Consider the following 56,286-nt stretch of genomic DNA (forward strand, 5'->3'; position numbering starts at 1 on the left):
ACCGTGCGCCAGCTGGCCGAGGCCGGCGTGCACACGCTGCTGGCCGGCCGCGATTCCACCCGCGCCAGCGCCGCCGCCCTGGAACTGCAGGGCGAAGGCTTGCCGGTGGAAGCGCTGACCCTGGACGTCACCGACGATGCCAGCATCGCCGCCGCGGTGGCGGCGGTGCAGGCGCGCCACGGCCGGCTCGACATCCTGGTCAACAACGCCGGCATCATCGTCGACGACATGAAGCTGGCGGTCTCGCAGCAGAGCCTGCAGACCTGGCGCAAGACCTTCGACACCAACGTGTTCGGCCTGATCGCGGTGACCCAGGCGTTCCTGCCGCTGCTGCGCGCCGCGCCGGCCGCGCGCATCGTCAACGTGTCCAGCCTGCTCGGCTCGGTGACGCTGCACAGCCAGCCCGGCTCGCCGATCTACGACTTCAAGGTGCCGGCCTACAACGTGTCCAAGAGCGCGGTGAACGCGTGGACCGTGCAGCTGGCCTACGAACTGCGCGACACCCCGATCAAGGTCAATACCATCCACCCCGGCTACGTGAAGACCGACATGAACGCGGGCGAGGGCGAACTGCAAGTGGCCGACGGCGCGCGCAGCAGCGTGATGATGGCGCTGCTCGACGCCGACGGCCCGACCGGCAGCTACACCCACGTCGGCCAGGTGCTGCCATGGTGATCCGTCCCGCGATCGGCGCGCTGGCGCTGGCGCTGCTCAGCGCCTGCGCCAGCGTCGGCCCCAACTACCGCGCGCCCGAACAGGCGCCGGTGACGCTGCAGGGCGCGGCGGCGCCGGTGTTCGCGACCACCTCGCCGGTGGCGTCGTGGTGGGCGCAGTTCGACGACCCGGTGCTGGAACAGCTGGTGCACGAGAGCCTGGTCGCCAACCTCGACCTGCGCATCGCCCTGTCGCGCGTGCACCAGGCGCGCGCCGCCTTCGCCGAACGGCGCCTGGACCAGGCGCCGCACGTCACCGCCGGCGGCGACTACACGCGCAGCAAGGCGCCGGACCCGAACGCCGGCGGCGCGCGCGTGCTGACCGAAAGCTACAGCCTGGGCTTCGATGCCGGTTGGGAGCTGGACCTGTTCGGTCGCCAGCGCCGCGCCAGCGAGGCCGCGCGGGCCGACCTGGAAGCCGAGCAGGCGGGCATGGCCGATGCCCAGGTGACCGTGGCCGCGGAAGTGGCGCGCAACTACTTCGAGCTGCGCGGCGCGCAGAAGCGCATCGCGGTGGCGCGCACCACGCTGGACAATCTGCGCGACACCCAGCGCCTGACCGAGACCCGCCTGCAACTGGGCGCCGGCAGCGAGCTGGACGTGCAGAGCAGCCAGGCGCGGCTGAAGGCGATCGAGGCCGACATCCCGTTGCTGGAAGTCAGCGAAGCGCAGGCCCGGCATCGCCTGGCGGTGCTGCTGGGGCGCACTCCCGGCGCGCTCGACGAGCTGCTGGCGCCGCGCCCGACGCCGGCCTACGCCCGCGCGTTGCCGCTGGGCGATACCACCCAGCTGCTGCGCCGGCGTCCCGACGTGCGCATCGCCGAGCGCCGGCTGGCGGCGGCGACGGCGCGGGTCGGCGTGGCCACCGCCGACCTGTTCCCGCGGATCAGCCTCAGCGGCTTCGTCGGCTTCCTGTCCGGCGATGCCGGCTCGCTGCTGCAGGGCAGCAGCAAGGCCTGGTCGCTGACGCCCTCGATCAGCTGGGCGGCGTTCGACTTCGGCACCGTGCGGGCGCGGCTGCGCGCCAGCGAAGCGCAGGCCGACGGCGCTGCCGCCGACTACGAGAAGGCGGTGCTCGGCGCGCTGGAAGACACCGAGAACGCCTTGACCGCCTACGCCAAGCAGCAGGCGCGGCTGGCGATCGTCGTCGAGCAGGCGCAGGCGGCGCGGCGCGCCGCCGCGCTGGCGGAGATCAGCTATCGCGAGGGCTCGGTGGATTTCCTGACCCTGCTCGACACCCAGCGCACCCAGCTGGCCGCCGACGATGCCCTGGCCGATGCCGAGGCGTCGGTGAACGTCGGCGTGGTGCGGGTGTACAAGGCGCTGGGCGGCTGGGGCCAGGACGCGGTGCTGCCGCAGGACGTGGCGTTGGCGACGCCGCCGGCGCCGGTGTCGCGCTAACCGGCGGAGCCGTGGGCGCTCGCCAGGCTGGTGGCAGCCTGCGCGAGCGGCCATGGTCGCGGCGGGAGTGGCGGGAAGACCTGACGCGCCTGGATGGCTGGCCAGGAGGCGTGGGCGCTGCGGTTGGTTACCGCAGAGTCTGCGCGCCGCGTTCCCGATCCTGGTGAATCCTGGCGCTGATGCTGGAGCGTCAGGCGACGATGCAGAACGAGTAGCGGCGGCCGTGCGCGAGGAAGGCGCACGCCACATCACCCATGCAAGCGGGCGCCAACGCGTCTCACGCGCGTAGCAGCGCGCAATGGCGCCGCTGGCGCGTACGTCTGCCTTGCGCGGCCGCTCACTCCTGGGCCAGATCGTCGGCGATCACGTAGGTGTCGCGGCCGCCGTTCTTGGCCTGGTACAGCGCCGCGTCGGCGCGCGAGAACCAGTCCTGCCAATGGACCTCGTCGCACAGCATGGCTGCGCCGAGGGAAACGGTGATGTCGCCGCCGGGGCCGCGCAGCGCCTCGCGCGTGACCTGGTGCAGGCGCTTGCTGAAGGCCGCAAGCTCGCTGCGCGACTGCAGCCGCGCCACCACCACGAATTCCTCGCCGCCGAAGCGGAACACCTCGTCCGGCGGACGCACCTCGAAGCGCAGCAGCGCGGCCAGTTCGGCCAGCGTGCGGTCGCCGGCCGCGTGCCCGTAGAGATCGTTGACCACCTTGAAATGGTCGATGTCGAGCACGACCAGCCCGTGCCGGCGCGCCCTGCGGCGCGGATCGGCCACGCGCTGCGTCAGGCTGCGTTCCAGCATGCGCCGGTTCGGCAGCCCGGTCAGCGCGTCGTGCGAGGCCATCTGCTCCAGTTGCTGGCGGTCGCCCTCCAGGTGCAGCGACAGCAGGTAGCCCAGGCCGGTGATCAACAGCGACACCGCCAGCAGCGAGAACGCGTGCTCGGCGCTGGGCAGCGTGCCCGGAGTGACCAGCATGATCACGATCAAGGTGGCGTTGCAGGCCAGCCCGATGCTGCGCGCGACCACGGCGAAGTTGCTCATCATCGCCAGGTACAGCCATGGCACCGCGGCGTTGTGCAGGACATGGCAGGCCAGCGCGCTGCCCAGCAGCCAGCTCAGGCTGAGCAGGGCGTCCATGCGGTCGTCGCCACGGCGCAGCGCCAGCCAGGTGGCCACCGCCGCCAGGCTGGCCAGCACGGCGCCGGCCGCCGCTGTCCATGGCTGGCCCTGCAGCCATTGATAGGCCCCGAACAGCAGCAGCAGCGCGGCGGTGGCCGGCCCGAGGATCTTGATGATGCCGAGCCGGAAGTGACGACGCATCGAGGTGCTCATGGCCCGGCGGCGCGTGCGGCAGCGCCCGGAAGCGGGCAGCGGCAGGCGGCTGCCACGGTCCGGCGGTCGTGGTTGAGCGTGGCCATTGGACGGCGGACGCGACGGACGCGGGCGCTATGGCGCTCCGGTGCCGACCAGTTGCAGGCCCTTGGGTTTGAGGGCGATGTCGCCGTCCTCGCCCTGCGCGGCATAGCCTTCCCGCACCGCCCAGTTCGCCTCTTCCTCGCTGACGGGCTTGGTGTCATGGATGTCCTGCAGGATGCGCAGTTGTTCGCTGGTCAGTTGCATGGCACACCATGGTCGGCAATCGAGGGCAATACCGTACAGGCAGTGCGTGATGGGCATGTCGGCGCTGCGGCCGGCGGACGTGCGCCGGTCCTGCGGCGCCCGTCGCCGTCCGCCGCGTGACGCCGTTCGGACACGCCGCGAGGACATGGTCGTAACGCCTCCCGACCCATCGTGCGTCACCAGCTGTGCGGCCGAGGATCACTCTCAGGGCTGCTTCAAGGGTGCAGGCATCCGCGGCTGGACCATCCCACTTCCTACGCATCCGCAGCCGCCCTTCGGGCTGGCGCAGACCGGTTGCCCGATCCGCTTGCATTTGCCTGTGCCGCTGCGCAGCCACGCGCGCACCGTCCCAACAGTGCGCCCGTATCGCGGGGCCGAACTTGCTTTCCGCATGGCGGGGCACAGACAACGCACAAACAAAAAGGGCCGGATTTTCCTGGATGTCCAGAACAATCCGACCCTTGGTGTACGTCCGCGAACCGCTGCGGACGTTCAGATGGTGGAGGTGGGCGGAATCGAACCGCCGTCCGAAGGCACTCCATCCCCGGCACTACATGCTTAGCTCATCGTTGGATCTCGCCCTGGGACAGCACGATGTGCGAAGCGCATCCCGGGACCAGCCTGCTTCATTTAGCCAATGGCTGACAGGCAGCCACCACCGGCGATTCCGTGATAATGACCCTACGTCGCGAGCACGGACACAAGCGATTTCGGGGCTAGGCCTTAAGCGGCCAGTGCGTAGTTGTCGTCGTTGGCAACTATAAGTTTGCGGCTGGATTTACGAGGAAAGCTGCCCCCTCGGCATGCGCCAAGCGATTTTGCAACCCCCGTCGAAACCAGTGCACCCCCGGGGAAAACGTAAAACGCTGACCAGCACAGTGTAGGGATCGGGGAGGGCAGTCACAAGCCTTGCGACAAAGGCGGCTTAAGCTGGCTTCACTCGGCGCAACGGCTACCGGCGCGCCGGCGGATCTCCCTCAGGCATGGAGCATCGCAATGGCGACCAGGCAACAGCGTGCGCGCGACGGCGGGCGCGACCGGAAGCGGACGGCGGCCGCACCGACCCCGGCCGCGAATCCCGCGAACGCGGTTCCGCCAGCCGACGGCGCGCCGCCGCCGCGCGGCGCTGCGGCAAAGAAGGCTGTGCCGCAAACCACGGCACCGAAGAAGGCCGTGGCGCCACGAGCTCGGGCCAAGGCCGCGGGGCAGGCCGCCGATGGACCTGGCGGACGGGTGCGGCCCGGGGCGGCGAACGCATCGGCCGCGCCAAAGTCCGCGGCAGGCAAGTCCAGGGTGGTCAAGACGGCCACGGCGGTCAAGGCGACCAAGGCGAAGGCGAGCAAGACGGCCAAGGCGGCAGCCGACGCCACCTCGAGCGCGCAGTCCGTTCCCCGAGGCGGAGCCGCCACGCCTGCTGCGGCACCCGCGCATACGCCCCGGCCCAAGGCCACCGGCGAAGGTTCGCTGGCGCAGGGGCGGGCGCGGACGGTCGTCTACATCCACGGCATCGGCAACAAGCCGCCGGCCGAGGTGCTGCGCTGCCAGTGGGATCGCGCCCTGTTCGGTCGCGAAATGGGCGAACGCACGCGCATGGCGTACTGGGTCAGCCGCGAGCGCTATCCGTCGCCGGAGCCGGGCAGCTGCCAGGACCAGGACCGCGGCCCGGCGCTGAACCAGGCCGAGCAGCGCGTGCTCGGTGCGCTGGGCGTGGTCCCGCAGCTGGCCGACCTGCGCCTGCTGGCCGAGACGCTGGCCGGCAGCGACGCCGAGCGCACCTTCCTGCAGCAGGTGCTGGACCAGGTGCAGGCGGGCGCGCCGGATGCCGCCGGCATGCACGCGCAAGGGCCGATCGACGTACTGAACCGGATGCTGCTGAAGCTGATCTCCGCGGCGCTGCTGCAGGACGTGCACGATTTCTTCTTCGTGCCGGCGCGGCGCGAGCAGATGCGCGAGAGCCTGCGCCAGCGCATGCGCGCCGGCGGCGGTCCGTTCGTGGTGGTCGCGCACAGCCAGGGCTCGCTGATCGCCTACGACGTGCTGCGCGAATTCCAGGCCGAGGGGTGCGAGGTGTCGTTGCTGCTGACGCTGGGCTCGCCGCTGGGCCTGCCGGTGGTGCGCAGCATGTTCAAGCAGTGGACCGGCACCGGGAAGCTGCCGTTCCCGGCCTGCGTGAAGCGCTGGGTCAACGTCGCCGAGCGCCGCGATCCGGTGGCGCTGGACGAGGACCTCAGCGACGACATCGCCGACGCGCAGGGGCGTTTCCACAACATCGCCGGCGCGCGGATCAATCCGGATTGGCAGCGCAACCCGCATTCCGGCTCCGGCTACCTGTCCATCGCCGAGGTCCGCGCCGAGGTGCGGCGCGCGGTCGGCGTGGGCTTCGACCAGCCGATCGCGCACCCGGTGCTGATCAAGGACCTGTCCGACCAGCTGGAGGCGCATGCGCCGGACTATCGCCACGAGGTGCTGATCGAACTGGACCGCCTGCCGGGCGCGCGCGAACCGGAGCAGCTGCGGCACGATCTGGTCGCCGCGTTGCGCGAGCTGACCCAGGCTTCCACCGGACTGGAGGGCGATGCGCTGGACGCGGCGATCGAACTGGAGGACACGCTGCAGCGCTACGTGTCGGCGCGGCTGACCCGCTACGAGATCGAGAGCCTGCGCGACCGCTACCGCAGCCTGAGCCTGAAACGGCTGTGGCGCGACGCCGGCAAGCGCGCGCTGATCTACCAGTCGCGCAGCACCGTGCAGGCCGATGCGGCGCAGGTGGCCTACCACGCGCTCGGCGCCGGCATCGGCTGGGCGGTGCTGGACAGCGGCATCGCCGCGGCGCACCCGCACTTCCGGCAGCCTGGCCTGGCCGAGACGGTGCTGGCGCAATGGGACTGCACCCAGCGCGGCCGCGCGCGCGCACTGCGCCCCGGCGACGGCGACGGCTTCACCGCCCTGGACCGCAACGGCCACGGCACCCACGTGGCCGGCATCATCGCCGGCCAATGCGAGGCGCCGCTGCCCGGCATGGCGCCGGCCACGCCGCTGCGCTTCGCCGGCATGGCGCCGCAGGCGCGGCTGTACGGACTGAAGGTGCTGGACGACGACGGCAACGGCCGCGACTCGTGGATCATCAAGGGCGTGCAGCAGGTCGCCGAGATCAACGAACGCGCCGGCGAGCTGGTCATCCACGGGGTCAACCTGAGCCTGGGCGGCTACTTCGATGCGGAAAGCTACGGCTGCGGCTTCACCCCGCTGTGCAACGAACTGCGCCGGCTGTGGCGGCAGGGCGTGGTGGTGGTGATCGCGGCCGGCAACGAGGGCCTGGCCTGGCTGATGCAGAACGACGGGGAGGCCTATCCGCTGAACCTGGACCTGAGCATCGGCGATCCGGCCAACCTGGAGGAGGCGCTGGCGGTAGGCTCGGTGCACAAGAGCAGCCCGCACAGCTACGGCGTGTCGTACTTCTCCTCGCGCGGCCCGACCGCCGATGGCCGGCACAAGCCGGACCTGGTGGCGCCGGGCGAGAAGATCGTCTCGGCCCACCATCGCTACGACGCCGACGATCCCAGCACCTGGATGGTGGAGATGAGCGGCACCAGCATGGCCGCCGCGCACGTGTCCGGGCTGATCGCCGCGTTCCTGTCGGTGCGCCGCGAGTTCATCGGCTTCCCGGATCGGGTCAAGCACCTGCTGCTGGCGCAGTGTCTGGACCTGCAGCGCGATCCCTACATGCAGGGCCGCGGTCTGCCGAGCCTGATGCGGATGCTGGGGGCGACGTGATGGAGCAGGGATTGGTGATTGGGGATCAGGGATTCGTAACGGCGGCGTCTGGCATGCCGCCTTTGCCAATCCCCAATCCCGCCATCCCCAATCACGCGTTCTTGTTGTGCCGCCGCATGATCCGCTGCTTGTCGCGGGCCCAGTCGCGGTCCTTGGCGGCGTCGCGCTTGTCGTGGTCCTGCTTGCCCTTGGCCAGCGCGATCTCGAGCTTGATCTTGTTCTTGCTCCAGTACATTGCGGTGGGCACCAGGGTGTAGCCGTCGCGCTCGACGCGGCCGATCAGCTTGTCGATCTCGCTCCGGTGCAGCAGCAGCTTGCGGGTGCGGCGGTCGTCGGCGACCACGTGGGTGGAGGCCTGGATCAGCGGGGTGAACTGCGCGCCGAACAGGAACAGCTCGCCCTGGCGCACGAACGCGTAGCTCTCGCCGATGTTGGCGCGGCCGGCGCGGATCGACTTGACCTCCCAGCCCTGCAGGGCCAGGCCGGCTTCGTAGCGGTCCTCCAGGTGGTATTCGTGGCGCGCACGCTTGTTCAACGCGATGGTCTTGTTGGCCGTCGCGCCGTTTGCTTTATCCTTGGCGGGTTTCTTGCTCATCTTGCTATTGTCTCCGATTCGGGGTCCTCCCGAACGTCTTGGTCTACTTCCCCGCACCGAATGCCTATCATCCGCCGCAGCGCCCTGGTCGAACACCCCGCAACGCGCATGTTCGACCTGGTCAATGATGTCGCCGCCTATCCGCGCCGCTTCGCCTGGTGCAATGCAGCGCATGTGCTCGAGCACAGCGACCAGGTCCTGGTGGCGCGGCTGGACCTGGGCCTGGGCTCGTTCCGCACCTGGTTCACCACCGAGAACCGGCTGCAGCGCCCCGACCGCATCGATATGCTGCTGCGCGACGGCCCGTTCAAGCGGCTGCAGGGCCAGTGGGAGTTCCAGGGCTTCAACGACCATGCCAGCAAGGTCAGCCTGATGCTGGACTTCGAACCGGCCTCGCGGCTGCTGGGGCCGGCGCTGGCGCTGGGCTTCCAGAGCCTGGCCGACCGCATGGTCAACGACTTCGTCCGCGTCGCCGACCGCGAAGACGCGTGAGCGGGGTGCGGGTCGAGGTGGTGCTGGCCTGGCCGGAGCGCTACCTCGCGCGCACCGTGCAGTTGCCCGAGGGTGCCACCGTCGCCGATGCCGTGGCCGCCGCCGGCCTGGCCGGGGCCACGCCGGACATGCCCTGCGCGGCGCACGGCAGCGTGGCCGCGCCGAGCCAGCCATTGCACGACGGCGACCGCGTGGAACTGCTCAGGCCGTTGCTGGCCGATCCGAAGGACGCCCGGCGGCGGCGCGCGAAACCGCGCTAGCGCCGTTGGGCGTATGCGCGCGCTTACTCGCCGCGGCGCTGCTTCTTCTTGTCCTTGGCCAGGTTGCGGCCGAACTGGCGCACGCTGTTCTTGGCCAGCTCCGAATCGCGGTCCGGGAAATAGTCGCCTTCCCAGCGGGTCACCGCGTCGTTCTCGAAGTAGACGACGAAATTCTTGATCTCGGTCTTGCCAAGGCGATCGACGCGCTCGGTGGATGTGTAGTCCCAGCGCTGGGCGTGGAACGGGTCCGGGATCGACGGCGTGCCGAGCAGTGCGCCGACCTGCTGCTTGCTTTGCCCGACCTTCAGCTGGTCGACGGCCCCCTGCTTGATCAGGTTGCCTTGATAAATGGGCTGCTTGTAGATGATGCCGCAGCCAGCGGTGGACAGGGCAACAACGGCGACCAGCAAGAGATTGCGCATCGGGGACAGTACTGAGGGAAATCGGGTCGATGATACACTTCCGACGACCGCCGCGACCCACCCCGAGGCAGCTGGCGCTAAACCAGCTATGAACGGAGACGCCATGGAATCCCACGATCTGCGCAAAGTCGGCCTGAAGGTCACGCATCCCCGGATGCGCATCCTGGAGCTGCTCGAGCAGAAGTCGGCGCGCCACCACATGACCGCCGAGGAGATCTACCGCCAGCTGCTCGACCATGGCGACGAGATCGGCCTGGCCACGGTGTACCGGGTCCTGACCCAGTTCGAGGCGGCCGGGCTGGTGCTCAAGCACAATTTCGAGGGCGGCCAGGCGGTGTACGAACTGGACCGCGGCGGCCACCACGACCACATGGTGGACGTGGACACCGGCAACGTCATCGAGTTCGAAAGCGCCGAGATCGAGGAACTGCAACGCAAGATCGCCGCCGATCACGGCTACGAGCTGGAGGAGCACTCGCTGGTGCTGTACGTGCGCAGCAAGCGCCCGGCGGGCAAGAAGGGCTGAGCGGTCGGCGCCCTTCGGGCGCGCATTGGCCTACTGGCACGGGGGCCGGGAGCGTCGCCGATCATGGCTCCGCGCGTCGCGACTGAAGTCGCTCCCACAGGGGGCGCTTGCGACGGGCAGGGCCGCTTCTCTGGGAGGGACTTCAGTCCCCACTGCTTCTGAAGCCAACTGGTTGGTGGCTCCGGGCGTGGCAGTTGAAACCGCTCCTACGGGCGCGCGCGGCGGGCCGACCGCGTGCATGTGGGAGGGGCTTCAGCCTCGATCCGACGCGATCCGAAGCCGGCTGGCTTCTCACATGTTGGCCCGAGGCCAACCAGAGTCGTTCCCCAAGGGCGCATGGCGGGCCGGCTGGAAGCGGGAACTGGGCCTGGGCCTGGGCCGGCGCCCGGCCGAATGGTCGGCCGAGGAGGTACCTGGCCCTGTGTTGTGGGAGGGACTTCAGTCCCGACTGTTTCCGAAGCCGGTCAGTTGCGTGGCTCCGTCGCGGTTGAAACCGCTCCTACGCGGGGCTTGCGGCCGGTTTGCTGGGTGCACTGTAGGAGGGGCTTCCGCCCCGACCCGCCCAGTTCAGAGCTGCCAGCCCCCACTGCTTCGCGCGGTCATCGCCCGGCCGACGAGGGCCTCACGGCGGCGTACCCAACTGCTGCCCGGCCCACGGGCAGGCGCCGCGGCACCTGGGAGCCCGGCGGCGGCGCACGGCCGAACCGAGCCCAGCCGCCGCCCCTCAGCTCACGCTCAGCAGCAGCCGCTTGGCCGCCGCGCGGGCTTCCTTGCTGACTTCGACTCCGCCCAGCATCCGCGCCAGTTCTTCCTCGCGCTGGCGCGGCGCCAGCAGTTCGACCGAACTCTGGGTCATGCCTTCGACCGGCGCCTTGCTGACCCGGTAGTGGGCATGGCCCTGCGCGGCGACCTGGGGCAGGTGGGTCACGCACAGCACCTGGCGCTGCTCGCCCAGGGCGCGCAGTTTCTTGCCGACGATGTCGGCGACCGCGCCGCCGATGCCCGAGTCCACCTCGTCGAACACCATGGTCGGCACCGCATCCAGGCCCAGCGCGGCGACCTCGATGGCCAGCGAGATGCGCGACAGCTCGCCGCCGGAGGCGACCTTGCGCAGCGCGCGCGGCGGCTGCCCGGCGTTGGCCGCGACCAGGAATTCGACGCGCTCGGCGCCAGCCGGGTCGGGGCGCTCGGCCTCGTGCGGCTCGAGCTGGATCAGGAAGCGCCCGCCGCCCATGCCCAGTTCGCCGATCAGCGCGGTGGTGTCGCGCGACAGCGCCTGCGCGCCACGCTGGCGGGTGCCGGTGAGCGCGGCCGCGGCGTCGCGCCAGGCCTGCGCGGCGCGGGCGATCTCCGCGTCCAGCACGTCCAGCCGTTCGCCGGCGCCGCGCAGGCCCTCGACCTCGGCCAGCAGCGCGTCGCGGTGTTCGCCCAGGGTGTCCGGGGTGACCCGGTGCTTGCGCGCCAGGTCGTGCAGCCGGCCCAGCTTGCGCTCCATGTCCTCGAACTGCGCCGGATCGGCGTCGAGGTCGTCGCGGACCCGGTCGACCAGCGCCAGCGCCTCTTCCAGCTGGATCGTGGCGCTGTCGATCAGCGCCTGGACCTCGCCCAGGCGCGGGTCGTATTCGCCGACCTTGCCCAGTTCGTGGCGGGTCTGCTGCAGCAGTTCCAGCACCGCCGGCGCGTCGTCGCCGTTGAGCCGCTGCGCCGCGCTTTCGCAGGCGCCGATCAGGGCCGCGGCATGCGCCTGGCGGCGATGGTTGGCGTCCAGCGCGGCGATCGCCGCCGGCTCCAGGTCCTCGCGCTGCAGTTCGGCCAGCTGGTGTTCGAGGAAGCCGATGCGGTCGGACACGTCGCCCTGCGCCATCAGCGCGTCGCGCTCGGCCAGCAGCGCCTGCCAGCGCGTGGCGGCGGCGCGCACCGCGGCGCGTTCGGCCTCGTTGCGGGCGTAGGCGTCGAGCAGGCCGAGCTGGCTGCCGCGCGACAGCAGCGCCTGGTGTTCGTGCTGGCCGTGGATCTCGACCAGGTGCCCGGCCAGCTCGGCCAGCTGCGACAGGGTCACCGGGCGCCCGTTGATCCAGGCGCGCGAGCCGCCATCGGCGCGGATCACCCGGCGCAGCTGGCATTGTTCGTCGTCGTCGAGCTCGTTCTCGCGCAGCCAGGCGCGCGCCGGGGCGGCCTCGGGCACGGCGAATTCGGCCGACAGCTCGGCGCGGTCGGCGCCGTGGCGGACCACGCCGCTGTCGGCGCGCAGCCCGGACAGGAAGCCGAGCGCATCCACCATCAGCGACTTGCCGGCGCCGGTTTCGCCGGAGACGACGGTCATGCCGGGGCCGAATTCCAGTTCGGTGCCGCGCACGACGGCGAAATCCTTGATCGAGAGATGTCTGAGCATGGGGGTCGCAAATCCAGGGCCGCGCAACGCTAGCATGCGCGGATAGGTGGGCCAATGACTTGCCAAGCCGGCATGCAGCCATTATCTAGTGTCCAGTCTCACGGATTGATTCCATGCGCGCCTCCCCGGTCCACTCCTCGCTCGACCCGCGTGCCCGGCAGCTGCTGCGCACGTTGATCTCGCGCTATATCCGCGACGGCGAACCGGTCGGCTCGCAGACCCTGGCCCGCCACGCCGGGCTGGACGTGAGCCCGGCGACGATCCGCAACATCCTCGCCGACCTGGAGGACGCCGGCCTGCTCAGCTCGCCGCATACCTCGGCCGGGCGCATTCCCACCGCCACCGGCTATCGGGTGTTCGTCGACAGCCTGGTGCAGATGCGTCCGCCGGGCGAGGGCGAGGTGGCGCGGCTGCGTGCGGAGATGAGCAGCGCCGCCGGCACCCAGGCGCTGCTCGGCAGCGCTTCGGAACTGCTGTCGGCGATGACCCATTTCGTCGGCGTGGTCAGCGCGCCCAAGCGCGAGCAGTTCGCGTTCCGGCACATCGACTTCGTGCCGCTGGACGCGCGCCGGGTGCTGGCGATCCTGGTGTTCGCCGACAACGAGGTGCAGAACCGGGTCATCGAGCCGCGCAAGGCCTACGAGCCGGCCGAGCTGGAGCGGGTGGCCAACTATCTGAACGCGCATTTCGCCGGGCGCGCGCTGGCCGACATCCGCGCCAGCCTGCTGCGCGAGCTGCGCCATGCCCGCGACGAGATGGAACTGCTGCTGGCGCACAGCGTGGAGCTGGCCGAGCAGGCGCTGGCCCCGGCCGGCGACGACATGGTGCTGGCCGGGCAGACCAAGCTGATGGGCGTGCAGGACCTGTCGGACCTGGAGCGGCTGCGCGAACTGTTCGAGATCTTCGCCAGCAAGCGCGAGATCCTGCAGCTGCTGGAGCGCACCATCCAGGCGCCGGGAGTCCGCATCTTCATCGGCGAGGAGACCGGGGTGGTGCCGCTGGAGAGCGTGTCGCTGGTCACCGCGCCGTACATGGCCGGCGGCCAGGTGCTGGGCGTGTTGGGGGTGATCGGCCCCAAGCGCATGGACTACGACCGGGTGATCCCGCTGGTGCAGACCGCCGCCGACGTGCTCGGTGCCGCGCTGGACCCCAATCCCCCGACAGAGCGCTAGCAGGCAAGGGCAGGGCGGCAAGCGGCCCCGCTCCGCGGGTTGACCGTTGCGTCGTCGCATCCGGCGCACATCTTTGATTGGACCAAACCCGGCTGCGGCCCCACCGCCTGCGCGCGCCCAGCCAAGCCCCAATCCCGATTCCCCGAGCCCGAACCCGCAACACAGCATCTTGAATCCGTCCCCGACGCCCACATAGGTGGTTCGGTAGGGCGGGTGCACCTCCCGCCAGGGAACCGGAAATGAACCAAGACCACCCCGAATTCGATTCTGAACGCCTGAGCGACGCGCAGCAGCCGGCGACCGATCCGCTGCAGGCGGAGCTGGAGACGCTGCGCAGCGAGCTGGCGCTGGTCAAGGCCGACGCGCTGCGCGAGCGCGCCGACCTGGAGAACCAGCGCAAGCGCATCGCCCGCGACGTCGAGCAGGCGCGCAAGTTCGCCAACGAGCGCCTGCTCGGCGACCTGCTGCCGGTGTTCGACAGCCTGGACGCCGGCCTGAGCGCCGCCGGCAGCGAGCCCAGCCCGCTGCGCGACGGTCTGGAACTGACCTACAAGCAACTGCTCAAGGTCGCCGCCGACAACGGCCTGACCCTGCTCGACCCGACCGGGCAGCCGTTCAACCCGGACCACCACCAGGCGATCAGCCAGGCCGAGGCCGACGGCGTCGCCCCGGGCCACGTGATCCAGGTGTTCCAGAAGGGCTACCTGCTCAACGACCGCCTGCTGCGCCCCGCGCTGGTGGTGGTCGCCAGGCACGAGTGAGGCGCGCCGCCGCGGCGCGCGCCTGAATCGGGCGCGATCCCGGCAGAACGCTAATTTGCGGTGATGGCTTGAATGACCTGCGGCCATCCCTATATCCGAACCAGACCCCGGCAGCGGCCGGACACCAGAATTTTTCAGGAGTCATTCCAATGGGCAAGATCATCGGCATCGACCTGGGCACGACCAACTCGTGCGTGGCGATCATGGACGGCGGCAAGGCCCGCGTCATCGAGAATTCCGAGGGCGACCGCACCACGCCTTCGATCGTCGCCTACACCAAGGACGGCGAAGTGCTGGTGGGCGCCTCGGCCAAGCGCCAGGCGGTCACCAACCCGAAGAACACCTTCTACGCGGTGAAGCGCCTGATCGGCCGCAAGTTCACCGACGCCGAAGTGCAGAAGGACATCGGCCTGGTGCCGTACGGCATCGTCCAGCACGACAACGGCGACGCCTGGGTGGCCACCGCCGACGGCCGCAAGCTGGCCTCGCAGGAGATCTCCGCGCAGGTGCTGGAGAAGATGAAGAAGACCGCCGAGGCGTTCCTGGGCGAGACCGTCACCGAGGCGGTCATCACCGTGCCGGCGTACTTCAACGACAGCCAGCGCCAGGCGACCAAGGACGCCGGCCGCATCGCCGGGCTGGACGTCAAGCGCATCATCAACGAGCCGACCGCCGCGGCGCTGGCCTACGGCCTGGACAAGGGCCAGGGCGGGGACCGCAAGATCGCGGTGTACGACCTGGGCGGCGGCACCTTCGACGTGTCGATCATCGAGATCGCCAACGTCGACGGCGAGAAGCAGTTCGAAGTGCTGGCCACCAACGGCGACACCTTCCTGGGCGGCGAAGACTTCGACAAGCGCGTCATCGACTACCTCGTGGACGAGTTCAACAAGGACCAGGGCATCGACCTGCGCAAGGATCCGCTGGCGCTGCAGCGCCTGAAGGACGCGGCCGAGCGCGCCAAGATCGAGCTGTCGTCCTCGCAGCAGACCGAGGTCAACCTGCCGTACGTCACCGCCGACGCGTCGGGCCCGAAGCACCTCAACATCAAGCTGACCCGGGCCAAGCTCGAGGCGCTGGTCGAGGACCTGGTCAAGCGCACCATCGAGCCGTGCCGCACCGCGCTCAACGACGCCGGCCTGCGCGCCAGCGACGTGACCGAGGTGATCCTGGTCGGCGGCCAGACCCGCATGCCGAAGGTGCAGCAGGCGGTGGCCGAGTTCTTCGGCAAGGAACCGCGCAAGGACGTCAACCCCGACGAGGCCGTGGCGCTGGGCGCCGCGATCCAGGGCGGCGTGCTGGCCGGCGACGTCAAGGACGTGCTGCTGCTCGACGTGACCCCGCTGAGCCTGGGCATCGAGACCCTGGGTGGCGTGTTCACCAAGATCATCGAGAAGAACACCACGATCCCGACCAAGGCCTCGCAGACTTTCTCCACCGCCGAGGACAACCAGTCCGCGGTGACCGTGCACGTGCTGCAGGGCGAGCGCGAGCAGGCCCGCTACAACAAGTCGCTGGCCAAGTTCGACCTGTCCGGCATCGAGCCGGCGCCGCGCGGCCTGCCGCAGGTGGAGGTGTCCTTCGACATCGACGCCAACGGCATCCTGCACGTGTCGGCCAAGGACAAGAAGACCAACAAGGAACAGAAGGTCGAGATCAAGGCCGGTTCCGGCCTGTCGGACGACGAGATCCAGCGGATGGTCGCCGACGCCGAAGCCAACCGCGAGGAGGACAAGAAGTTCCACGAGCTGGTGCAGGCGCGCAACCAGGCCGACGGCCTGATCCACGCCACCCGCAGCGCGATCACCGAGCACGGCAGCAAGGTCGGCGGCGACGTGATCGGCAAGGTCGAGTCGGCGCTGGCCGACCTGGAAACGGCGATGAAGGGCGACGACAAGGGCCAGATCGAGGCCAAGACCAAGGCGCTGGAAGAGGCCGGCCAGTCGCTGTACGCGGCGGCGGCCGCCGGCGAGCAGCAGCCGGGCGCCGCCCCGGGCGGCGCGCAGGCCGCCGGCGACGACGTGGTCGACGCCGAGTTCACCGAGGTCAAGGACGACAAGAAGTAACGCCGGGATTTGGGATTCGGGAATGGGGAGTCGGACGGCCTTGCCGGCCGGTTTTCCGCTCCCGATCCCTGTCCGTAGCGCTCGCAAAAGCGGACGAGTTAACGCTCTCCGCTTTTGCTTTGAACGAATCCCGCATCCCGAATCCCCAATCTCCGCCCTATGAGCAAACGCGACTACTACGAAGTGCTGGGCGTGGCCCGTACCGCCAGCGACGACGAGCTGAAGAAGGCCTATCGCCGCTGCGCGATGAAGTTCCACCCCGACCGCAATCCGGGCGACCACGCGGCCGAGGCGGCCTTCAAGGAGTGCAAGGAGGCCTACGAGGTCCTGTCCGACGGCAACAAGCGGCGCATGTACGACGCGCACGGGCACGCCGCGTTCGAGCACGGCATGGGCGGAATGGGCGGCGGCGGCCCCGGCGGCCCGGACATGGGCGACATCTTCGGCGACATCTTCGGCAACATCTTCGGCGGTGCCGGCGGCGGTGGCCGCGCGTCGCGTCGCGGTGCCGACATCGGCTACGTGCTGGAGCTGGACCTGGAAGAGGCGGTGGCCGGGATCGAACGGCGCATCGAGATCCCGACCCTGGGCGAATGCGAGCACTGCCACGGCAGCGGCTCGGAAGACGGCAAGGTCGAGACCTGCACGACGTGCCAGGGCCGCGGCCAGGTGCGCATCCAGCGCGGCATCTTCGCGATGCAGCAGAGCTGCCCGCACTGCGCCGGGCGCGGCCAGATCGTGCAGAACCCGTGCGGCACCTGCCACGGCGCCGGCCGCGTCGAGGAGACCAAGGTGCTGTCGGTGAAGATTCCGGCCGGCGTGGACAACGGCGACCGCATCCGCCTGTCCGGCGAGGGCGAGGCCGGTCCGGCCGGTACCCCGCCCGGCGACCTGTACGTGGAAGTGCGGGTGCGCGAGCATCCGATCTTCCAGCGCGACGGCGACGACCTGCACTGCGAGGTGCCGATCCGCATCTCCCAGGCCGCGCTCGGCGACACCGTGCGCGTGGCCACGCTCGGCGGCGAGGCGGAGATCCGCATCCCCGCCGAGACCCAGACCGGCAAGTTGTTCCGCCTGCGCGGCAAGGGCGTGCGTTCGGTGCGCAGCCGCAGCGAAGGCGACCTGTACTGCCGCGTGGTGGTGGAGACCCCGGTCAACCTCACCGCCGACCAGCGCAAGCTGCTGGAGCAGTTCGAGTCCACCTTCACCGGCGAGGACGCGCGCAAGCATTCGCCCAAGTCGGCGACCTTCATCGATGGGGTCAAGGGGTTCTGGGACCGGATGACGTCGTGAGGCCGGGATGCGGGATTGGGGATTGGGGATTCGTAACGGCGGATCCCTGGTGCCTGGTGGGGTCCGTGCTGGGCAAGGAGAGGCACGTGTGGGGCGCGATTCTGGCGCCGGGGCACGTGCCTTTTTAGTTGCTGGGATTTGGGATTGGGGATTGGGGATTCGTAATGGCGGATCCCTGGTGCCTGGTGGGTCTTTGTTGGCAGGGAGAGGCGCGTGTGGGGCGCGATTTGGCGCCGGGGCACGTGCCTTTTAGTTGCTGGGATTGGGGATTGGATTCGTAGCGGCGGATCCCTGGTGCCTGGTGGGTTCCGTGTTGGGAGGAGGAGGCACGTGCGGGACGCGATTCTGGCGTTGAGCACGTGCCTTTTTCAGTTGCGGGAATGTGGGATTGGGAGTTCGTTGGCGATCTTGCGTCCGCGAGTGCTCGTGTTGGCCAGGAAGGCAGGTGCGGGCGCGTCGGCATCTGCGGCTTCCCAGTGGCAGCTTGGACGTTCGCACCCTCGGTGGTTCGTTGCGCGGCGAAGCCCGACGGCATGTGCCGGTTGCCTGGGCCGTGGCGTGCCTGCGAGCCCGCGGTTCCGACGCCCAATCCCGAATCCCCAATCCCAGCCCTTAAACTACGGCGATGAATGCATCCGCCGAAAGCCACCTGATCCATGGCCGTCGCCAGCGCCCCGATGGGCCGGTGCCGGTCGATGTCATTTCCGTGCAGTCGCAACTGGTCTACGGCCATGCCGGCAACAGTGCGGCGATGCCGCCGATGCGCGCGTTGGGCCTGCGCGTGGCGGAGATCCCGACCACGCTGCTGAGCAATGCGCCGTTCTACGACACCTTGCGCGGCAAGGTGCTGCCGTCGGACTGGTTCGCCGACCTGCTGCTCGGCGCCAGCGAGCGCGGCCTGCCGCAGCGTGCGCGCATGCTGGTGTCCGGCTACTTCGGCAGCGTCGGCAACGGCGCCGCGTTCGCCGACTGGCTCGACGCCACGTTGCCGCAGTGCCCGACGCTGCGCTACTGCCTGGATCCGGTGATCGGCGATACGCACACCGGGCCGTACGTCGAACCTGGACTGGAAACGGTGTTCGCCGAACGCCTGCTGCCGCATGCGTGGCTGGTCACGCCGAACGCGTTCGAACTCGGGCGCCTGACCGGCATGCCGGCGCTGGCCCAGGACGACGCCATCGCCGCGGCGCAGGCCTTGCTGGCGCGCGGGCCGCAGTGGGTGCTGGCGCACAGCGTGAGCGGCGAGGCGGGGCAACTGGTGACGCTGGCGGTGAGCCGCGAGGCGACCTACCGCTGGCGCTCGCCGCTGTTGCCGGTGGACGTGGCCGGCACCGGCGACGTGCTGATGTCGCTGCTGGTCGCGTTCCTGCTGCGCGGCGATGCATTCGAACTGGCGATCGGCCGCGCCATCGCCGGCGTGCACGCGGCGCTGGAAGCGACCCTGGCCGCGGACTACGAGGAACTGGACGTGCTCGCCGCCGCACCCGCGGCGCTGGCCACGCCGCTGCGCTTCGCCGCCGAGCGCCTGGCGTGAGCCTGCATCCGGTCGTCGGCATCGTCGGCAGCGCCGGCGCCTACGGCCGCTGGCTGGGCCGGTTCTTCCGCGAGCGCATGCAGCTGGACGTGGTCGGCCACGACCCGGCCGATCCGCAGTCGCTGGATCCCGACGCGCTGCTGCAGCGCGCGCAGGTGCTGATCTTCTCCGCGCCGATCCGGCATACGCCGGCGCTGATCGGCGACTACGTGCGCCGCGCCGCCGGCCGCGAACGCGGGCAATTGTGGCTGGACGTGACCTCGGTCAAGCGCGAGCCGGTGGCGGCGATGCTGGCCTCGCAGGCGGAGGTGGCCGGGTTGCACCCGATGACCGCGCCGCCGAAATCGCCGACGTTGAAGGGCCGCGTGCTGGTGGTGTGCGAAGCGCGGCTGTCGCGCTGGCAGGCGTGGCTGCAGCAGCTGTGCGCGGCGCTGGAGGCCGAATGCGTGCGCACCACGCCCGACCACCACGACCGGGTGATGGCGCTGGTGCAGGCGATGGTGCATGCCAGCCACCTGGCCCAGGCCGGCGTGCTGCGCGAGCACGCGCCGACGCTGGGCCCGCTGGACGCGCTGCTGCCGTACCGCTCGGCCTCGTTCGAGCTGGATACCGCGATCATCGCGCGCATCCTGGCGCTGAATCCGGCCATCTACGAGGACATCCAGTTCGGCAATCCGCATGTCGGCGGCGTGCTCGACGGCCTGATCGCGCAGCTGTCGCGGCTGCGCGACCAGGTCGGCCGCGGCGACGACGCGGCGCGCGCGCAGTTCCGCGCCGATTTCCTCGACGCCAACCGCCACGCGCTGGGCGAGGCGACGATCGCGCACGGCAACTACAGCTACGAACGGGTCGGCTACCTGCTCGCCGACCTCACCGAGCAACTGACCCTCAGCGTCTACCTGCCGGAGGATCGCGCCGGCTCGCTGCGCGCCTTGCTGTACGTGTTCGAACGCCACGGCATCAGCCTGACCTCGATCCATTCCTCGCGCACGCCGGCGGGCGAACTGCATTTCCGCATCGGCTTCGATCCGACGACCGTGGCGCCCGCGCTGGACGCGGCGGCGGCGGAGATCGACGCCAGCGGCATCGGCCGGGTGTTGCCGCGCTAGTCAGCGGCTTGCGCGTGGACACGGCTTCAGCGAAGCCGGGCGTGGCGGCTGCTTCGACGATGTCGCTTCTGTAGGAGCGGCTTCAGCCGCGACCGGGCGTCACCGGTGACGCCCGGTCGCGGCTGAAGCCGCTCCTACAGGGAAGCGATCTGCCGCGATCAAACCACCACGGCACTTCATCCACAGGCGGTGTGGATGAAAGGCGCGCAAACATGTGGATAAGTGCCTGCGCGCCTTGCGAGGCGGGCGTGTCAAGAGGCGTGGTCAATAATTGACCATGTGCGCGGCGGGTGTGCTGAGCGGCAGAGCGACGCAAGGCGTCGCTGTCCTTCTGCGCGGCATCGCGCGTGCGATCTCAGACCGCGGTCAGCGTCAGCTCGCCGCCGGTGGTGGTGAACTGCTGTCCGCGGCGGATCAGCTTGCGTCCGTCGGCCAGTTCGTAGCGCAGCGCCGGCGTGGCGTGCGCGTCCTGCTGGGCCTGCTGCTGGTGCTGCGCTTCGTCCTGGAACTCGGTGATCAGATAGGCCTCGCCGTCGGGGCCGAGGGCGGGCAGTTGGCGAAAGGACATGGCGTGTCTCCTGTCGAATGCGTTTCATCGCGCTGGCGCCGCTGCGCGCGAGCGCGGCAGGGGCGTCAGCGCGGACCGTAGTCCCGCCCGCGTTAGCGCGGCGTGGTCAGTCGATGAATTGCAGCCGCGCCAGTTCCGCATACAGGCCGCCCTGGGCCAGCAGTTCGGCATGGGTGCCCTGGGCGACGATGCGGCCGTGGTCCATCACCACGATGCGGTCGGCCTTGAGCACGGTCGCCAGGCGGTGCGCGATCACCAGCGTGGTGCGCCCGGCCATCAGCCGTTCCAGCGCCTGCTGCACGGCGTGCTCGCTCTGCGCGTCGAGCGCGCTGGTGGCCTCGTCCAGCAGCAGGATGGGCGCGTCCTTGAGCAGGGCGCGGGCGATGGCGATGCGCTGCTGCTGGCCGCCGGACAGGCGCGCGCCGCGCTCGCCCAGTTCGCTGGCGTAGCCGCCCGGCAACTGGCGGATGAACGTATCGGCCTCGGCCGCGCGCGCCGCGGCCTCGACCTCGGCCTCGCTGGCATCGAGCCGGCCGTAGCGGATGTTGTCGGCCGCGCTGGCCGCGAACAGGGTCGGATGTTGCGGCACCAGGCCGATGCCCTCGCGCAGCTGGGCCGGGTCCAGGTCGCGCAGGTCGGCGCCGTCCACCCGCACCGCGCCGGATTGCGGATCGTGGAAGCGCAGCAGCAGCGACAGCACGGTGCTCTTGCCGGCGCCGGAGGGGCCGACCAGGGCCACGCTCTCGCCCGGCCGCACGTGCAGGTCGAAGCCGTCCAGCGCCGGATGGTCGGGGCGCTGCGGATAGCGGAACACCACGTTGTCGAAACGCACCTCGCCGCGCAGCGGCCGCGGCAGCGCGCGCGGCTGCGCCGGGGCCACCACCTCGGGGCGTTCGGCGAACAGCTCGGCGATGCGGCCCATGCCGCCGGCCGCGCGCTGCAGGTCGTTCCAGACTTCGGCCAGCGAGGCCACCGAGCCGCCGCCGAACATCGCATACAGCACAAACTGGCCGAGCGCGCCGGCGCTCAGTTCGCCGGCCGCCACCTCGTGCGCGCCGGACCACAGCACTAGCACGATCGCGCCGAACACCAGCACGATCGCGGTGGCGGTGATCAGCGCCTGCGCGCGCACCCGGCGCCGCGCCACCTCCACCGACAGCGCCAGCGCCTGGCCGAAGCGGCCGCGCTCGTAGGGTTCGCGCGCATGCGCCTGCACCGTGCGCACCGCGCCCAGGGTCTCGGCGGCCAGGGTGTTGGCGTCGGCGACGCGGTCCTGGCTGGCGCGCGAGATCTTCTGCAGGCGGCGCGCGCCGAGCACGATCGGCAACACCGCCAGCGGGATGCCGAGCAGCGCGTAGGCGGCCAGGTGCGGGCTGGTCACGAACAGCATCACGATGCTGCCGACCACCGTCACCGTGCTGCGCAGCGCCACCGACATGGTGCTGCCGATCACCCCGCGCAGCAGCTCGCTGTCGGCCGACAGCCGCGACACCAGTTCGCCGCTGCGGTTGCGGTCGTGGAAGCCGGCGTGCAGGCCGATCAGGTGCGCGTACAGGCGCCCGCGCAGGTCGGCGACGACCTTCTCGCCCAGCAGCGACACGAAGTAGAAGCGCATCGCGGTGGCGATCGCCAGCACCACCGCCACCGCGAACAGCAGCGCGAAGGACTGGTTGATCCGGCCGCCGTCGCTGAAGCCGTGGTCGATCATCTGCCGCACCGCCACCGGCAGGCTCAGCGTCGCGCTGGAGGACACCGCCAGCGCCAGCAGCCAGGCGCAGAACAGGCCGCGCTGGCGCTGCACGAACGGCCACAAAGTGCGCAGGCTGCCGAGCTTGCGCAGCGACTTGGCCTGGTCGGCCGACGGATCGTTCATGCGGGGGAGGATTCCGAGCAGCGGACCCTGTTCCGAGTGGCGTCGCGCAGCCGGGTTTTCAAGGCGTCGAGGCGATCGCTGGGCAGGCGCAGGCGCAGTTCGGCGCCATCGGCGTCGAAGCGTTCATCGAGTTTCTCGGCGGCGCAGGCGCCCAGCGCCGCGTGCACGATGCCCAGATCGTCGAACTCGCAGTGCAGGGTCAGCAGGCTCAGCGCCAGCAGCGGCTGCCGCGGCGCCAGCCGCAGGCACTCGGCGGCGCTGCCACCGTAGGCGCGGACCAGGCCGCCGGCGCCGAGCTTGATGCCGCCGTACCAGCGCGTGACCACCACCGCCACGCGGTCGAAGCCCTGGCCATCGATCGCCGCCAGGATCGGCCTGCCGGCGGTGCCGGCCGGTTCGCCGTCGTCGCTGGAGCGGTACTCGTCGCCGAACCGGTAGGCCCAGCAGTTGTGGGTGGCGTCGGCCACCGCGACCTGCTGCACGAACGCCATTGCCGCATTGGCGTCGGCGATCGGCGCCGCCTGGGCCAGGAAGCGGCTGTGCTTGATGTCCACGCTGTGGCTGACGGGATGGGGGAGCGTATCGGGCATCGGCGCCATTCTAGACGAGGCGCCGCGGCGGGCCACCGATGCCGCCGGTCGGTCGATGCCGTCGCGGTTCGGGTGTGGGATCGATGCCGGCAATGCGCGCTACTCCGGCGCGCGGCTATTCCGGCATCGCGCTCAACGGCGCTCGTCCACCGCTGCGGGCGCAGCGGATCCGGGCGCGGGCGCGGGAAACGCGGGCGCGGCGAACGCCACCGGGTCCAGCGCCGCTTCCGCCGGCAGGGTGCGGGTGTCGCCGTCGCGCAGGAACGCGTAGACCTTGGCGGCGAGCTCGGGCCGGCTGCGCAGCAGGGCGAAGGTGCCGTTGTGTTGCGCGCGATGCAGCACCACGGTGCGGCTGTTGGGGAAGTAGGGCAGCAGCGCCAGGGTGTTCTCCAGCGGCGTGGAGGTGTCCCAGTCGCCCTGCACGAACAGCACCGGGGTCGGGTCCAGCACCGGTGCGCGCAGCGCGTCGCCGGCGTCGGCGGTGGCCCATTCGCCCTTGGTCGCCAGATACGCGGCGAAGTTCCAGCGCCCGAGCAGCGGCAGCGCCGGGTCGCTCCACAGCAGGCGCTTGCGCGGCGCGCTCATGTCCAGGCCGATGTTGATCAGCGGATTGATCAGCGCGCGCGTCTCCGGCGCGCGCCAGGCGATGGCGTCGCGCGCCCAGTCGTCGTAGTGGCCGTGGTAGGCCGAGAGCACGAAGCGCGGGAAGGTCGCGGCGTTCGCGGAGTAGGTGATCAGCGCGAGCTGGTAGTCCTCCAGCCCCAGCGCCACCTGCTGCCGGGTGCCGTCGTGCTCGACCTCCACGCGGACCGACGCGGCGGCCAGGCGCTCCCGCGTCGCCTGCATCGCCGCGATCATGCCGCCGGGGGGCAGGTAAGGCGCCAGCGCGGGCGCCTGGTCGGCTTCGGCGGCGATGCGCTGGAACGCGGCGAACACCTGCGAGGGTTGGTCGTAGCCGGCGTCCAGCGGTTCGGTGGCGGAGATCACCGCGCGCGCCACGCGCCCGGGATGGCGCTTGAGCACCGCGAACGCCCACTGCGAACCGAAGCTGGCGGCGACCAGGCTGATCCTGTCGTAGCCCAGCGCCCTGCGCAGGTCGTCGACGTCGTCGGCGATCTGCGCGATCGAATAGCCGGACAGATCGGCCTGCGGATAGGCGGCCTGCGCGCGCCGCGCCAGGTCGCGGGTGATCGCGATGTCCTGCGCGGTGGTCATCGGCTGGTCCAGCGGCAAGGCCGGCGTGTCCAGTTCCATCCGTTCGCCGCGCAGGGTGTAGCCGCGCTGCTCGACCACCACCAGGTCGGCCACCTCCGCATAGGCCTGCCACGCCTTGACGCGGCGCCTGGCGGTGTCGTCGCGATCGAGCACGATGTCGAGCATCGTCGTGCCCGGCCCGCCCGCCAGCAGGAAGATCGGCGGCGCGCCGCTCGGGCGGCTGGCCTTGACCCGGGCGAAGCCGACCTGGATCGGGCGGCTATCCGGTTTGTCGCGGTTCTCCGGCACCGACAGCGTGCCGATCTCGTAGGGCATCGGCGTGCCGTCGATCGCAGTGGCGAGCGCGTGTTCCATGCTGATGCGCGCAGGCGGCGCGATCGTCTGCGCGTGGCAGGCCAGCGCCCAGCCGAGCAGGACCGCAGGCAGTGCGAGACGGGCAATCGGGCTGCGCATGGCGGGCGTCGCTCGGGACAGAGCGGCAACATCCATCCGCGCCCGGCGACTGTCAAGCGGATCGCCGGGACTGCTGCCGTCGCGGGATGCGGTGGCCGTTTGCCGGGGGCAGGTTGTTCGGCACCTGCGGGCGGATGGGGCCGCGGCTCATCCGGGGGTCTTGCGGTTGCGGGGGCTTACGGGTCCCGGCGGGTTGGCGGTCAGGCCGGGCCCGCTCGGCCTCACACGCGCAGCCGGCGGCGTCCAGCGCGCGGCTCAGTCGAGCAGGGCGCGAAGGTCGTCGGGGATATGCGCGCGCGGATGCGCGTGCTGGAACCGCTGCAGGCTGGCGCGCGCAGCCGCGTGTTCGCCTGCGTCGCGGCGTTCGCGGATGCGTTGCAGCCATTGCCGCCGCGACAGCCGCGCGTCCGCATCCGCGACGGTCTCGAATGCCGCGTCGGCGGGGGACGCGGTCGCGGCGAACGGAATCCTGTCTTCGGCGATCGGCGGCGCGGCGGGCGCCGCAGGCGCTGGCGCTGGCGCGGCCATGAGACCGCCTTCCACGCGTGCGTCGGATGCAGCGGTCTTTGCCTGCGTGCGGGCCGGCGCTTCCCGGCGCGCGCCCAGGGTCTGGTCGCGCTCCTGGACGGTGGAGCGCTGTTCCCACTGTGCGGCCGACTCCTGCTGGGTGCGCGCCGTCGCAGCGTTCGCACGTGCATCCTGCGCGTCCTCCGCGAGCGCGGGCGCGGGCATCGGTGCGGGCGGCGCAGGCGGTGCCGGAGGCGCGATCATCCGCGGTGCCGGCTTCGCTGCGACGACCGGCGCCGGTTCGGCGACGACCTGTGCCGGTGCGGACGCCGCTGTCGGCAGGATTTCCTGCATGGCCTGGGCGCTCGCCGATGGCGGCGGTGGTGCGGGCCGTGCCTGCGCCGCGTCCTTCTGCGCAGCGGCGTCGGTCGGCGGGGCGGGGGTGGCAGGCGCCGGCGCTGGCGCTGCGGATTCTGCCGTCTCCGGGGCCGCAGGCGCCGGCGCTGCGGCCGGCATCGGTACGGGCGCGGGCGGGGTCCGCAGTTGCCAGGCGATGCCGACCGCCAGGGTCAGCGACGCCGCCAGTCCGGTCCAGGCCGGCCAACGCGTGCGACGCCTGGCAACGGTCGACGGTGTCGCGCGCGCCGGCTGCGGCGCCGCGGCGATCGGCGCCGGCCGCACGGCATCGGCACCGGCACCGGCATCGGGTTCGGAGCGCGCATCCCCTTGCGGCACGGCCGCCGGGGCAGGCGCCACCGCAGCACGCGCCGCGGCCAGGATCGCCGCGTCCAGCGCCGCCGACGGCAGCGCCGGCCGGCCCAGGCGCAGGCGTTCGGCGAGGGCGCGTTCTTCCGGGGTCAGCGGCTCGTCGGCGTTCATTCGCCCAGCCTCGCGCGCAGTTTGTCCATCGCATAGCGCAGCCGCGACTTGACCGTCTCGCGGCCGACTCCGGTGATCTGTCCGATCTCCTCCAGGCTCAGTTCCTGTTCCAGGCGCAGCAGCAGCACTTCGCGTTGGTCCTCCGGCAGGTCGTCGAGCGCCAGTTGCAGCTGGCGCCGCTGTTCGAACGCGGACAGCTGCCGCTCCGGGGTATCCGGATCCGGCACGCTGGCGGTGCGCAGGTCGGCGTCGGCCGGCGCGGCCGGGCGGTGCTTGGCCGCGCGCCAGTGGTCGCCGAGCCGATTGTGGGCGATGCGCAGCAGCCAGGTACTGAATGCGGCCTGCGGCTGCCAGCCCTGGCGTGCGGCGATGACCCGCTGCCACACGTCCTGGAACATCTCCTCGGCCAGCGCCACGTCGCGCAGCTGGCGCAGCAGGTAGTGGTAGAGGCGGCCGCGGTGACGCGCGTACAGGGCCTCGAACGCGCCGGCGTCGCCGGCCGCATAGGCCAGCATCAGGGCTTCATCGCTCGTTTCGACCAGGGCGTCCACGGCGGCAAGCCTAAGCGTTCGCCGGCCCGCCGCATAGCGCGGCGTGGGCGAGGTGGCGACGGCCGGGGACGGGAGGGCAGGAGGCATCGTAGACAGTGAACGTACCGGCGGCACGGACGGGGTCATTCGCGCGTGCGCCCGTTCACGCAGAAGGTATGCTGGCGGCAGGGGGAGACGTGGGGCAGGTCCGACGTCATGTAGGAGTTGTTGTCGATGTTCAAGCCGTCCGCGATCGCCCGCCAGGATCAACCCGACGGCCACGCTTCCATACAGACCGCAGCCGCGCTGTGCGGCTTGCTGCCGCCGGGCAGCGATGTGGCCATCGCCTGCGGCGACGGCGCGGTCGGGCGCCTGTTCGGCGCCACGCCGCATGCGCCGGCATGGCTGCCGGCGCTGGTGCTGCGCAGCCTCACCGAAAGCGTGACCGCGCCCGCGCAGGCGCTGCTGCACGTGCTGCGCACGCCGGACGGCGCCTGCGTGGCCGTGGCCGCACGGCTGGAACAGCCGCTGGCCGCGCCGCAGCGCGCGGCCTGGTGCGAGATGGCGGCCGCGTTCGGCCTGGCGCTGCTGGAAACGGAGCGGATGCGCGCGCGCATCGAGGGCCTGGAGAAATCCAAGCAGCTGCAGCAGGCGCTGTACGAGATCGCCGACCTGGCCGGCGCGGACCTGGAAATGGGGCAGATGCTGCAGCACGTGCATTCGGTGCTGGCCTCGCTGATGTACGCGGAGAACTGCTACATCGTCGAGTACGACGAAGAGCAGCAAAGCATGCGTTTCCTGTATTTCTGCGACAAGCACGACGACTTCGTCGCCGACCCGGAGCAGCTGTACTTCCAGCGCGACATGCCCAGCAGCCTCACCTTCGCCCTGCTGCGCCACGGCCAGGCGGTGCGCGGGCCGTCCGAGCAGGTGCGCGAACGCCTGCGGGTGCGCTACGACCGCCGCCATGGGCCGGACAGCAAGGATTGGCTGGGCGTGCCGATGCTGCGCGAGGGCCGCGTCTGCGGCGCGATCGTGGTGCAGAACTACGACCGTGCGATGCACTACACCGACGCCGACCGCGCGCTGCTGGCCTACGTCGCCCAGCACGTGCTGACCGCGATGGACCGGCGCCACGCGCAGGTGCAGCTGGAGCGGCGCGTGCAGCTGCGCACCCAGGAGCTGCAGCGCGCCAACCACGACCTGCAGGACGAGATCCTGGAGCGCAAGCGCGCCGAAACCCTGCAGCTGGCGCTGTTCCGCATCGCCGAGCTGGCGATCCGCTCGGAGAGCCTGCAGCAGTTCTACGCCGAGGTGCATGCCATCGTCGGCGGGCTGATCGATGCGCGCAACCTGTACATCGCCCTGCTGTCCGACGACGGCAAGATGCTGGAATTCGTCTACTCGGTGGACGAGTACAGCCCGCGGCGGCCGCTGCGCCGGCGCGGCAAGGGCCTGACCGAATACGTGATGCGCAAGCGCCAGCCGTCGTTGCTGGGACTGGCGGACATCGAGGCGCTGGTGGCGCAGGGCGAGGTGCAGGAGTACGGCACGCGCTCGCACAGCTGGCTCGGCGTGCCGCTGTTCGACGAGGGCGAGGTGGTCGGCGCGATCGTGGTGCAGAGCTACACCACACAGGTGCGCTTCACCGAATACGACCAGCGCCTGCTGACCTTCGTCGCCCACAACGTCGGCGGCGGCCTGGCGCGGCAACGCGCGCAGGAGCGGCTGCAGCTGGCGCATGCCGAACTGGAGCAGCGCGTGGCCGAGCGCACCCGCGAGCTGGCCGAGGTCAACCAGCAACTGTTGGCGCAGATCGCCGAGCGCTGGCGCGCCGAGCAGCGCCTGACCCACCAGGCGCTGCACGACGCGCTGACCGGGCTGCCGAACCGCTCGCACCTGCTGGACCGGCTCGGCGAAGCGATCAGCCGCGCGCGCAACGGCGACGGCATGTCCTTCGCGGTGCTGTTCCTGGACCTGGACCGCTTCAAGCTGGTCAACGACAGCATCGGCCATGCCGCCGGCGACGAGATGCTGGTGGAGGTGGCCAAGCGCATCGTGTCCACCATCCGCAGCGACGACGTAGTCGCGCGCCTGGGCGGCGACGAGTTCGCGATCCTGGTGCAGTGCGCGGACGGCCTGGAGGGCGCGCGCGAACTGGCGCAGCGCCTGCTCGGCGTGCTCGGCCAGCCGATGTGGGTGGCCGGCCGCGAGCTGTTCCCGTCCGGCAGCCTGGGCATCGCGGCCTGGCATCCGCGCTACAGCAGCGGCGAGGAACTGCTGCGCGACGCGGACGCGGCGATGTACCGGGCCAAGGCGCAGACCCAGGACCGCTGCGCGGTGTTCGACGAGGCGATGCGCGAGGCGGCGCTGCGCAGCCTGGACCTGGAGGCGGACCTGCGGCGGGCGATCAAGAACGGCGACTTCGAGCCGTTCTATCAGCCGATCGTGCGCCTGGGCGACGGCCAGGTGACCGGCCACGAGGCGCTGCTGCGCTGGCGTCACGAGAGCCGCGGACTATTGGTGCCCAGCCAGTTCATCGATCTGGGCGAGGACAGCGGGCTGATCGAGCAGGTGGACTGGCTGCTGTACGAGCAGGTGATCCAGCGCCTGGCCCGGGGCGGCGACGGCTACGTCTCGGTCAACGTGTCGCCGCGGCATTTCCGTTCACCGGACTTCACCGATCGGCTGTTCGGCCTGATCGATACCGCCGGTGCCGATCCGCGGCGCTTGCGGGTGGAGATCACGGAGGTGGCGCTGCTCGACGATGCGCCGCGGACGTTGACGATCCTGCAGGCGCTGCGCGAGCGGGGGGTGTTGGCGCAGTTGGACGATTTCGGCACGGGATTCTCGGCCTTGTCGTATCTGCATCGGTTTCCGATCTCGGCGCTGAAGATCGACCAGAGTTTCGTGGCCGGGCTGCATGGGGACAGCGGGACCGGCAGTTACGCGCTGGTGCGCAGCATCCTGGCGTTGGCCGGTACGCTGGGGATCGAGACGATCGGGGAAGGGATCGAGACGGAGCAGCAGTTGGCGACGTTGCGCGAGTTGGGGTGCGATTATGGGCAGGGGTATCTGTTGGGGCGGCCTGCGCAGCACGATTGATGGTGGCGCCTGTTGGTCCTGAAGGCGGCGCGCTTCGCTGGCCGGCGGACGAAGCATGCGGCGCCGCAGGTTCCGCGCGCCTGGCCGCGCGACCGGGTGGCCGCGGGCATGGGAGCGCCGCCAGGCGGTTTCAACGCAATGCGGTGCGGCGCTTTTCGTCGATCCACTTCGAGGCTTGCGCCGGGGTGTAGTCGTGCATCCACGCCAGCATCGCGTCGAGGTCGTTGCCGTACCACAGGTCGGCGCGCTGGTCCGGGTGCAGGAAGCGTTCGGCGACCATGCGGTCGATCATGCCGATCAGCGGGGCGTAGAAGTCTTCCACGTCCAGGAACGCGCAGGGCTTGTTGCCGATGCCGAGCTGGCGCCAGGTCAGCATCTCGAAGATCTCTTCCATGGTGCCGAAGCCGCCGGGCAGGGCGACGAAGCCGTCGGACAGGTCGAACATGCGCGACTTGCGCTCGTGCATCGAACCGACGATTTCCAGTTCGGTCAGCCCGCGGTGCGCCACTTCCCAGTCGGCCAGTTGCTTGGGGATCACCCCGGTGACCTGGCCGCCGGCGGCGAGCACCGCATTGGCCACGGTGCCCATCAGCCCGACGTTGCCGCCGCCGTAGACCAGGCGCAGGCCCTGCTCGGCGATGCGCGTGCCCAGCGCAGTGGCGCGCTCGGCGTAGGCGGGCTTGTTGCCGGCGTTGGAACCGCAGTAGACGCAGATGCTCTTCATTGGGCTGGGATTCGGGAGTGGGGAATGGGGAGTCGTAGAAGCGGGGTGCTGCCTGTGCGAGCGTTGCGAGGCAGGGCGTTATCAATCACTTGATGCCATATCGGCGATCCGCAAAGCACAACGCCGGGCTCTCGCCCGGCGCCGCGCCGTTGCCGGGACTGGAAAGGGGAAAGGAGCCGCCTTTGCGAATCCCCACTCCCCACTCCCGAATCCCGGCCTCAATTGGCCTTGTGGATCGCCCGCTTGCTCACCGCCATCGCCGCGTCGTGGATCGCTTCGGACAGGGTCGGGTGGGCGTGGCAGATGCGCGCCAGGTCGTCGGCCGAGCCGTTGAACTCCATCGCCAGCACGCCTTCGTGGACCAGCTCGGAAACGCCGACGCCGACCAGGTGCAGGCCCAGCACGCGGTCGGTCTCGGCATGCGCGATGACCTTGGCGAAGCCGGCCGGCTCGCCCATCGCCACCGCGCGGCCGATCGCCGCGAACGGGAAGCTGCCGGTCTTGTAGGGCACGCCCTCGGCCTTGAGCTGCTGCTCGGTCTTGCCGACCCAGGCGATTTCCGGCTCGGTGTAGATGACCCACGGGATCGTGTCGAAGTTGACGTGGCCGGGCAGGCCGGCGATCAGTTCGGCGACCGCGATGCCTTCCTCGAAGCCCTTGTGCGCCAGCATCGGCCCGCGCACGCAGTCGCCGATCGCCCACACGCCGTCGACGCCGGTGTGGCAGTGTTCGTCGACCTCGATCTGGCCGCGCTCGTTGACCTTGACGCCGGTGCCCTCGGCCAGCAGGCCGCGGGTCGCGGCGCGGCGGCCGACGGCCACCAGCAGCTTGTCCACGGTCAGGCTCTTCTCGCCTTCGCCGTCGGCGTAGCTGACCACCACTTCCTTCTTCTTGCCCTTGCCGACGATCTCGGTCTTGGAGACCTTGGCGCCGAGATGGATGTCCAGGCCCTGCTTCTTGAATTCCTTCAGCGCGGCCTTGGCCACTTCGGCGTCGGCGGCGGCCAGGAAGTCGGGCAGCGCTTCGAGGATGGTGACCTCGGCGCCCAGGCGCTTCCACACGCTGCCCAGCTCCAGGCCGATCACGCCGGCGCCGATCACCGCCAGGCGCTTGGGCACTTCGGTGAAGTCGAGCGCGCCGACGTTGTCGACGATGGCGTCGCCGTCGAACTTGGCGAACGGCAGTTCGATCGAATCCGAACCGGCGGCGATGATCACGTTGGTGCCCTTGAGCGCGACCTCGCTGCCGTCGTGCTGCTTGACCTTGACCACGTTGCCCGGCTGCAGTTCGCCGAAGCCGTAGTACGGGGTGATCTTGTTCGCCTTGAACAGCATCGCGATGCCGCCGGTGAACTGTTTGACGATCTTGTCCTTGCGCCCGACCATCGCCTCGACGTCGATCTTGGCGTCCTTGAAGCTGATGCCGTGCTCGCCGAACAGGTGGCCCATGTTCCAGAACTGGCGCGAGGAATCCAGCAGCGCCTTGGACGGGATGCAGCCCACGCGCAGGCAGGTGCCGCCCAGCGCCGGCTTGCCGTCCTTGCCCAGCGCCGCGTCGATGCACGCGGTCTTCAGGCCCAGCTGGGCGGCGCGGATGGCGGCGTGGTAGCCGGCCGGGCCGGCTCCGATGACGACGACGTCGAATTGTTCTTGTTCGCTCATTCTTCGCTCACGAGATTAGGGATTCGGGATTGGGGATTCGCAAGAAGCAGGATGCTCGGGACCGGGACGCTCTCGCTAATCCCGAATCCCGAATCACCAATCCCGGCTTTCATCACAGGCCAAACAGCATCCGGCCCGGGTTTTCCAGCTGGTTCTTGATGTCGACCAGGAACTGCACCGAGTCCTTGCCGTCGATGATGCGGTGGTCGTAGGACAGCGCCAGGTACATCATCGGCGCGATCACGACCTGGCCGTTCTCGGCGATCGGACGCTCCTTGATCGCGTGCATGCCCAGGATCGCGCTCTGCGGCGGGTTGATGATCGGCGTGGACAGCAGCGAGCCGAAGGTGCCGCCGTTGGTCACGGTGAAGGTGCCGCCCTGCAGTTCTTCCAGGCTCAGCTTGCCGTCGCGCGCCTTCTTGGCGTAGTCGGCGATGCCCTTCTCGATGTCGGCGAACGACTGCCGCTCGACGTTGCGCAGCACCGGCGTGACCAGGCCCTTCTCGGTCGAGACCGCGATCGAGATGTCGCTGTAGCCGTGATAGATGATGTCCTCGCCGTCGATCGAGGCGTTGACCAGCGGGAAGCGCTGCAGCGCGTTGGCGGCGGCCTTGACGAAGAAGCTCATGAAGCCGAGCTTGATGCCGTGCGCCTTCTGGAACTCGTCCTGCAGCTCCTTGCGCGCGGCCGAGACCTTGGCCAGGTTGACCTCGTTGAAGGTGGTCAGCATCGCGGTCGAGTTCTTCGACTGCATCAGGCGCTCGGCGATGCGCTTGCGCACGCGGGTCATCGCCACGCGCTCTTCCGGACGCGCGCCGGCGGCCTTGCCGGCGCCGCCGTTCTTGGCGTAGTTGAGGATGTCTTCCTTGGTCACCGCGCCGCGGCGGCCGGTGCCGTCGACCTGGGCCGGATCCACGCCTTCGGTGATGGCCGAGAAGCGCGCGCCCGGGGGCAGGCTGGAGACGTCGCCGGCGGCCTTGGCCGACTCGACCTTGGCGGCCTTCGGCGCTTCGGCCGCGGCGGCGGCTTTCGGGGCCTCCGGCGTCGGCGCGTCGGCGACCTTGGCCTCGGCCGCGGCCGGAGCCGCGGCGGCGCTGGCGCCTTCCTCGATGATCGCCAGGATCTGCGAGCTGGTCACGGTGGCGCCGGCCTCGAACTTGATCTCCTTCAGCACGCCGTCGACCGGGGAGGGCACTTCCAGCACGACCTTGTCGGTCTCCAGGTCCACCAGGTTCTCGTCGCGCTTGACCGCGTCGCCGGCTTTCTTGTGCCAGCTGGCGATGGTGGCATCGGATACGGATTCGGGCAGTACCGGAACTTTGACTTCGGTGGCCATTGCAGAGGGCGTCCTAGTGGTGTCTTTTGGAAGGTGAAGGAGGTTTATTCAGCGACTTGGTCGTTGAACGGATTCAATAGCGCATCGGCGACCAGCTTCAGCTGCTCCTCCAGATGCTCGGCGAAATGGCCGGCAGCGGGAGACGGCGAGCGCGGGCGGCCGGCGTAGTGCAGGCTCTGCCCGTCGGCCAGGCAGGCCTGCAGGTGGTGCTTGATCTGGTACCAGGCGCCCTGGTTCTGCGGTTCTTCCTGGCACCAGACCAGGTCGGTGGCGTTGCCGTAGCGCTTGAGTTCGGCTGACAGCAGCTCGCGCGGGAACGGGTACAGCTGTTCCACGCGCAGGATCGCCACGTCGTCCTGGCCGCGCTTGGTCTGGTCCTCGAGCAGGTCGTAGTAGACCTTGCCCGAGCAGGCCACGACGCGCTTGACCAGCTTCGGATCGGCCTTGGCATCCGGGATCAGGTGCTGGAACTCGCCATCGGCCAGTTCTTCCAGGGTCGACACCGCCAGCTTGTGGCGCAGCAGCGACTTGGGCGTCATCACCACCAGCGGCTTGCGCGTGGACATGCGCATCTGCCGGCGGATCATGTGGAACGCTTGCGCCGGGGTGGTCGGCACGCACACCAGCATGTTCTCCAGCGCGCACAGCTGCAGGAAGCGCTCCAGGCGCGCGGAGCTGTGCTCCGGGCCTTGCCCCTCGTAGCCGTGCGGCAGGAACAGCGACAGGCCGCTGATGCGTCCCCACTTGGCCTCGCCGGCGGCGATGAACTGGTCGATCACCACCTGCGCGCCGTTGGCGAAGTCGCCGAACTGCGCTTCCCAGATGCACAGCGCGTTGGGATCGGTGGTCGAATAGCCGTACTCGAAGCCCATCACCGCTTCCTCGCTGAGCAGCGAGTCGATCACGGTGGCGTCTTCCGGGTTCTCGACCAGCTGGCGCAGCGGCAGGTAGTAGCTGTCGGTCTTCTGGTCGTGCAGGATCGCGTGGCGGTGGAAGAAGGTGCCGCGGCCGGCGTCCTGGCCGACCAGGCGCAGCTTGTGGCCCTCGCCGAGCAGGGTGGCGTAGGCCAGGTTCTCGGCGAAGCCCCAGTCGCCCGGCAGGTCGCCGGCGGCCATCTTGACCCGGTCCTCGTAGATCTTGGCCACGCGCGGGTGCAGTTCCACGCCGGCCGGGATCGTGGTGATGATCTTGGCCAGCTGGTCCAGGGTCTTGCGCTTGACCGTGGTGTCGACCTTGTCGGCGAGCTTGCCGGACAGGTAGTTGCTCCAGTCGATGGCGAAGTCGTCCGGCTTGCGGGTCGCCAGCTCGGTGGTGTACTCGCCCGAATCGAGCTTGTTGCGGTAGCTGTCGACCAGCGCCTGCGCCTCACCCGGCTGGATCACGCCCTCGCTTTCCAGCTGCGCGGCGTACAGCTCGCGGGTGGTCTTGTGCTTGCGGATGGTCTGGTACATCACCGGCTGCGTCGCCGCCGGCTCGTCGGCCTCGTTGTGGCCCCAGCGGCGGTAGCAGACCAGGTCGATGACCACGTCCTTCTTGAACTGCTGGCGGAAGTCGTAGGCCAGGTTGGCCACGAACGCCACCGCGTCCGGATCGTCGCCGTTCACGTGGAACACCGGCGCGCCGATCATCTTCGCCACGTCGGTGCAGTACAGCGTGGAGCGGGCGTCGTCGCGGGCGCTGGTGGTGAAGCCGATCTGGTTGTTGACCACGATGTGCACGGTGCCGCCGACCGCGAAGCCGCGCGCCTGCGACATCTGGAACAGCTCCATCACCACGCCCTGGCCGGCGAACGCGGCGTCGCCGTGGATCACCACCGGCAGCACCGTCTTGCGCGCGGCGTCGCCGTAGCGTTCCTGGCGCGAGCGCACGCTGCCGACCACGACCGGGTCGACGATCTCCAGGTGCGAGGGGTTGAACGCCAGCGCCAGGTGCACCGACTTGCCGTCGGCCACCGCCACGTCGGCGGAGAAGCCCATGTGGTACTTGACGTCGCCGGTGTGGGCGCGGTCGTCGTGGGCGTGCTCGAACTTGCCCTCGAACTCGTCGAACAGCTTGCGCGGGTTCTTGCCCAGGGTGTTGACCAGCACGTTGAGGCGGCCGCGGTGGGCCATGCCGACCACGATGTCCTTGACCGCATCGGCGCCGGCGCGGCGCACCACCACGTCCATCATCGGGATCAGCGCATCGCCGCCTTCCAGCGAGAAGCGCTTCTGGCCGACGTACTTGGTGTGCAGGTAGCGCTCCAGGCCCTCGGCGGCGGTGATCCGCTCCAGCGTGCGGCGGCGGCTGTCGGCGTCGGCGGCGATGTTGCCGCCGGCGTTCTCCAGGCGCTGGTAGATCCACTGGCGCTGCTCGAATTCGGAGATGTGCATGAACTCGGCGCCGATCGACCCGGTGTAGGTCGCCTTCAGCCGCGCCAGCAGGTCGCGCAGCTTCATCCGCGGCTGGCCGCCGAGGCCGCCGGTGCTGAACTCGCTGCCCAGGTCGCTTTCCGACAGGCTGTGGAACGGCAGGCCCAGGTCCGGCGGGTTCACCGGCGGGGTCAGGCCCAGCGGGTCCAGGCGCGCGCCGAGGTGGCCGCGCGAGCGGTAGGCGGTGATCAGGCGGCCGACATGGCGCTCGCGCTCGTCGCCGCCCGGGCTGGTGCCGCTGTTGGCGGCCTGGCGCGCGGCGCTGGCGATGTGGGCGATGACCGCCGAGTGGGGCACGTCACCGGCATCGCGGCCCTGGAAGCCGTCGAAGTAGGTTTTCCACTTGGGGTCGATGCTGTCGGGAGAGACCAGGTACTGCTCGTACAGGTCTTCGATATAGGCGGCATTGCCGCCGGCGAGTTGCGATGACTGCGCAAACTGCTTTAGGAGATTGTCCACGATGGTGGGGTCGGGTCGCTTTGTGGGTTGGCTTGCGATAGGAACCGGCGGGCGCGTGGCCTGCGCGGGCGTAATCAAGCGAAAAAATTATACCCCCATGAGCCAGCCGGGGTGTGCATTTCGGATACACAGGGGCTACGCAGGGTTCATCCATCGCGCCATGGCGGCGACGGCGCGCCGCTACCAGCCCAGCGCGCGCAGCTCCGTGCAGTCGCGCGAGCGCTCCCAGACCCGCGCGAAGGCCTCGCGCAGCTGGCGCGCGCGGCCGCCGCCGAGCAGGTCGGTCTCGCCGTCGTAACGGTGACCCAGCGCACGGAAGTAGTAGCCGCCGCCGTCGTTGACTAGGTAGGCCGCGGCGTAGCCCTGGTCGACCGGATCGACCACTTCGCGAAACGCGAACACGCTGGGCAGGCGTTGCGCCAGGGCCAGCAGCGGCGCGCCGGCGCGCTGCGGGGCGGCCGCGTCGTGCAGCAGCACGCGCACCTGCTTGTCGTGCGCGGCCACCGCGAAGCGGCGCAGCTGGTCGAGCAGCGGCGGGCTGTCCAGCAGACCCGGGTCCAGCGCGCGGCTGTAGATCAGCAACTGGCGCCGCGCCTGCGCGACCAGCGCGGCGCTGGCGGCGATCGCCGCGGCCGCATCCTCCACCGCGGCGGCGCCATCGAGCACGCGCCGCATCGGTTGCCGTTCGCTGCCGTCGGCGCCGGCGCTGCGCGCGCCGACCGGCAGGAAGCCGTGCCGCGCGTAGAAGGGGAGCGTGGCCGGCGGCGCCTGCAGGTCCAGCCGCGGCCAGCGCCGGCGCCGCGCTTCCTCGATCAGTGCGGCCAGCAGCGCGCCGCCGATGCCGCGGCCGCGCCAGGCCGGCAACACCGCCATGCAGCCGATGCGCTGGTCGGGACTCAGCCGCGCGCTGCCGAGCGGCTGGCCGTCGTCGGCGCTGGCCAGCACGTGGTGGCTCAGCGCATCCAGCGCCGCCTCGGCAGGCGCCTGCGCCAGCGGCAGGCCGGCCTGCGCGCGCAGCGCCTGCAGTTCGCCCGCCTGGCGGGCCGGGTCCAGCGTATCGATGCGCAAGCCGGGGACGGTGGGCATGGCGGCGGTTCAATCCTGGGCGTTGGCGTCCTCGCCGTGATCGTCGCCGTCGTCGCCGGTCTCGTCCAGCGGTTGGTAGAAGCCGGCCTCGACCAGCTGCAGCAACGTCTCGCGGCCGGCGGCGGACAGCGCCGCGTAGTCGGCGCCGTCGAGGTGGTCGGCCGCGGCCAGGCGCCGCGCGTCCTTGAGCGGCAGCGCGAATTCCAGGCCGCTGCAGAACAGGGTGGCGCCGCGCGTGGCCCGGCGCCAGGCCGGACGCGCCCAGGGATGGCGCTGCAGGACCAGGCCCTGTTCCAGCGCCGCGGCCACTTCCTGGGCGGCCGGCGGGTTGGCCGGCGGCAGGATCTCGCCGGCGGCGCGGTAGGTGGTGATGAAGCGGCCGAACCAGGCGCCGAGCCGGTCGGGGTCGTTCATGCGCAGCGCGTTCAGCGCCTCGACCACGCGGCCCATTGCCGCCGCGTCGATCTCGTACGGGTCGGCCGGCACCTGCAGGTCCTCGTCGTGGTAGCGCAGCGCCTCGTCGGCGCCGTCGATCAAGGTGTCCAGGTAGTCGCCGATCAGCTCGGCCGAGGACGGGGCGCGCATGCCCACCGAGAAGGTCAGGCAGGCGTCCTCGGCGACGCCGTGGTGCGGCACCAGCGGCGGCAGGTACAGCATGTCGCCGGGGCCGAGCACCCAGTCGTGGGTCGGGGTGAATTCGCGCAGCAGCTTCAGCTCCACGTCCTCGCGGAACCCGGTCGGCGGCGCCTTGCGGCCCATGGAGGCGCTGGCGTCGATCTGCCAGCGGCGGTGGCCGTGCGCCTGCAGCAGGAACACGTCGTAGTGGTCCACGTGCGCGCCGACCGAGCCGCCCGGCGCGGCGAAGCTGACCATCACGTCGTCCACGCGCCAGCGCGGCAGGAAGCGGAACTGCTCGAGCAGCGCGCGCACGTCCGGGTCCCACTTGTCGACGTCCTGCACCAGCAGGGTCCAATCGTGGTCGGGCATGCCGGGGAATTCGCTTTCCTCGAACGGGCCGCTGCGCACGCTCCAGCGGTCGGCGGCGCGGTCGTGCACGATCAGCCGCGACAGCGCGGCCTCCTCGCAGGCCAGCCCGGCCAGGTCGCCCGGCTCCAGCGGCGAGACGAAGCCGGGAAAGGCGTCGCGAATCAGCAGCGGGCGCTTGTGCCAGTAGTCGCGCAGGAAGGTCGCCGCCGGCATGCCCAGCGGGTGCTGCCGGGTGGCGTCGACGTCGATCGGGAAGGTGGCGGGTTTCTTCATGGGCATGCGGTCCGGCAGGGGAGACCGGCAACGGCGCCGGCGATGCCCGCCATTGTCGCCCAGCCGGCCGCGCGCCGGGTTGTGCGTGCGCATTGCGCTCGGCGCGGCGATATGTCTGCGCAGGACCGGCGCCGCACGGCCGCCGGGATTCCGCGCGGGCGCGTTCGCCGGCCCGGGCGGCCTGCCGCCGCTGCCTGCGCCGCGGATGCGGCGGCGCAGGATCCGCAACGTGGGTGGCGATGCCGCGGCGTCGCCGCGGCCTGGGTCAGATCGCGCGCGCCAGGCGCTCGGCCAGGCCGGTGTAGCCGCCCGGGGTCAGCGCACGCAGGCGCTGCTTGGCGTCCTCGGGCAGGTCCAGGCTCTCGACGAAGGCCTGCATCGAGGCGGCGGTGATGCCCTGGCCGCGGGTCAGCGCCTTGAGCTGTTCGTAGGGGTTGGGCAGGCCGTGGCGGCGCATCACCGTCTGCACGGCCTCGGCCAGCACTTCCCAGGCCGCGTCCAGGTCGGCGTCCAGGCGCTCCGGGTTCACCGTCAGCTTGCCCAGGCCCTTGGCCAGCGAATCCAGCGCCACCTGGGTGTGGCCGAACGCGGTGCCGAGCGCGCGCAGCACGGTGGAATCGGTCAGGTCGCGCTGCCAGCGGCTGATCGGCAGCTTGGCGCTGAAATGCTCGAACAGCGCGTTGGCGATGCCGAAGTTGCCTTCGGCGTTCTCGAAGTCGATCGGGTTGACCTTGTGCGGCATGGTCGAGGAGCCGACTTCGCCGTCCTTGAGCTTCTGCTTGAAGTAGCCCAGCGAGATGTAGCCCCAGATGTCGCGGGCCAGGTCGACCAGGATGGTGTTGGCGCGGCGGGTGGCGTCGCCGAGTTCGGCGACGTTGTCGTGCGGCTCGATCTGGGTGGTGTAGGGGTTGAACACCAGGCCCAGGCCCTCCACGAAGCGCTGCGCGAACGCCGGCCAGTCCACGTCCGGGTAGCTGGCCACGTGCGCGTTGTAGTTGCCGACCGCGCCGTTGATCTTGCCGGTCAGCTCGACCGCGGCGATCTGCCGGCGCTGCCGTTCCAGGCGCGCGACGACGTTGGCGATCTCCTTGCCCAGCGTGGTCGGCGAGGCGGTCTGGCCGTGGGTGCGCGACAGCATCGGCTGCGCGGCCTGGGCGTGGGCCAGCGTACGCAGGGTGGCGACCACGCCGTCCAGCGTCGGCAGCAGCACCTCGCGCCGGGCCTGCTCCAGCATCAGCCCGTAGCTGAGGTTGTTGATGTCCTCGCTGGTGCAGGCGAAATGCACGAATTCCAGCGCCGGGCCGAGTTCGGCATCGTCCTTGAGCTGCTCCTTGATGAAGTACTCCACCGCCTTGACGTCGTGGTTGGTGGTGCGCTCGATCTGCTTGACCCGGGCCGCGTGCTCGACGCCGAAGCCGTCGGCCAGCGCGCGCAGCCGCTGCGTGGCGGTCGGCGAGAACGCGGCCAGCTCGGCGATGCCCGGCTCGGCGCCCAGCGCCAGCAGCCATTCGATCTCCACCTTCACCCGCGCCCTGATCAGGCCGTATTCGGAGAAGATCGGCCGCAGGGCATCGACCTTGCCGGCGTAGCGGCCATCGAGCGGGGACAGGGCGAGCAGGGCGGAATCCGACATGGGCAGGGGCAGGGCGGCAGCGGTGGGGCCGACATTCTACGCCGGCCGCGCGCCGGCCACGCCTGGAATGGGGGCCGCCGGGTGTCGGCGCGCACGGGTAACCGTTGCGGCGGGGCCGAACCTCCGTCCCCGACTGCGTGCGTCGGGACATGTGCAGCGCGCGTTGCTAGAATGCACGGCTGTAACCGTTTTCAACAGGGACGTGCGCCTATGAATTCCTCCTTCCGCCTGGCAGCGCTGGCCGCTGCCGTCTCCGTGTTCCTGGTCGCCTGCGGCGGCAAGCCGCCGGCCACCGCCGCCGCCCCAGATGGCGCCAAGGCGCCCGCCGACCACGCGGCGAGCGATGCGCACGACGCGCTGACCCGCAAGCTCAACGCGTACATCGAGTGCTTCAACAAGGTCGATGCGGACATCCACCGCGGCGCGCAGTCCTACGTCGGCTGGATGGAGGATCCCGAGGCCGGCCCGACCGGCAAGGAAACCAGCGTGTACGGGCCTGCCAAGATCGACGAGTACGACATGAAGGTCTGCGACGCGCCGATCGCGCAGGCGGCCGCGGCCACGCCCGCGCTGCCGGCGCTGGATACGGCCGCCAAGCGCTATGCGGCCGCGCTGAAGACGCTGCAGCCGCTCGGCAACCAGGTGCGCGACTACTACGAGCGCGAGGACTACCAGGACGACCACTTCGCCAAGGGCAAGCAGCTGCATGCGCCGCTGATGGCCGCCCTGTCCCAGTTCGCCGACGCCAGCCAGGCCTTCAGCGACGAACTGGACGCGCAGAACGACGCCGCGCAGCGTGAGCAGCTCAAGGCGATGGAGCAGGCCGAAGGCCGCACCCGGGAGTTCTACCGGCTGTCGATGATGCTCGAGGCCAAGGACATCGTCGCCCTGCTGCAGGAGGACGAGTTCGATGTCGCCAAGGCCAACGCATTGCTCGACGGCTTCAACATGCTCTCCGACGAGGCGCACGCCAAGGTCGCCGAGCAGGAGCCGGGCAAGCTCGACTGGAACAGTTTCGAAACGGCCGCGGAGAACTTCCGCAAGGAAGGCAAGGCGCGGATCAAGCGGGTCGTCGAGAAGACCCCGTACAGCCGCATGGAACAGGGCTGGCTGGACAACCCGACGCTGGCGCCGGAAGGCTCGCCGGGACGGCTGTTGAAGGCGTACAACAACCTGGTCTTCCAGAGCAACCGGCAGTAGTCGCCGCGTCCGGCGGTGCGGCGATGCCGCCGTCGCTGCGTTGGAACGAAAGCCCGGCGCAGCGATCTCGCGCCGAGCGGTGCCGCGGTCGCCGCGGCACTGACGCACTGCCGATCGGTCGCGGCGATCCGGCCGCAGATGTGCCAAGCGCTTGCACCTGCTCGACCGGCATCACCACGGCCCAACTGCCATCACGGCGCGGCGTGGTCCACGCCGCTGCGCAGTGCGCAGCCGGCAGCGGCATGGCTGGCGCGGACGAGGTGCGCCGCGCCGCGTGGCCGCATGGCGCGCCAGGGCCGCGCAGGTAGCGGAGCGCGTCGGCGTCGCCGGCCAGCGCCGCGGCGCCCAGCGCTGCCTCCAGGCCTTGCTAACATCCGCTGGCGCACACTGCTGACGCCGGGCGCTGCGCCGCGGATAATGCGCGCGCCAGCCGCAGCTCCGCCAGCCTGCCTCCCCGGACGTCCCTCGCGACAGCGCCGGGTGGATTCCTCTTTTGCAGATGCGGAGATTGCGCAATGAGTGACAACTTCAGGGTCGAGCACGACAGCATGGGCGAGTTGCAGGTGCCCGCCGAGGCGCTGTGGGGCGCCCAGACCCAGCGTGCGGTGCAGAACTTTCCGATCTCCGGGCAGCCGATGCCGCGCGGCTTCATCCGCGCGCTGGGCCTGATCAAGGCCGCCGCGGCCGGGGTCAACGCCGAGCTGGAACTGCTGCCCAAGGCCGTCGCCAAGGCGGTGCAGGCGGCGGCGCTGGAGGTGGCCGACGGCCGGCACGACGCGCATTTCCCGATCGACATCTACCAGACCGGGTCGGGCACCTCGTCCAACATGAACGCCAACGAGGTCATCGCCACGCTGGCCACGCGCGCGGCCAAGCCGGGCGCGCCGGCGGTGCATCCGAACGACCACGTCAACCTCGGCCAGAGCTCCAACGACGTGGTGCCGACCGCGATCCGCGTCTCCGCCCAGCTGGCCACGCAGGAACAGCTGCTGCCGGCGCTCAAGCACCTGCGCAAGGTCATCGACCGGCGCGCCAGGGACCTGGACAAGGTGGTCAAGACCGGACGCACGCACCTGATGGACGCGATGCCGCTGACCTTCGGCCAGGAGTTCGGGGCGTGGTCGGCGCAGCTGTCCTCGGCGCAGGAGCGGCTGCAGGACAGCCTCAAGCGCCTGCGCCGGCTGCCGCTGGGCGGCACCGCGATCGGCACCGGGATCAACGCCGACCCGCGCTTTGGCAGCAAGGTGGCCAAGGCCCTGTCCGCGCTGACCGGCTGCAAGTTCGACAGCGCCGAGAACAAGTTCGAAGGCCTGGCCGCGCAGGACGATGCGGTGGAACTGTCCGGCCAGCTCAATGCGCTGGCGGTGGCGCTGATCAAGATCGCCAACGACCTGCGCTGGATGAACGCCGGGCCGCTGGCCGGGCTGGGCGAGATCGAGTTGCCGGCGCTGCAGCCGGGCAGCTCGATCATGCCGGGCAAGGTCAACCCGGTGATTCCCGAGGCCACGGTGATGGTCTGCGCGCAGGTCATCGGCCACCACACCGCGATCACCGTGGCCGGGCAGACCGGCAACTTCCAGTTGAACGTGGCGCTGCCGCTGATCGCGGCCAACCTGCTGGACTCGATCGGCCTGCTGGCCAACGTGTCGCGACTGCTGGCCGATTCGGCGATCGCCGGGCTGAAGGTGCGCAAGGAGCGGGTGCGCGAGGCGCTGGACCGCAATCCGATCCTGGTCACCGCGCTGAACCCGATCATCGGCTATGAGAAGGCGGCGGCGATCGCCAAGCGCGCCTACAAGGAGAACCGCCCGGTGCTGGAGATCGCGATCGAGGACAGCGGCCTGGGCGAGGCCGAGCTGCGCAAGCTGCTCGATCCGGCGGCACTGACCAGGGGCGGCATCCACGCCGGCGCGGGCGGCGGGGGCTGAGGCTGGCGTTGACGCATGGCGCGGCGGGTGCCGTGCCACGCGCGGTCGGCGTGCCGGGGTTGAAAGCGACCGGGCAACCGAGATGCCGGCTCGCTGCTGGCTTTGATGCCATCTGCGGAGGATGCGGCAGGGGGCGTGGCCCGTACGCTCCGGGTCTGGCGCTGTGATTTTGATAGTGGCGTCAGTCGCGATGATCCGGTGTCACCCGGAGCCGCTGGACGAATTTCCGGTGGACCGGGCATCGGCGCCGGTACTGGCAGGTTCCGAAGCCTGCGGCTTTCAGGGTTTCGCGCGTCGCGACTGAAGTCGCTCCCACAATGGGCTATGCGGTCGTCCGGCTGGATGCGCCTGTGGAGGGGTTTCAGCTCCGACAGGAACCGTAGCCGGAACCGTTGCCGCTGCGCTCGTCGCGGCTGAAGCCGCTCCTACAGGGGCCGTCCGTCGTAGCTGGAGGATGTGCTGTGGGAGGGCTTCGGGCCCGACAGGATACGTAGCCGGAACCGCCGCCGCTGCGCTCGTCGCGGCTGAAGCCGCTCCTGCAGGGGCGTCCGTCGTAGTTGGAGAATTGAGGGCCTTCAGCTACGACGGAATCCGGGCGTCGTATCTTCCTTGTCGCAGGGGTCGCGGTCGATGCGGCTTCCACGGCATGGGCCGACGGCCGCCTCAGCGCCGTTCCGCCTGCAGGTTGCCGAAGCTTTCCCGGTACGGATGCAGCGACGGGATGTCGCGCAGCACCGCGTCCTGCAGGGCGCTGATCTCCGGGGTGGTGGCAAAGCCGACCGAGCGCATGTTCGGGTCCGGCGGCGCGGTTTCCAGGGTGCGCTGGCGCTGCATCTGCAGTTGCATGAACAGCTGTTGCAGCTGGGTGCGCTGCGCCTGCGGCAGCGGCAGTTCGATGTCGTCGATGCGCAGGCTGCCGTCGGGGCCGATCGAGGCGTTGGCGGCCGGCGCGCGGCGCAGCATCACGGTCATGCTGTCCACCGCCACGCGCGGCTTGCCGCGCTCGGCGCGCGAGGACGTCGCCGCGCCGTCGCGCGTGCCGCATGCCGCCAGCAGCAGGCACAGCGAAATCAGGGAAAACCAGGCAGCGAGCTTCTTCATCGGTCGGTCGGGCGGGGGAGTCCCGGCCATTTTAGGCCGGGTGCGGCGCGATTACTTGACCGAATCGTCGCAGTCGCTGACGTCGCTGGCGTCGAGGCTGGCGTACGGGCGGAAGGCCGGCAGCTTCTGCGCCAGCGCGTCCTGCACCTGGCGCAGCGTCATCACCTGCTGGCAGATCTTCAGCGCTTCCTGCTTGAGCTTGTCGGCCTGGGCCTCGATGTTCTCGCCCACATGCTCGGTGTTGCCGCTGATGACCCCGGCCAGCGCGTCGCCGGCCGCCTTCACTCCTAGCGCGGCGCCTTGCTTGCCGACCTCCAGGCCCTGCGTGCCGACCGCGCTGATCTGCTCGCGGTACTTCACCAGCAAGGCGTGCTGCTCGGCGTTGACCGCCACCTGCTTGCCGTCGATCAGCAGATCGCCGGACCGGGTGATGGTCGCCGGCGGCTGGCCGGACACTTTCAGGGTGATGTCGCCGTTGTCGAAGCTCAGGCTGTGCTGGCCGCCGCTGCCTGCGTCGGTCTTGTCGGCCTGCGGGGTGGACGGTTGGCAGGCCGCCAGGCTCAACAGCGCGGTCAGTGCGATACCGGTGAACGGCAGGGAACGCTGCATGGGGATGTCCTCGATCGGAACGAAGGGAGCCGCGCCTCAGCGCGGCTTGGGCACGTTGACGCTGCCGCGCACGCCGCTGTGGCGGACGTCGCCGCTGCCGACCCGCTGCACGCTGAGGTTGCCGCCGACGCCGCTGACCTCCAGGTCGCCGGAACCGATCGACTGCAGCGCCACGTTGCCGCTCACGTCGCGCAGCTGCGCATCGCCCGAACCGATGCTGCCGATCTGCACGGCGCCGCGCACGCCGTGTACGGTCAGGTCGCCGGAGCCCACGGTGCCGATCTTGACGTCGCCGCCGATCTGGCTGGCCTTGGCGTCGCCCGAGCCCAGCGTCGGCAGGCTGAGGCTGCCGATCTCGCGCAGGTCGATGTCGCCCGAGCCCACCGTGGCGCTGACCGCGCCGCGCACGCCGTGCACGTGCAGGTCGCCGGAGCCGACCGTGGCGTCGAGCGCGGCCACGCCGCCGATGTCGGCGTCGCCCGAACCCAGCCGCAGCTGCACCGGCAGGCTGCTCGGCACGCTGCCGGCGATGTCCAGGTAGGCGTAGCGGTTGCCCAGGCTGATACCGCGCAGCGTGCCTTCGTGCTGCAGGGTCACGACCAGGGTGTCGCCGTCGCGGCGCTGGCGCAGGGTCAGCTGCTTGAGCATGTCCGCATCGGAGGCGCAGGCGCGGCCGCGCAGTTCGAACGCGGTGCCGCCGGCGCCGGCGAGCTTGAGATTGTTCTGCTGCGCGTCGAACACCACGTTCCTGACGCCGGCCAGGTCCAGTTTCAGGTTGCGCGGCTCGGAATACTTGCAGTCGTCGGCCAGGGCCAGGCCCGGCACCAGCAGCAGCGCGCACAGCGCGAAGGTCTTGCGCATATCGGGAACTCCTTGCGGGAAGAGGAAGAACGAGGAGGGCGGTGGATCAGGCTTCGTCGCGCCAGCGCCGCAGGTAGATCGCCGCGACGATGAAGGCCACGCCGATCGCCGCGCCGATCCAGATGTCGGCGCTTTGGAAGATGCGCCAGGCATCGCTGAGCTGGATCGCATTGGCCAGGTCCTGCGGGCCGTCGATCTGGGCCGGCGGCGCGCTTTCGCTCAGCACCGGCAGCCAGGTGCCCGGCAGCACGCTCAGCAGGCCGCGGTAGACCACCGTGTACCAGATCAGTTTGTGGTTGATGTGCAGCATCGGCAGGATGCCCATCATGCTGGCCATCACGCAGCCCAGGATCGGGATCAGCACCGCCCACAGGAACGGCTTGCTGCGCGCCCAGGCCGAGCAGAACATCAGCCAGCCGATGGTCGGCAGCGCCCACATCACGTAGATCGGCAGGTTCGACAGCACCCCGCCGATGATGCGCAGCGGATGCGAATGGGTGAACACGGCGCTGCTCTGCGGGATGCCGTTGACCGAGATGGTCAGCGCGGTGACCACCCACAGGGCCAGCCCGATCAGCAGGCCAACGCCGATCGCCACGATCGGTGCCAGCAGCAGCGCCCAGGCGGCCTTGGACAGCACCGTGCTCAGGTCCGACACCGGCAACGACTTCCAGAACAGCACGCTGCGGTCGCGGCGGTCGTCGTACAGCGAGCCCAGCGCGTAGAAGAACACCACGAAGCCGAGCACGATGCAGGCCAGCAGCACCCCGGCCAGCATGGTGCCGTCGCCGACCGCGCCGATCATCTCGTGCAGCTTGTCGGGGCCGCCGTCGATATTGAAGCTGTCGCCGTGGCCGTTGTTGCGCCCGGCGATGGTGCCGATCACGGCGAGCACGGCGTACAGCACGGTGATGATGGAGCCGGCGATGACCGGTGCCCACAGGAAGCCGCCGCGGTGCTCCCAGAATTCGCGCTTGAGCAGCCACTTGAAGGTGGACAGGGGCGAGATGGACTTGGCGGGTGCGTTCATGCGTAGGTCCCCTTCATGATGGCGACAAACAGGTCGGCCAGGCCGGGAGTGCGGGTTTCGCCCAGTACCGCCAGTTGCGCCTGCGGCACGCCGTCGTACAGGAACACGGTCTTGCCGAACGGCAGGCCGCGCTCGTCGATCGGCTGCAGCGCGCGCGCCGCGTCGACGCGCTCGGCCGGCACCAGCAGTTCGGTGTAGCGGGTGGCCATGTGCTCCATGTCGGCGCTGAGCACGATGCGGCCATCGCGGATGAACAGCACGTCGGTGAGGATGTGCTCGATCTCCTCGACCTGGTGGGTGGTGATGACGATGGTCTTCTGCTCGTCGAAGTAGTCTTCCAGCAGGCGCTGGTAGAACTCCTTGCGGTACAGGATGTCCAGGCCCAGGGTGGGTTCGTCCAGCACCAGCAGGCGCGCGTCGATGGCCATCACCAGCGCCAGGTGCAGCTGCACGATCATGCCCTTGGACATCTCGCGCACGCGCAGCTTGGGGGTGAGCTTCGTGTTGGCCAGGAAGCGCTCGCACTTGGCGCGGTCGAAGCGCGGGTGCACCCCGGCGACGAAGTCGATCGCCTCGCGCACCCGCATCCAGCGCGGCAGCACCGCCACGTCGGCGATGAAGCACACGTCGTTCATCAGCTCGTTGCGCTGCTTGCGCGGGTCCATGCCCAGCACGCGCAGTTCGCCCTCGACCGCGGTCAGCCCGAGCAACGCCTTCAGCGCGGTGGTCTTGCCGGCGCCGTTGGGGCCGATCAGGCCGACGATGCGGCCCGGGGCGATCGCGAAGGAGGCATCGGCCAGCGCCGGCTTGTGGTTGTAGGTCTTGCGCAGCGAGCGCGCGGAGACGACGGATTCGGATGCGGCGACAGCGGCAGTCATGGTGTTTTCCCCGGTGGCAACAAGTCTTCCAGTGTCAGGCCCAGGCGCTGGATCCGTTCCAGTACCAGCGGCCACTCTTCGTTGAGGAAGCGGTCGCGCTCGCTGCCGCGCAGCTTCCGGGCCGCTTCCTCGGTCATGAACATGCCCAGCCCGCGGCGCTTCTCGACCAGGGCCTCGTCGGCCAGTTCCTGGTAGGCGCGCGAGACGGTGATCGGGTTGAGCTGGTATTCGGCGGCGACCTGGCGCACCGAGGGCAGCGCGTCGCCGGGCTTGATGATGCCGTCCAGCATCATCGCGATCACGCGATCCTTCAGCTGGCGGTAGATCGGAGCGCCATCGCTCCATTGGATATCGCTCATGGTCAGCTCCGTGGGCGCAGCGTGTGCGCGAAGGAGAAATAGGGCATCGACAGCGACGCGCGCATCCGCCGCACCGGCGCGGGCGCGGCGGACGGGGCGCGGCTGTCTTCCTGCGGCTCGCTGGCGCCATAATCGGACGACCGTCCCTGGCCGTGCCAGGCGCCGATCCAGCTCGCCGAGAGCAGGGCGCCGACGATGACCAGGGCCGGAAGGCTGCGCTGCATGCGTTGGAGGTTCATCGTGTCCCCTGCTCTGGGTGAGTGGTGTTGTATTTAACTATAACACCGTCACACGTCATGTCAACACGATGACCGCCCCAACTCATGGCCTAGCGCCTACGTGTTCTTCTATCTTCTCCCGGTGCCCCGATGAAACTCTCCAAGCGTTTGTTTTTCCTCGCGATCCTGGCCGCTGCCGGCACTGTCGGCAGCGCCTGGGCGGCCTCGCTGCTGGACCTGGACTACCGTCCGCTGGCCGGCAAGGACAAGGTCAACCTGAACACGACCTACGGCGGCAAGGTGCTGCTGGTGGTCAATACCGCCAGCAAGTGCGGCTTCACCCCGCAGTACGACGGCCTGGAGCAGCTGCAGCAGCGCTACGCCGCGCAGGGCTTTAGCGTGCTCGGTTTCCCGTCCAACGACTTCAAGGGCCAGGAGCCGGGATCGGAGAAGCAGATCCAGGAATTCTGCACGCTGACCTACGGGGTCAAGTTCCCGATGTTCGAGAAGGTGCACGTGCTCGGCGCCGAGGCCACGCCGCTGTACAAGCAGCTGACCAAGGCCACCGGCGTGGCGCCGGGCTGGAACTTCCACAAGTATCTGATCGCGCGCGACGGACGCGTGGTCGCGCAATTCCCGAGCAAGGTCGCGCCGGACGATCCGGCCTTGCGCGCGGCTATCGAACGCGAACTGAAAGCGCAGCCGACATCACATTGAATCCGGGCCGATATCCTTGCCGCGCATGCGACAATGCGGCCTCTGCGCCATCGCGGCGCCTCTAGTTCACTTCCAGGAAAGTAGCGAATGAAGATGGGAATGCGCGGCGCCGCGGCGTCGCTGTTGATGGGGATGGCGGTGGTGGCTGGTGGTGCGTTCGCGCAGGCGCCGGCGGCGCCGGCTGCGGCCAAGCCGGCGGCACTGGCCAGCGAGAAGCAGAAGATCAGCTACGCGATCGGTATGGATGTGGCGCGCTCGTTCGAGCCCATCGCCCAGGACATCGACCTGGACGCGATGCAGCGCGCCATCGAGAACGCGTTCAAGGGCGGCAAGCCGCTGCTGTCCGACGAGCAGACCCAGGCCACCGACACCGCGTTGCGCACCCAGCTGGCCGCGCGCAGCGGCCAGCCGCTGCCGGGCATGGCGCCGGGCAGCCAGCCGCCGCCGGTGTCCAAGCAGAACGTGGGGCTGATGCTCGGCGATCGCGCGGTCGGCCCGTCGCTGGCGCGGATCCAGGGCGACATCGATCTGCCCACGCTGCTGGGCGCGGTGCGCACCGTGTTCGCCAAGGGCGAGACGGCGATGACGCAGGAGCAGGCGGCCGCCATGCTGCAGGCCTTCGGCGCCTCCAAGCAGGCCGCGGCGGCCACCGAGAACCGCGAGAAGGGCAACGCCTTCCTGGCCCAGAACAAGACCCAGAAGGGCGTGGTCACCACTCCGTCAGGTTTGCAGTACATGGTGTTGCGCCAGGGCAGCGGCGAGCGGCCGATGCCGACCAGCAAGGTGCGGGTGAACTACGAGGGCAAGCTGCTCAACGGCGAAGTGTTCGACAGCTCCTACAAGACCGGCCAGCCGGCCGAATTCTCGCTCAGCCAGGTGGTCCCGGGCTGGAGCGAGGGCGTGGCGCTGATGCCGGTCGGTTCCAAGTACCGTTTCTGGATTCCGTCGAACCTGGGCTACGGCCCGCAGGGCACGCCGGGCGGCCCGATCGGCCCGGATTCCATGCTGACCTTCGATGTGGAACTGTTGGGCATTCTTCAATAACCGATAGGAGATTACATGCGCGTAGCGATATTCGGCACCGGCTATGTCGGGCTTGTCACCGGAACCTGTCTGGCCGAGGTGGGCCATCACGTGGTATGCGTGGACATCGACCAAGCCAAAGTGGATGGGCTCAACAAGGGCGTGGTCCCGATCTACGAGCCTGGCCTCTCGCCGATGGTCAAGGCCAATCACGCCGCACGGAGGCTGTTCTTCACCACCGATGCGGCCAGCGCCATCGCGCATGGAGATATCGTGTTCATCGCCGTCGGCACGCCGCCGGACGAAGACGGTAGCGCCGATCTGCAGTACGTGCTGGCGGTGGCCCGCACCATCGGCCAGCACATCCAGGGACCGACCGTGGTGGTCAACAAGTCGACGGTGCCGGTCGGCACCGCCGACAAGGTGCGCGCGGCGATCGCCGCCGAGCTGGACAAGCGCGGCGAGACGATCGAGTTCGACGTGGTGTCCAATCCGGAATTCCTGAAGGAAGGCGACGCGGTCGCCGACTGCATGCGTCCGGACCGCATCGTGATCGGCAGCAGCAAGCCGGGCACCGCCGCGCGCCTGCGCCGCCTGTACGCGCCGTTCAACCGCAACCACGACCGCATCGTGGAGATGGACGTGCGCTCGGCCGAACTGACCAAGTACGCGGCCAACGCGATGCTGGCGACCAAGATCAGTTTCATGAACGAGATCGCCAACATCGCCGAGCGCGTCGGCGCCGACGTGGAGAAGGTGCGCCAGGGCATCGGCTCGGATCCGCGCATCGGCTGGCACTTCATCTATCCCGGCGCCGGCTACGGCGGCTCGTGCTTCCCCAAGGACGTGCAGGCGCTGGCGCGCACCGCGCAGCAGTACGGCCACCAGGCCAAGCTGCTGGACGCGGTGGAAGCGGTCAACGAGGCGCAGAAGGGCCACCTGTACGAGCTGATCCAGCGCCACTACGGCGGCGCCAGCGTGGCCGGCAAGACCTTCGCGGTGTGGGGCCTGGCGTTCAAGCCCAACACCGACGACATGCGCGCCGCGTCCAGCCGCCGCCTGCTGGCGCAGCTGTGGGAGGCCGGGGCGACGGTGCGCGCCTACGATCCGGAGGCGACCGAGGAAGCCAAGCGCATCTTCGGGCAGCGCGACGACCTGCACTTCTGCGAGGACGCCTTCGCCGCGCTGGAAGGCGCCGATGCCCTGGTCGTGGTCACCGAGTGGAAGCAGTTCCGCAGCCCGGATTTCACCCGGATGAAGGAACTGCTCGGCGACGCGGTGGTGTTCGACGGGCGCAATCTCTACGATCCGCAGGAAATCGAGACCTTCGGTCTGGCTTACTACGGCATCGGCCGCGGACGTTCGATCAGTGAAGCATGACTTCTCCACCCAGGATCGATTGCTGGAGAACCGGTTGATCGAGCTGGAGACGCGCCTGTCCTTCCAGGAACAGGCGCTGTCCGAGCTGAGCGATGCGTTGGCCGAGGCGCGTGCCGAAAGCCAGCGCAACGCCGTGCTGCTGCGCCACCTGCTGGAAGACCTGGGCAAGGTGCGCAGCACGCTGTATGCCGATCCCGCCGACGAACCGCCACCTCCGCACTACTGATACACGACCGATCCTGACCGATGAGCGATACCCTCCGCGACCAGCTGCTCGGCCTGGGCTTCAAGCCCGTGCCGAAACCAGAACGTAAAGCCCCGCCCACGCCGCCGTCCGCGCGGGGGCGGCCCGGCCAGCCCCCGGCGCACGGCCACAAGCCCGCGGGCGCGCGTGGCGAACGCCCGTCGGCCGGCGGCAAGCCGGGCGGCGGCCGCGCGCCCGACGGCGCCGGCCGTGCGCATGGCGCAGGCGACGGCCGCGGTCGCCCGCAAGGCGCGAGCCGGCCGCAGGGCGCACCTGGCCAGCCGTCGCGGCCGCATGCCGCGCGGCCGCCGCGCACGCGCGAGGACATCGACCTGGCCAAGGCCTATGCGATCCGCGCGCAGCGCGAGAAGGACGAGCGCATCGAGGCCGAGCGGCTCAAGCAGGAAGAAGCGCGGCTGCGCCGCGAGGCGCGGGCCAGGCTCGACGAATTGCTCAAGGGCCAGGCGCTGAACCATGCCGACGCCGACATCGCCCGCCATTTTCCCTATGGCGGCAAGATCAAGCGCATCTACGTCACCGCCGAACAGCTCAAGGCGCTCAATGCCGGCGAGCTGGGCGTGCTGCAGCAGAACGGCCGCTACCTGCTGGTGACGGCGGCGCTGCTGGACCAGGCCGAGGCGATCTTCCCGGCGGCGGTGGCGCTGCGGGTCGATCCGAACGCCACGGCCGAAGAGGATCCCTACGCCGATCCCAAGTACCAGATCCCCGACGACCTGATCTGGTAAGCGCCATGGCGCCAGGGACGGATACGGCAGGCCCCGGACACCTGCGCGGCGCGCCGTCCGCGCACGCGGGCGGCTATCTGCCTTATGTCGACGGGCTGCGCGCGATCGCGGTGCTGGCGGTGATCGCCTACCACCTCGATCCGGCCTGGCTGCCGGGCGGGTTCACCGGCGTCGACGTGTTCTTCGTGATCTCCGGCTTCGTGGTCAGCGCGTCGCTGCAGCGCTTGCCGGCGGCCGGCAGCTGGGGCGTGTTCGCGCAGTTCTACGCGCGGCGCATGCGCCGCATCGCGCCGGCGCTGGTGGCCTGCCTGCTGGCCACCGGCGTGGCCAGCGGGCTGTTCATTCCGGACTCGTGGCTGAGCGAGACCAGCGCCAAGACCGGGCGCATGGCCTTCGTGGGCTTGAGCAACTGGGTGCTGGCGGCCACCGGCAACGATTATTTCTCGCCGAAGGCCGAGTTCAATCCGTATACGCACACCTGGTCGCTGGGCGTGGAGGAGCAGTTCTACCTGCTGTTCCCGTTGCTGTTCCTGGCCTGGAACCGCGGCGGCCGCGGCCGCGCGTGGTCGACGCTGCTGGTGGCGCTGGCCTCGGCCGCCTCGCTGGCCTACGCGTTCGTGCGCAGCCGCGGCGGCGGCGAGGCCGGCGATGCGTTCTACCTGACCACCGCACGCTTCTGGCAGTTGGGCAGCGGCGTGCTGCTGTACCAGGCGCTGGCGCTGCGCGGGCGTTTCGATGCAGGTACGGCACCGCCGCCGCGGGCGGCCTGGAGCTGGCGTTCGCCGCTGCTGGCCCTGGCCCTGGCCGCGGTCGGCTACGGGCTGTGGCGCGCCCGCCCGGGGCATTCGCCGTGGCCCGACGGGCTGTGGCCGGTGGTCGGGACCTTGGGCCTTCTGGCGCTGCTGCACGGCGGCGCGGCCGGCTGGACCAGGCGCGCGCTGTCGCAGCCCGCGGTGGTGGCGATCGGCCGCGTCTCCTATTCGCTGTACCTGTGGCATTGGCCGGTGTTCGTGCTGTTCCGCTGGACCGTGGGCCTGGACGCGGCGCCGGCCAAGGCGCTGGCGCTGCTGCTGGTGGCGGCGCTGGCGCTGGCCTCCTACCGCTGGGTGGAACTGCCGTGGCGCAGCGGCCGTATCGGCAAGACGCGCACGCCGGCGCGGACCATCGCCGCCGGGCTGGGGCTGATCGTGCTGGCGGCCGGCGTGCATGCGCTGCTGCTGGACACGCAGCGCTACTACTCGCTGAGCACGGTGAGCCGGCACCCGCTGGACTGGTATGCCTATGCCAAGGGCATGCGCAAGGAGTTCCCGCGCTGCACGCTCAAGACCGGGCGGGCCGACCTGCAGGTCGGCAGCGCCAAGCTGTTCGCGCGCGGCGATTGCGACCTGCGCGACCGCGGCCTGGAGACGCCGCGCAAGCCGACCCAACTGTTCGTCGCCGGCGATTCGCACGCGCTGGCCTACAACGAGTTGCTGCGCCGCTTCGCGCTGCAGAGCGGCGTGGCGGTGCGGCTGTACGGCGTCGGCGGCTGCCCGATCGTCGGCCTGCAGGCCTGGCAGGCGACGCACGCCGGGTGCCAGGCCTACGAGCGCAGCACCCTGGACGACGTCGCCGCGCATGCGCGCGACGGCGACGTGCTGTTCCTGCCGGCGCTGCGCTTGCTGCGCCTGGCCGAGCAGACGCAGCTGTTCGACGAGGCGGCGGTGATGGCCGAGCAGGGCGGTGCGCCGGCGCAGGCGGTCCGCGCCGCCGGCGAAGACGCGGCGGTGGCGCTGCTGCAGCCGCTCGCGCAGCGCGGCGTGCGCATCGTGTTCGAGGCGCCGAAGCCGCTGCTGCGCGCGCCGCCGTACCGCTGCTCGGACTGGTTCAACCGCGGTAACCCGATCTGCGCGCGCGGCACGCAGATCCCGCGCGAGACGATGCAACGCTACCGTGCGCCGGTGCTGCAGAGCCTGCAGCGGATCGCCGCGCGGCTGCCGCATGCCTCGGTCTGGGATCCGCTGCCGGCGCTGTGCGACGCCGACCGCTGCGCCGGCATGCGCGATGGCCGCCCGCTGTTCTTCGATGCCGACCACCTCAGCGGCCACGGCAACCGGGTGCTGCTGCCGAGCTTCACTGCGCACTTCAAGGCGGTGCAGGCAGAATCGGGGGCGGCGCCGTAACGGCGGCGTCGCGCAATGGACCGGGAGCGGGGCATGATGACCATGGACAATTCCGCGATGCCGCCACGTGCGAGCGATCGCGCCCATGGTGGCGGCGCGACGCGCGGCCCGGATGTCCTCAGCGGGCGCAGCGCCGGCCTCGTCGCAGGACGCACCGGCTTTACGTTGATGCGCTACGTGCTGGTCCTGGGCGCGCTGGGCGCATCGGGCGCCGCCTGCGCCGACGATGCGCCGGCCTTCGACCGGCCGGGCATCGGCTTCGCCACGCAGACCCTGCCGGCCGGCGGCGTCGCCTGGGAACAGGCCGTGCCGGACGTGACCTACGACCGCAGCGACGGCGTGCACCGCACCGAGTACGTGGCCGACAGCCGCCTGCGGATCGGCCTGGGCGCCCAGGCGGAACTGCAGTTGGCGCTGGACAGCCAGGTCTGGCAGCGCGTGCGCGGCGCCGGCCAGGACGTGCGCGGCCATGGCGGCGGCGATGGCAGCGTCGGCCTGAAATGGGCATTGCCGAGCGCGCGCGAAGCGTTCTCCTGGGCCGTCCTCGGCAGCGCGGCGGTGCCGACGGGGCGTGCGCCGTACGGCGACGACGGGCATCGCTACGACCTCGGCGTCAGCGCCGGCTGGGACCTGGACGGCGGGCGCAGCGTCGCGCTGTACGCCAACCTCAGCGAGGGCGACGACGGCCACGGCTGGACCGTCTCGCCGAGCTATACCTTCTATGCGCGCGGCAACCTCAGCGCCTATGCCGAAGCCGGCCTCGGCGGCGGCGAGGACGAGATGCGCGCGCTCGGCACCGGACTGAGCTGGTTGCTCGCCGGACGCGTGCAACTGGACCTGTCGGTCCTGCGCGGCCTGTCCGCGGCGTCCTCGGACTGGCAGGGCGGCCTGGGCGTGTCGGTGTTGCTGCGCTGAGCGTTGGTTTTTAATCCCTCTCCCACCGGAGAGGGGCTGGGGTAAGGGTGCGGCCGTCCATGAGCGCAGGGGCGTTCGGCGGCAGGCGTACCCTCATCCGCCCCTTCAGGACACCTTCTTCCGAGGAGGGAAGGGATGCCCCGGGTGGCTTGGAGCTGGAGCCGGTCGGTGCCCGGTCGATGTTGCGGCTGCCTGCCGCTGCGCGATCACTCGCGCGCGGGCGTGCCGTCGCCGGGCGGCAGGATCTCCGGGACGTGCTGGTCGTACTGCGCCAGCACCTCCTCGAATCCGTGGCGCGGTCGCCAGTCCAGCGCCTGCATCGCCCGCTCCGGCGAATAGACGCGGTCGATCCGTGTCGGCAGCTGCCAGTGCCGCCGACGGAACGCCTCGACCAGCAGCGGCGCGCGTTGCGCCAGCAGCACTTGCGGCGCGAGATGCAATGCCGGGCAGTCCTCGCGCAGGAACGGCGTGGCACCGGAGACGACGAAGGTGGCCTCGGCCGG

Annotated in this window: 48 protein-coding genes and 1 other RNA gene (2 of these 49 running past the window's edge); 22 read left to right on the forward strand and 27 right to left on the reverse strand. The window is 70.2% G+C overall.

Annotated elements, in window-relative coordinates; all coding sequences use genetic code 11:
* Positions 1–675, forward strand: the 3' portion of a protein-coding gene (locus OCJ37_RS08815; protein WP_263113272.1) for an SDR family oxidoreductase. The gene continues 60 nt to the left of window position 1, outside the view; 675 of the gene's 735 nt are visible here — the last part of the coding sequence; its start codon lies beyond the left edge, outside the window; its stop codon occupies positions 673–675.
* Positions 669–2,114, forward strand: coding sequence for an efflux transporter outer membrane subunit (locus OCJ37_RS08820; RefSeq protein WP_263113273.1), 1,446 nt, complete (start codon positions 669–671; stop codon positions 2,112–2,114). The genes OCJ37_RS08815 and OCJ37_RS08820 overlap by 7 nt, the downstream gene beginning before the upstream one ends.
* Before the next feature lie 337 nt (positions 2,115–2,451).
* On the opposite strand, the gene OCJ37_RS08825 is transcribed toward OCJ37_RS08820, so the two are convergent.
* The 3 genes from OCJ37_RS08825 to ssrA form a co-directional block, all read right to left on the reverse strand.
* Positions 2,452–3,426, reverse strand: coding sequence for a GGDEF domain-containing protein (locus tag OCJ37_RS08825; RefSeq protein WP_263113274.1), 975 nt, complete (start codon positions 3,424–3,426; stop codon positions 2,452–2,454).
* A 126-nt stretch (positions 3,427–3,552) separates the two neighbouring features.
* Complete coding sequence (locus OCJ37_RS08830; RefSeq protein ID WP_263113768.1) at positions 3,553–3,783, reverse strand: hypothetical protein; 231 nt, start codon at positions 3,781–3,783, stop codon at positions 3,553–3,555.
* Positions 3,784–4,223: 440 nt separating this feature from the next.
* Positions 4,224–4,575: a transfer-messenger RNA gene (gene ssrA / locus OCJ37_RS08835) on the reverse strand.
* A gap of 615 nt (positions 4,576–5,190) precedes the next feature.
* Here ssrA and OCJ37_RS08840 point away from each other — a divergent pair.
* Entirely contained in the window at positions 5,191–7,500 is a 2,310-nt protein-coding gene (locus OCJ37_RS08840; RefSeq protein ID WP_317633230.1) for a S8 family peptidase, read from the forward strand.
* Between the two features lie 91 nt (positions 7,501–7,591).
* Here OCJ37_RS08840 and smpB read toward each other — a convergent pair whose 3' ends face one another.
* Positions 7,592–8,095 carry an SsrA-binding protein SmpB gene (gene smpB, locus OCJ37_RS08845; RefSeq protein ID WP_003467984.1) on the reverse strand — a complete coding sequence of 168 codons (504 nt, stop codon included), beginning with the start codon at positions 8,093–8,095 and terminating at the stop codon, positions 7,592–7,594.
* A 60-nt stretch (positions 8,096–8,155) separates the two neighbouring features.
* On the opposite strand from smpB, the gene OCJ37_RS08850 reads away from it, so the two are divergent.
* Together OCJ37_RS08850 and OCJ37_RS08855 are read left to right on the forward strand one after the other, a co-directional pair.
* Positions 8,156–8,587: a type II toxin-antitoxin system RatA family toxin gene (locus OCJ37_RS08850; RefSeq protein WP_263113275.1), complete on the forward strand. Its 432-nt coding sequence runs from the start codon at positions 8,156–8,158 to the stop codon at positions 8,585–8,587.
* Positions 8,588–8,592: 5 nt separating this feature from the next.
* Positions 8,593–8,847 (forward strand): RnfH family protein, encoded by a 255-nt coding sequence (locus OCJ37_RS08855; RefSeq protein WP_263113635.1) that lies wholly within the window; start codon positions 8,593–8,595, stop codon positions 8,845–8,847.
* A 23-nt stretch (positions 8,848–8,870) separates the two neighbouring features.
* On the opposite strand, the gene bamE is transcribed toward OCJ37_RS08855, so the two are convergent.
* A complete protein-coding gene (bamE, locus tag OCJ37_RS08860; protein WP_263113276.1) occupies positions 8,871–9,269 on the reverse strand; it encodes an outer membrane protein assembly factor BamE in 399 nt (132 codons plus the stop codon).
* A 103-nt stretch (positions 9,270–9,372) separates the two neighbouring features.
* Between bamE and fur the strand changes: the two genes are divergently transcribed.
* A complete protein-coding gene (gene fur, locus OCJ37_RS08865; RefSeq protein WP_179565169.1) occupies positions 9,373–9,795 on the forward strand; it encodes a ferric iron uptake transcriptional regulator in 423 nt (140 codons plus the stop codon).
* A 724-nt stretch (positions 9,796–10,519) separates the two neighbouring features.
* On the opposite strand, the gene recN is transcribed toward fur, so the two are convergent.
* Entirely contained in the window at positions 10,520–12,187 is a 1,668-nt protein-coding gene (recN, locus tag OCJ37_RS08870; protein ID WP_263113277.1) for a DNA repair protein RecN, read from the reverse strand.
* A 113-nt stretch (positions 12,188–12,300) separates the two neighbouring features.
* Between recN and hrcA the strand changes: the two genes are divergently transcribed.
* The 6 genes from hrcA (at position 12,301) to OCJ37_RS08900 (ending at position 20,122) form a co-directional block, all read left to right on the forward strand.
* Positions 12,301–13,359, forward strand: a complete 1,059-nt coding sequence (gene hrcA / locus OCJ37_RS08875; RefSeq protein WP_263113278.1) for a heat-inducible transcriptional repressor HrcA — start codon at positions 12,301–12,303, stop codon at positions 13,357–13,359.
* A gap of 239 nt (positions 13,360–13,598) precedes the next feature.
* Positions 13,599–14,120, forward strand: a complete 522-nt coding sequence (grpE, locus tag OCJ37_RS08880; protein ID WP_263113279.1) for a nucleotide exchange factor GrpE — start codon at positions 13,599–13,601, stop codon at positions 14,118–14,120.
* A 149-nt stretch (positions 14,121–14,269) separates the two neighbouring features.
* Positions 14,270–16,186, forward strand: a complete 1,917-nt coding sequence (gene dnaK / locus OCJ37_RS08885) for a molecular chaperone DnaK (protein ID WP_263113280.1) — start codon at positions 14,270–14,272, stop codon at positions 16,184–16,186.
* Between the two features lie 159 nt (positions 16,187–16,345).
* Positions 16,346–17,479 carry a molecular chaperone DnaJ gene (gene dnaJ / locus OCJ37_RS08890; RefSeq protein ID WP_263113281.1) on the forward strand — a complete coding sequence of 378 codons (1,134 nt, stop codon included), beginning with the start codon at positions 16,346–16,348 and terminating at the stop codon, positions 17,477–17,479.
* A 625-nt stretch (positions 17,480–18,104) separates the two neighbouring features.
* Complete coding sequence (gene pdxY / locus OCJ37_RS08895; protein ID WP_263113282.1) at positions 18,105–19,013, forward strand: pyridoxal kinase; 909 nt, start codon at positions 18,105–18,107, stop codon at positions 19,011–19,013.
* On the forward strand, positions 19,010–20,122 hold the full coding sequence (locus tag OCJ37_RS08900; protein ID WP_263113283.1) for a prephenate dehydrogenase: 1,113 nt from the start codon (positions 19,010–19,012) through the stop codon (positions 20,120–20,122). Before pdxY ends, OCJ37_RS08900 begins: the two co-directional genes overlap by 4 nt.
* A 355-nt stretch (positions 20,123–20,477) precedes the next feature.
* Here the strand turns inward: OCJ37_RS08900 and OCJ37_RS08905 are convergent, their stop codons facing one another.
* From OCJ37_RS08905 to OCJ37_RS08930, 6 genes are all read right to left on the reverse strand, one after another.
* Entirely contained in the window at positions 20,478–20,690 is a 213-nt protein-coding gene (locus OCJ37_RS08905; RefSeq protein ID WP_263113284.1) for a hypothetical protein, read from the reverse strand.
* 106 nt (positions 20,691–20,796) lie between these two features.
* Positions 20,797–22,563 carry an ABC transporter transmembrane domain-containing protein gene (locus OCJ37_RS08910; RefSeq protein WP_263113285.1) on the reverse strand — a complete coding sequence of 589 codons (1,767 nt, stop codon included), beginning with the start codon at positions 22,561–22,563 and terminating at the stop codon, positions 20,797–20,799.
* Positions 22,560–23,153 carry an IMPACT family protein gene (locus tag OCJ37_RS08915; RefSeq protein WP_263113286.1) on the reverse strand — a complete coding sequence of 198 codons (594 nt, stop codon included), beginning with the start codon at positions 23,151–23,153 and terminating at the stop codon, positions 22,560–22,562. Before OCJ37_RS08915 ends, OCJ37_RS08910 begins: the two co-directional genes overlap by 4 nt.
* A 132-nt stretch (positions 23,154–23,285) precedes the next feature.
* A complete protein-coding gene (locus OCJ37_RS08920; RefSeq protein WP_263113287.1) occupies positions 23,286–24,821 on the reverse strand; it encodes an alpha/beta hydrolase in 1,536 nt (511 codons plus the stop codon).
* A gap of 255 nt (positions 24,822–25,076) precedes the next feature.
* Positions 25,077–26,207: a hypothetical protein gene (locus OCJ37_RS08925; protein WP_263113288.1), complete on the reverse strand. Its 1,131-nt coding sequence runs from the start codon at positions 26,205–26,207 to the stop codon at positions 25,077–25,079.
* Positions 26,204–26,758, reverse strand: a complete 555-nt coding sequence (locus OCJ37_RS08930; protein ID WP_263113289.1) for an RNA polymerase sigma factor — start codon at positions 26,756–26,758, stop codon at positions 26,204–26,206. Before OCJ37_RS08930 ends, OCJ37_RS08925 begins: the two co-directional genes overlap by 4 nt.
* A 213-nt stretch (positions 26,759–26,971) precedes the next feature.
* Here OCJ37_RS08930 and OCJ37_RS08935 point away from each other — a divergent pair, with 213 nt between their 5' ends.
* Positions 26,972–29,842 (forward strand): bifunctional diguanylate cyclase/phosphodiesterase, encoded by a 2,871-nt coding sequence (locus OCJ37_RS08935; protein WP_263113290.1) that lies wholly within the window; start codon positions 26,972–26,974, stop codon positions 29,840–29,842.
* Positions 29,843–29,972: 130 nt separating this feature from the next.
* Here the strand turns inward: OCJ37_RS08935 and OCJ37_RS08940 are convergent, their stop codons facing one another.
* The 7 genes from OCJ37_RS08940 to purB all read right to left on the reverse strand — a co-directional run bounded on the left by OCJ37_RS08940 (position 29,973) and on the right by purB (position 40,412).
* The gene (locus OCJ37_RS08940; protein WP_263113291.1) at positions 29,973–30,566 is read right to left on the reverse strand and encodes an LOG family protein; all 594 of its coding nucleotides are present in this window, start codon (positions 30,564–30,566) and stop codon (positions 29,973–29,975) included.
* Between the two features lie 218 nt (positions 30,567–30,784).
* Positions 30,785–32,227 (reverse strand): dihydrolipoyl dehydrogenase, encoded by a 1,443-nt coding sequence (gene lpdA, locus OCJ37_RS08945; RefSeq protein WP_263113292.1) that lies wholly within the window; start codon positions 32,225–32,227, stop codon positions 30,785–30,787.
* A gap of 112 nt (positions 32,228–32,339) precedes the next feature.
* Entirely contained in the window at positions 32,340–33,563 is a 1,224-nt protein-coding gene (gene sucB, locus OCJ37_RS08950; RefSeq protein WP_263113293.1) for a dihydrolipoyllysine-residue succinyltransferase, read from the reverse strand.
* 44 nt (positions 33,564–33,607) lie between these two features.
* Positions 33,608–36,433, reverse strand: coding sequence for a 2-oxoglutarate dehydrogenase E1 component (locus OCJ37_RS08955; RefSeq protein ID WP_263113294.1), 2,826 nt, complete (start codon positions 36,431–36,433; stop codon positions 33,608–33,610).
* A 180-nt stretch (positions 36,434–36,613) separates the two neighbouring features.
* Positions 36,614–37,519, reverse strand: a complete 906-nt coding sequence (locus tag OCJ37_RS08960; protein ID WP_263113295.1) for a GNAT family N-acetyltransferase — start codon at positions 37,517–37,519, stop codon at positions 36,614–36,616.
* A gap of 9 nt (positions 37,520–37,528) precedes the next feature.
* Positions 37,529–38,785, reverse strand: a complete 1,257-nt coding sequence (locus tag OCJ37_RS08965; protein WP_263113296.1) for a ribosomal protein uL16 3-hydroxylase — start codon at positions 38,783–38,785, stop codon at positions 37,529–37,531.
* A 259-nt stretch (positions 38,786–39,044) separates the two neighbouring features.
* Positions 39,045–40,412: an adenylosuccinate lyase gene (gene purB, locus OCJ37_RS08970; RefSeq protein ID WP_263113297.1), complete on the reverse strand. Its 1,368-nt coding sequence runs from the start codon at positions 40,410–40,412 to the stop codon at positions 39,045–39,047.
* A 210-nt stretch (positions 40,413–40,622) separates the two neighbouring features.
* Between purB and OCJ37_RS08975 the strand changes: the two genes are divergently transcribed.
* Together OCJ37_RS08975 and OCJ37_RS08980 are read left to right on the forward strand one after the other, a co-directional pair.
* On the forward strand, positions 40,623–41,612 hold the full coding sequence (locus OCJ37_RS08975; RefSeq protein ID WP_263113298.1) for a YiiG family protein: 990 nt from the start codon (positions 40,623–40,625) through the stop codon (positions 41,610–41,612).
* 515 nt (positions 41,613–42,127) lie between these two features.
* A complete protein-coding gene (locus OCJ37_RS08980) occupies positions 42,128–43,540 on the forward strand; it encodes a class II fumarate hydratase (protein WP_263113299.1) in 1,413 nt (470 codons plus the stop codon).
* A 663-nt stretch (positions 43,541–44,203) separates the two neighbouring features.
* On the opposite strand, the gene OCJ37_RS08985 is transcribed toward OCJ37_RS08980, so the two are convergent.
* From OCJ37_RS08985 to OCJ37_RS09015, 7 genes are read right to left on the reverse strand one after another with little or no spacing between them, the layout of a single operon-like run.
* The gene (locus OCJ37_RS08985) at positions 44,204–44,641 is read right to left on the reverse strand and encodes a hypothetical protein (RefSeq protein WP_263113300.1); all 438 of its coding nucleotides are present in this window, start codon (positions 44,639–44,641) and stop codon (positions 44,204–44,206) included.
* Positions 44,642–44,692: 51 nt separating this feature from the next.
* Positions 44,693–45,250 (reverse strand): DUF2884 family protein, encoded by a 558-nt coding sequence (locus OCJ37_RS08990; protein ID WP_263113301.1) that lies wholly within the window; start codon positions 45,248–45,250, stop codon positions 44,693–44,695.
* Between the two features lie 36 nt (positions 45,251–45,286).
* Complete coding sequence (locus tag OCJ37_RS08995) at positions 45,287–46,111, reverse strand: DUF4097 family beta strand repeat-containing protein (RefSeq protein WP_263113302.1); 825 nt, start codon at positions 46,109–46,111, stop codon at positions 45,287–45,289.
* 46 nt (positions 46,112–46,157) lie between these two features.
* Positions 46,158–47,141 (reverse strand): ABC transporter permease, encoded by a 984-nt coding sequence (locus OCJ37_RS09000; protein ID WP_263113303.1) that lies wholly within the window; start codon positions 47,139–47,141, stop codon positions 46,158–46,160.
* Positions 47,138–48,019, reverse strand: coding sequence for an ABC transporter ATP-binding protein (locus tag OCJ37_RS09005; protein WP_263113304.1), 882 nt, complete (start codon positions 48,017–48,019; stop codon positions 47,138–47,140). Before OCJ37_RS09005 ends, OCJ37_RS09000 begins: the two co-directional genes overlap by 4 nt.
* A complete protein-coding gene (locus tag OCJ37_RS09010; protein ID WP_263113305.1) occupies positions 48,016–48,378 on the reverse strand; it encodes a GntR family transcriptional regulator in 363 nt (120 codons plus the stop codon). Before OCJ37_RS09010 ends, OCJ37_RS09005 begins: the two co-directional genes overlap by 4 nt.
* Positions 48,379–48,380: 2 nt before the next feature.
* The gene (locus OCJ37_RS09015) at positions 48,381–48,602 is read right to left on the reverse strand and encodes a hypothetical protein (RefSeq protein ID WP_263113306.1); all 222 of its coding nucleotides are present in this window, start codon (positions 48,600–48,602) and stop codon (positions 48,381–48,383) included.
* Positions 48,603–48,746: 144 nt separating this feature from the next.
* On the opposite strand from OCJ37_RS09015, the gene OCJ37_RS09020 reads away from it, so the two are divergent.
* From OCJ37_RS09020 to OCJ37_RS09050, 7 genes are all read left to right on the forward strand, one after another.
* The gene (locus OCJ37_RS09020) at positions 48,747–49,313 is read left to right on the forward strand and encodes a glutathione peroxidase (RefSeq protein ID WP_263113307.1); all 567 of its coding nucleotides are present in this window, start codon (positions 48,747–48,749) and stop codon (positions 49,311–49,313) included.
* An 87-nt stretch (positions 49,314–49,400) separates the two neighbouring features.
* Entirely contained in the window at positions 49,401–50,357 is a 957-nt protein-coding gene (locus OCJ37_RS09025) for an FKBP-type peptidyl-prolyl cis-trans isomerase (RefSeq protein WP_263113308.1), read from the forward strand.
* Positions 50,358–50,372: 15 nt separating this feature from the next.
* Positions 50,373–51,716, forward strand: a complete 1,344-nt coding sequence (locus tag OCJ37_RS09030; protein ID WP_263113309.1) for a UDP-glucose dehydrogenase family protein — start codon at positions 50,373–50,375, stop codon at positions 51,714–51,716.
* A complete protein-coding gene (locus OCJ37_RS09035) occupies positions 51,706–51,942 on the forward strand; it encodes a SlyX family protein (RefSeq protein WP_263113310.1) in 237 nt (78 codons plus the stop codon). The genes OCJ37_RS09030 and OCJ37_RS09035 overlap by 11 nt, the downstream gene beginning before the upstream one ends.
* A gap of 20 nt (positions 51,943–51,962) precedes the next feature.
* Positions 51,963–52,706 carry a DUF2058 family protein gene (locus OCJ37_RS09040; protein ID WP_263113311.1) on the forward strand — a complete coding sequence of 248 codons (744 nt, stop codon included), beginning with the start codon at positions 51,963–51,965 and terminating at the stop codon, positions 52,704–52,706.
* A 5-nt stretch (positions 52,707–52,711) separates the two neighbouring features.
* Positions 52,712–54,868 (forward strand): acyltransferase family protein, encoded by a 2,157-nt coding sequence (locus OCJ37_RS09045; RefSeq protein ID WP_263113312.1) that lies wholly within the window; start codon positions 52,712–52,714, stop codon positions 54,866–54,868.
* Between the two features lie 168 nt (positions 54,869–55,036).
* The gene (locus tag OCJ37_RS09050) at positions 55,037–55,783 is read left to right on the forward strand and encodes a transporter (protein WP_263113313.1); all 747 of its coding nucleotides are present in this window, start codon (positions 55,037–55,039) and stop codon (positions 55,781–55,783) included.
* Between the two features lie 206 nt (positions 55,784–55,989).
* Here the strand turns inward: OCJ37_RS09050 and OCJ37_RS09055 are convergent, their stop codons facing one another.
* Positions 55,990–56,286 carry the 3' portion of an NAD-dependent epimerase/dehydratase family protein gene (locus OCJ37_RS09055; RefSeq protein WP_263113314.1) on the reverse strand. Its footprint extends 597 nt past the window's final position, so the window shows 297 of its 894 coding nt (coding positions 598–894); its start codon lies beyond the right edge, outside the window; its stop codon occupies positions 55,990–55,992.

The organism is Xanthomonas sp. AM6, from assembly GCF_025665335.1.
Classification (GTDB): domain Bacteria; phylum Pseudomonadota; class Gammaproteobacteria; order Xanthomonadales; family Xanthomonadaceae; genus Xanthomonas_A.

What these genes read in the sequence shown, in the direction of transcription:
- OCJ37_RS08820 (WP_263113273.1), top strand. Translation starts at nt 669, where the DNA reads ATGGTGATCCGTCCCGCGATCGGCGCGCTGGCGCTGGCGCTGCTCAGC.
- OCJ37_RS08825 (WP_263113274.1), bottom strand. Translation starts at nt 3,426, where the DNA reads ATGCGTCGTCACTTCCGGCTCGGCATCATCAAGATCCTCGGGCCGGCC.
- OCJ37_RS08830 (WP_263113768.1), bottom strand. Translation starts at nt 3,783, where the DNA reads ATGCCCATCACGCACTGCCTGTACGGTATTGCCCTCGATTGCCGACCA.
- smpB (WP_003467984.1), bottom strand. Translation starts at nt 8,095, where the DNA reads ATGAGCAAGAAACCCGCCAAGGATAAAGCAAACGGCGCGACGGCCAAC.
- OCJ37_RS08850 (WP_263113275.1), top strand. Translation starts at nt 8,156, where the DNA reads ATGCCTATCATCCGCCGCAGCGCCCTGGTCGAACACCCCGCAACGCGC.
- bamE (WP_263113276.1), bottom strand. Translation starts at nt 9,269, where the DNA reads ATGCGCAATCTCTTGCTGGTCGCCGTTGTTGCCCTGTCCACCGCTGGC.
- fur (WP_179565169.1), top strand. Translation starts at nt 9,373, where the DNA reads ATGGAATCCCACGATCTGCGCAAAGTCGGCCTGAAGGTCACGCATCCC.
- recN (WP_263113277.1), bottom strand. Translation starts at nt 12,187, where the DNA reads ATGCTCAGACATCTCTCGATCAAGGATTTCGCCGTCGTGCGCGGCACC.
- hrcA (WP_263113278.1), top strand. Translation starts at nt 12,301, where the DNA reads ATGCGCGCCTCCCCGGTCCACTCCTCGCTCGACCCGCGTGCCCGGCAG.
- grpE (WP_263113279.1), top strand. Translation starts at nt 13,599, where the DNA reads ATGAACCAAGACCACCCCGAATTCGATTCTGAACGCCTGAGCGACGCG.
- dnaK (WP_263113280.1), top strand. Translation starts at nt 14,270, where the DNA reads ATGGGCAAGATCATCGGCATCGACCTGGGCACGACCAACTCGTGCGTG.
- dnaJ (WP_263113281.1), top strand. Translation starts at nt 16,346, where the DNA reads ATGAGCAAACGCGACTACTACGAAGTGCTGGGCGTGGCCCGTACCGCC.
- pdxY (WP_263113282.1), top strand. Translation starts at nt 18,105, where the DNA reads ATGAATGCATCCGCCGAAAGCCACCTGATCCATGGCCGTCGCCAGCGC.
- OCJ37_RS08905 (WP_263113284.1), bottom strand. Translation starts at nt 20,690, where the DNA reads ATGTCCTTTCGCCAACTGCCCGCCCTCGGCCCCGACGGCGAGGCCTAT.
- OCJ37_RS08910 (WP_263113285.1), bottom strand. Translation starts at nt 22,563, where the DNA reads ATGAACGATCCGTCGGCCGACCAGGCCAAGTCGCTGCGCAAGCTCGGC.
- OCJ37_RS08915 (WP_263113286.1), bottom strand. Translation starts at nt 23,153, where the DNA reads ATGCCCGATACGCTCCCCCATCCCGTCAGCCACAGCGTGGACATCAAG.
- OCJ37_RS08920 (WP_263113287.1), bottom strand. Translation starts at nt 24,821, where the DNA reads ATGCGCAGCCCGATTGCCCGTCTCGCACTGCCTGCGGTCCTGCTCGGC.
- OCJ37_RS08925 (WP_263113288.1), bottom strand. Translation starts at nt 26,207, where the DNA reads ATGAACGCCGACGAGCCGCTGACCCCGGAAGAACGCGCCCTCGCCGAA.
- OCJ37_RS08935 (WP_263113290.1), top strand. Translation starts at nt 26,972, where the DNA reads ATGTTCAAGCCGTCCGCGATCGCCCGCCAGGATCAACCCGACGGCCAC.
- OCJ37_RS08940 (WP_263113291.1), bottom strand. Translation starts at nt 30,566, where the DNA reads ATGAAGAGCATCTGCGTCTACTGCGGTTCCAACGCCGGCAACAAGCCC.
- lpdA (WP_263113292.1), bottom strand. Translation starts at nt 32,227, where the DNA reads ATGAGCGAACAAGAACAATTCGACGTCGTCGTCATCGGAGCCGGCCCG.
- sucB (WP_263113293.1), bottom strand. Translation starts at nt 33,563, where the DNA reads ATGGCCACCGAAGTCAAAGTTCCGGTACTGCCCGAATCCGTATCCGAT.
- OCJ37_RS08960 (WP_263113295.1), bottom strand. Translation starts at nt 37,519, where the DNA reads ATGCCCACCGTCCCCGGCTTGCGCATCGATACGCTGGACCCGGCCCGC.
- OCJ37_RS08965 (WP_263113296.1), bottom strand. Translation starts at nt 38,785, where the DNA reads ATGCCCATGAAGAAACCCGCCACCTTCCCGATCGACGTCGACGCCACC.
- purB (WP_263113297.1), bottom strand. Translation starts at nt 40,412, where the DNA reads ATGTCGGATTCCGCCCTGCTCGCCCTGTCCCCGCTCGATGGCCGCTAC.
- OCJ37_RS08975 (WP_263113298.1), top strand. Translation starts at nt 40,623, where the DNA reads ATGAATTCCTCCTTCCGCCTGGCAGCGCTGGCCGCTGCCGTCTCCGTG.
- OCJ37_RS08980 (WP_263113299.1), top strand. Translation starts at nt 42,128, where the DNA reads ATGAGTGACAACTTCAGGGTCGAGCACGACAGCATGGGCGAGTTGCAG.
- OCJ37_RS08985 (WP_263113300.1), bottom strand. Translation starts at nt 44,641, where the DNA reads ATGAAGAAGCTCGCTGCCTGGTTTTCCCTGATTTCGCTGTGCCTGCTG.
- OCJ37_RS08990 (WP_263113301.1), bottom strand. Translation starts at nt 45,250, where the DNA reads ATGCAGCGTTCCCTGCCGTTCACCGGTATCGCACTGACCGCGCTGTTG.
- OCJ37_RS08995 (WP_263113302.1), bottom strand. Translation starts at nt 46,111, where the DNA reads ATGCGCAAGACCTTCGCGCTGTGCGCGCTGCTGCTGGTGCCGGGCCTG.
- OCJ37_RS09000 (WP_263113303.1), bottom strand. Translation starts at nt 47,141, where the DNA reads ATGAACGCACCCGCCAAGTCCATCTCGCCCCTGTCCACCTTCAAGTGG.
- OCJ37_RS09005 (WP_263113304.1), bottom strand. Translation starts at nt 48,019, where the DNA reads ATGACTGCCGCTGTCGCCGCATCCGAATCCGTCGTCTCCGCGCGCTCG.
- OCJ37_RS09010 (WP_263113305.1), bottom strand. Translation starts at nt 48,378, where the DNA reads ATGAGCGATATCCAATGGAGCGATGGCGCTCCGATCTACCGCCAGCTG.
- OCJ37_RS09015 (WP_263113306.1), bottom strand. Translation starts at nt 48,602, where the DNA reads ATGCAGCGCAGCCTTCCGGCCCTGGTCATCGTCGGCGCCCTGCTCTCG.
- OCJ37_RS09020 (WP_263113307.1), top strand. Translation starts at nt 48,747, where the DNA reads ATGAAACTCTCCAAGCGTTTGTTTTTCCTCGCGATCCTGGCCGCTGCC.
- OCJ37_RS09025 (WP_263113308.1), top strand. Translation starts at nt 49,401, where the DNA reads ATGAAGATGGGAATGCGCGGCGCCGCGGCGTCGCTGTTGATGGGGATG.
- OCJ37_RS09030 (WP_263113309.1), top strand. Translation starts at nt 50,373, where the DNA reads ATGCGCGTAGCGATATTCGGCACCGGCTATGTCGGGCTTGTCACCGGA.
- OCJ37_RS09040 (WP_263113311.1), top strand. Translation starts at nt 51,963, where the DNA reads ATGAGCGATACCCTCCGCGACCAGCTGCTCGGCCTGGGCTTCAAGCCC.
- OCJ37_RS09045 (WP_263113312.1), top strand. Translation starts at nt 52,712, where the DNA reads ATGGCGCCAGGGACGGATACGGCAGGCCCCGGACACCTGCGCGGCGCG.
- OCJ37_RS09050 (WP_263113313.1), top strand. Translation starts at nt 55,037, where the DNA reads ATGCGCTACGTGCTGGTCCTGGGCGCGCTGGGCGCATCGGGCGCCGCC.